Genomic DNA, 57,671 nt, shown 5'->3' with positions numbered 1-57,671 from the left:
ATGGTTGCCCTCATGCGGTCATACCAAACCGCTGAATCTGTTTCTAACTTAGCAATATCGAAATAAACGCTGCTTTCCTGCTCTATTTTGTGGAAGCGGTCAAATGCGATGCTATGCTGAAAAACCGTCTTTTTCATATTGATCATCGCCATATGACTGCCTTCTGTGTCTCTTGTGGCGATACTTGCCATCTGGTTCATGAAATTTTTCAGGCTCTGCCCCCATTCATCGATTTCACGCATCTGCTTACTGAACGACAGCTCCTTTTCACGATGAGCCTGATTCGGATAGCGTTTTCTTGTCCGCAAAGCCTTTGCGACCTCATCGCCTAAAAGGATCAACGAGGTCGCCGTTTTTTGTACCCGGGTTTGGTTTTTTTCGATCACAAATTCAAAAAATTGTGTCGTCCGTTTTACAAACTCCAATGCGATTTTGAACACGTTTACCAGCTCACGTTGCCACTCATATACCGACGGTGCGTCGTAGTTCTTCAGAATATTGTCCGACCACGAACGATTAATTTGTGCTTCAAATGGGTCAAAAAGATTTGCTTTGGGGATATTCTTTTCGCCATCCATGCGCAAGACATAATACAGGGCATCATTTGGGAATGGTAAATAGCTTACTCCAGTACGATAAACCTGATAGTCGGGCAAAATAGCGTAACACTGGTCTATGCGCTGCACACTTTGGCTGTTGCTATCAGCAGACTTTTCATCAATGATATAGTGGATGACCAGATCGTTGCCCTGTTCGAATATATCCACACTGTCCGTTTGCCGTTTCAGGGACGAAAAAACCTCTTCTTTGTGGTTGGAGAAAAAGGACTGGAAACGGTTTGGATGTTGCTGCCGGAAATAGTAAAACAGCTCTGCCGATACCTCATTCTGATCCTCCTGAAGCGACCTTATCAAATCATGCTCCTGAATATCTAAAATCAGTTTATTGGTCACTTTCACCTTGTTAAACCACTTTAGTAAACTCGTCAACCCGTGAAAGTCGGGCAAGATACCCGGCTCGATGATCGCTGCCAGTATCCTGATGAACATGGCCGCATCGCTGCTCTGGAAATCAAACTTTTTTAATTCAGCAGATCTTTCTATTAACCTTGCAGGATTCCGGAACTCATCACCAAAATTCTGCTGCAGCATATTGAGCATATTCAGTTTGGTAAAGGGCAGGGTCTCGGTTATAAATATTTCCAGCCCACCGCCTTCAAATACATCGTCGAAAATGTGTTTATTGGACTGCCAGTAGCGCTGTGGTTCGTTCATCATGATACCTTCGATGAGCGCCACCATATCTACCATCGTTTTCTTCGATATGAATTGGGCGACCCTGTGGAAAAACGGTTGTTTTTCCGCGTATTGAACAAGTTCCATCATATTGCTTGCCAAAACAAAATAATAAGCCGGTTCGAGCATATCATACAAGTCCAGGATGGTTTCGCTAACGGGTATGAATTCGTGCAACATGGCAGACAAATGACCGGAGCGTACCGGGTGTAATCCTTCGACGTAGAACCCATCTAATTTGATAAAGTACTCGTTCTCCAGTTCTTTAAATAATTCTCCCCGGTCTCCTGTAATACCAACCCGATCCCTAACATGATTGATCAGCGTCATTGTTTTTAAACGCAATGCTAAAATATCGGCAAGTGACACCAGCCGGAGTATCTCGATCTTGGCTGCACTGTTTCGCTCACCGGCATTAAGTTTTTTGACCTGCTCACTTAAACGCTCCGCGATCATCTGTCCTTTAGTGAGCAGATAGGTGTATTCTATCAATAGCCCTTTCTCAGCAATTTGTTCCCACGGCGTCTGCCAGTTCTTTATTTCGGGGTGCAGTTTTCTATATTGTTTAAATTGTTGATAGATGTTTTTTGCTTCAACGGCGTCCAGTTTAATATCGACAATTTGCAGGTCGATTCGAGATAAATCCGAACTATAATTAAACCAGTCTTCCTCTCTTGCTGTCAGTAGATATTTAACAGGCAGATCGGCTGTGCCATTAACGACCGCCGACCAACTTTGCAGCTTCTTGTTCAGGCCGTCGATAATAATTAAAGGGGATTGCCCGATTGATACCCTCGACTTGATAAAATCTATAAATGCGCCGGCGTACTCCGCCTGTTCACAAACATGCAGTTGATATACCGTGCGTTCCTCCCGGTGCATTTTCCACGCAGTTCGCCAGGCCAACGTAGATTTACCCTGGCCGCTTGATGATTTTATAACGACGACATTGGTTTTTGATAACGAATCGGCTATTTGTTTTTCCCATTCAGGTCTGGGCACAGGTGCCTGTTGTACGATATGTTCGGGACGTGCTGATTTTCCCTCAAAATAATCTGTCTGTTTGAAATTGATGGCGGTTTCAAAGTTTATCTTTTCGATCCATCCGTTTGCAATAGCGGTGTTGACCGGCCCTTTGTAAAAAGCATCTGTAACATCCTGGATGATCTGATTAAACATGGAATAGTTCACCGATGTCCTGTCTTTTGACCATTCCAGGGCATGATAGAATATACTTTTCAGGTATTGCAGTTCTGTTCCCGGATTAACATTATAATCTGATAGCAGGCGTTCCTTAGCTTTTTTAAAAAGTTGGTCGGCACTCGTTTTTTCAAACGTAATTTTCTCCAGGAACGCGGGGACATCTAAAGTGGGCGGTGATTGTTTTAAACCTTTAAGCTTGGCCCCCCAGTGTGCCGTACTTTCTGCATTTATCTTTTTATTAATCAGGTTAGACAAATGCCCTGCGGCGACGGGCATATTATAAACAAAACGGTATTTATAACGCTGATCCTGGGCGTGAACCTCCATAAAATTCTTCAATACGCCCATCTCCCAAAAATCGCTCGCGTCAATGCTGTTGACCGATGTTTTAAGCTGGATTAATTCCTGCTCACCAAGTGTTAACCTGCCCTTATCCAGGTCCAGGTCTTCTAATCCTTCAAGCCGGATCACAGCCGGGTTTTCCTCTTTAGCAAATTCACGAAGCAGGATATTGACAGCATATAATACCTGGAAGGTGACGCCATTGATATTGATTGCACCCCCGGTTCTTTTTTCCGCGATTTCAAATAGTATTTCAACCGGGGTTTGGCTGGTTACAGGTGCGGATATTGGATTATTGATAGTTTTTTTCTTTTTAGTCATAGAATTGTGAGAAGGTGCCGGGCAAATATAACCAGCTGGCCTGGAAAATCTGCTTACGGATCAACATCATTCTGTCACCCGAGAGGTACTAATCCAGCGTTTAAAATTTTTAATCGCAGGATTAGATTTACAAGGCGACTGGTGATAAGCCGCCGCCTTGTAGAATTTAAAAATTAAGCGTTTTCATTTTCTCGCTTAGATCTTTCAGCCCCGCCTTTCTCAGGCACTCATCGGAGAAATTCTTTAACTCTTCAATTTCCTCCTGGGGAACAAGCTTTAATAAATCCTGCGTCGTGGTTCCTTCTTTAGCGAGGCTGCCTTCGATCACGCTGTTTAATAGTAACACCGTTTTCCGGCTGATCTTCAAATCGATTTTTACGGCTTCATTCATCCCCGGACTACATAACAAGGTTTCGTAGACCGTTCCCAACACATCTTTTCCCATTTTGTAAAATTTTAAAGTTAAACCATGGAGCAAAGGTAATTGGCCGGGTTGAAACGTTCCTGTTCAAAATTTAGCCGGGATTGGCACAAGCGGTTCGGGCTGTCTACTTTCGTCATCGAAACTGGAGGGCATGCGATGAAGGAGATGGATGAGGGCCGGTTTTCATTGGCCGGGATCAGGGAAACCGATATGGTAGGTTACCTGGACGAGTTGGGCTACCAGCCGGAAAAGATCCGGCGGAACGGGACGGACTTCTGGTACCTGTCGCCGCTGCGAAATGAGAGCACGGCGAGTTTTCACGTGAACCAGGTGAATAACGAGTGGTATGATTTCGGACTGGCCGCGGGCGGCAATATGGTGGACTTCTGTCTGCGCTATTACCAGTGTTCGATTCCCGGATTGCTGGAACGTTTCAATGTTGATTTTTCCCCTCATCAGCTGAGGTCGTTTGATCCTGCACTGTATGAAGGGCGGTTAGCTAACGAAAGCAAATTGCTGGTCAAATCGGTGCGGCCGCTTTATGCCTATCCGCTCAAGAACTACCTGCATGAAAGGTCGGTCCCGGTATCGGTGGCGGATCTGTATTGCCAGGAACTGAGTTACGAAATCAATGGCCGGACGTACTATGGCATCGGCTTTAAAAATGATGCGGGCGGCTACGAGATCCGCAATAAAAATTACAAGATGAGCAGCGCGCCGAAGGAGATCACGACGATCAGTTTTGGTGCGGATTCGGTGCAGGTTTTCGAGGGCTTTTTTGACTTTCTTTCCTACCTGGTTTTGCATCCTGATGCGCTTAGGGGAACGACTGATTTCGTGGTGCTGAATGGCGCGGGCCTGTTCGACCGGGCTTTGCCTTTCCTGGAGCAGCATGAGCGGGCCGGGCTTTGGCTGGACCGGGATGTGACCGGCAGGGCGTATACGCAGTATGCGCTGTCCCTGGGTTCCCGCTATGTGGATGAAAGCGCTCTGTACCGTGAACACAAGGATCTGAACGACTGGCTGATCCACAAGGGTGATGCACCGAAAGAACGGTTGAGGCCGAGTACGGGGCTGCGGCCGGCGGGTTGAGGGAGCTTTGGGCTGTGTTTATTTTTTCCTCACCGGAGACGGGCTTAGATTGCCTTTAGCGCAATCGGCCAGATGTACAGTTGTTTAACAACAACTGGCATCTGGCCGCCCCCTCGAAACTCGGGGACGGGAGGAAAAGACGGGGTTTAGGTAAGAATTGGGTTGTTTTTGAAGTAGAAAGGGTAAGTGATGGAAGAAAAGAAAACGGGCCGGGTAAGGATCATCGGGCTGCGCCTGACGGGCGATGAATATAGGCTTCTGGAGGGGCGCTGGAAGAAAAGTATGGTGGCTAAGCTGAGTGAGTTTGTGCGGCGGGTGCTGTTCGGCAAGGCGATTACAATATATACGCGCAGCCAGTCTCTGGATGAATTCATGGAGGAAATGATCCTGCTGCGGAAGGAGCTGAACGCTATCGGGGTGAACTTCAACCAGGCGGTTCACCGGCTGCATACGCTGGATCATCTGCCGCAAATGCAGCGCTGGCTGCAGGGTTTCGAGCGGGATAAAGAACGTTATTTCGAGGCGGCGGAGACGATCAAATTAAAGATCAATTCGATCAGTGCGGAATGGTTGCAGTGATGCATGCTTCGGGCAGTTTACGCAACTGTCTGAACTATAACGAGCAGAAGGTTAAGAGCGGTGATGCGAAGTGTCTGGAGGCGGGTAATTACCCGATGGATGCGGCGGATATGAACTTTTACCAGAAGCTGGCGCGGCTGGAAAACCTCGCGGCGCTGAACCAGCGGACGAAGGTGAACAGCGTGCATTTTTCGCTGAATTTTCATCCTGATGAAAAGCTTTCGGAAGCCTTGTTGAAAGAGATCGCGGAGGTGTTTTTGGATAAGGTTGGCTTTGCCGGCCAGCCTTATTTATTGTACCAGCATTTCGACGCGGGGCACCCGCATATCCATTTGGTGACAACAAACATTAAGCCAGATGGCAAGGCGATCAACCTGAATAATATGGGCCGGAACCAGGCGCAGGCCGCACGGCGGGAGATCGAAATTGGTTATGGATTAATGCAGGCGGACAAGGTGCAGGAACGGGAAGTTTATAACCTGAAGCCGGTGAATGTGCAGCGGGCTTTGTACGGCCGGATGGAGACGAAACGGGCGATTGCGGGAGTGCTTAGTTCGGTGATCAAAAATTACAAGTTCAACTCTTTGCCGCAGCTGAATGCGGTACTGGGTTTGTATAACATTACGGCGGATCCGGGCAGCGAGGGTTCCCGGATCAGAGAGCATGAGGGGTTGGTTTACCGGGTGCTGGATGAGCAGGGTAACAAAGTGGGTGTGCCGATCCGTGCGAGCGACTTTTTTGACAAGCCGACCCTTAAAAAATTGCAGCAAAAGTTTATTGAAAAAGAAGCGCAGAAGCTGCCGGAACATCGGGGCCGGATCAGGCAAACTATCGACCTGGAGTTGCTGCGCGGGCGTATGGATTTGCAGGAGCTGGCGGCAAGGTTGAAAAGTTCGGGAATCGATATGGTGATCCGCCAGAATGCGGAGGGGCTTATCTATGGGGTGACCTATGTAGACCATGTTAAAAAGACGGTTTTCAACGGCAGTGAACTGGGTAAGGAATACAGCGCCAAGGCGATGCTGGAACGTTGTGCCAACACGGAGGGCCGCGGGGAAAGAAACAGGGCCGGCGAGGCTAAAAAGGTCAGGCCGGGCAAAGCGTCGGGGCATGGCCGGGGTGGCGTAAACAAGCCGGAATATTTTACCGGTGAGAGGGAAAATAATAGCGGCTTTGGATTGGCGGAGGCTTTGCTGGATCCGGGGGATCAGCGGGAGGCGATGGACTGGCAGCTGAAGCTGTCGAAGCGGAAGAAAAAGCGGCGGCGTTTGTCGCAGGATTGATGGTTGTGAGGATCGTTTACCCGGCGTCAGGAGAACGATGGGATGCGTGTTGCCCGGATCGTTTTCCCGGTACCGGGAAGACGATAGTTTGATGATTTTGAAGAGGGGGATAAGATGCAGACGGGAGAAAATGATCAGGCCATGCGCAAGATCCTGGATATGACCAGGCTGATCAGTATAGTGGTTTTGGGGCTTCATTTTTATGAGGTGTGTTACGGGGCTTTCGCGGAATGGCATTTGACTGCACCGTTGTCGGACAGGTTGCTGGCGAATATTGTCTGGACGGGCTTGTTTAGTAACTTTTATAAGGCGAAGCTGATCGCTTTGGCTTTCCTGGCGATCGCGCTGATCGGGGTGAAAGGCAAGAAGGATGAAAAACAGAATTTCAGGACGGCGTTCATCTACCTGCTGTCGGGTTTACTTTTCTTTTTCATCAGCTTTCTGGTGTTGCTGGTGAGGGGAAAAATGACGGTACTGGCGGGTTTGTATATGGGTGTCACGGGGTTGGGCTACCTGTTGTTTTTGAGCGGTGGCACGATGCTTTCGCGCATCATCCGGGATAAGCTGTCGGGTGATATTTTCAACCGGGATAACGAGACTTTTCCCCAGGAAGAGCGGCTGCTGGAGAACGAGTTTTCGGTGAACCTGCCGACGCGGTACTGGCTGAAGGGTAAGCTACGGAATGGCTGGCTCAATATCATATCGCCGCAACGCTCTACGGCGGTTATCGGAAGTCCGGGAGCTGGTAAAAGCTATTTTCTTATCCGGCATTTTATCACTCAACATATCCGCAAGGGCTTCAGCATGCTGGTCTTCGATTTCAAGATGCCGGACCTGTCGGTCATTGCTTATAATACCTGGCTGAAGTACAAGGGTAATTATAAGGTCGAGCCGAAGTTTTACGCCATCGATTTCGACAACCTGGCCTGCAGTAATCGCTGTAATCCTTTGGAGCCTTCGGTGATGCTCGATATTACCGATGCGGTGGAATCTGCACGAACGATCCTGCTGGGGCTGAACCGGGAATGGGTGAAGAAACAAGGCGATTTCTTCGTGGAAAGCCCGATCAATTTCCTGACGGCGATCATCTGGTTTCTGAAGCGTTATAAGGGCGGTGAGTTCTGTACCCTCCCCCATGTGATCGAGCTGATGCAGGCCGATTATGACCAGCTGTTTACCGTGCTGCGGACGGAACAGGAGATCGATGTGCTGATCAATCCTTTTGTGAGCGCTTACCTGCGGGATGCGGTAGAACAACTGGAAGGACAGATCGCCTCCGCGAAGATCACGATGTCCCGGATCGCCTCCCCTCAGTTGTATTATATCCTTTCGGGCAATGAGTTTACGCTGGATATCAATAACCCGGATGCGCCGAAGATCGTCTGCATGGGCAATAACCCGCAGAAAATCCAGATCTACGGCGCGGTGCTGTCGCTGTTTGTCAACCGCCTGCTGAAGATCATTAACCAGAAAAACAAGTTGAAATGCAGCCTGATCATGGACGAGTACCCTACCCTGGTAGCGGATATGATCCCCACGATCGCAACGGGTCGTAGCAATTTGATCTCTACCTGCCTGGGGATCCAGGATGCGAGCCAGTTGCGCAAGGAATATGGCCGGGAAGCGGCGGACGTGATCATGAATATCGTGGGCAATATGGTCGTGGGCCAGGTGGCCGGTGATACGGCCAAGCTGGTCTCGGAAAAGATCGGCCGGATCATGCAGGACCGGGAGAGTTTATCCATCAACCGGACGGATACTTCTATCAGCAAATCGAAGCAACTGGAGGCCGCGGTGCCGGCCTCGCGGATCTCGGCGCTGAGTTCGGGCGAGTTTGTCGGACTGGTAGCAGATACACCGGATCAGAAGATCGAGCTGAAGTCTTTCCACTGCGAGATCATTAACGACCATGAGGCCTTGAAAAAGGAGGCGGACGGCTATTTGCCCTTACCGGAGATCCGGACCATCAACCCGGGGATTGTACAGCGGAATTATTTGCAGATCAAACAGGATGTACAGGAAATTATCCATGAGGTCATGGAGCAATTGTTGAATGATCCGTCGAGGGTGCATTTGGTGATTAGAAAAGCTTAGGTTATAAATCGATATTGTTAATATGTGCAAAATAAACATTTTATTATGATACTATTTATTAACGACATTTATTCCTTTTGCAAATAACATCTGAATGACCTAATCTTAGAAACAGGCCATAACTTCATGAAGACCAGGAACGAAATTATTGAGCAGATCAGGATTGAATTAGCCGCTATAAAGGACCGGAAATACACTTCGAATGGGGCTCCCCTGTTTACCATAGACCCTACTGTAATTTCATTGGATTATGCAGTGAGTTCAGGTAATATAATGGTAGACGTAAATGTGTATGGTAGTTTCGATATTTTTCTTAAGCTTAAGTCTCAAATAGACATGCATAGCAAATTGAATGATTATCCTAATTTGCAGCAGGAAATATCCGCAGACCTGACCCTTATCGAAGCAAAAATTAATAATGAACCCTAGGATTGATACAGCTTAAGCTTTGATTTTTGGCTTAAATTTTGTATTTTTACTTATAATGATCTAACTGCTAATGGCTCAAAAAAAGGTGAATGCGAACTCAGCATATATAAAAGGAGTGTTAAAGGATGAGAGATATTTGATTACTGTAAAGAACCTGCGATCTCGTAACTTTAGTAGAAATCTACCTTTCTTAATCCTTTCAGAAAAACTACCCGATGGCCAGGTTTATCGTGAGTACCCGGATGGCAGGATCGAATTACAGGAGGTATTTGCCAATGGACCAAAATTCGAATCCAAACTTATTCAAGTGTTAAATGCACCCGATGCAGATTTGGTGCGTGAAGAATATGGATTACTCTAAACCCACGTTATTGGTTATTTCGGGCCCGAATGGTGCCGGAAAATCTACTCATATTCAAACCATGCTTCCTGAAGCGTTTACTGGTATTTGGTCGTTTGATCGTGATCAAGTGCGTTCTCAGTTTGAGACCGAATTGCTTGAGCAACAAATCCCAGCAGGTGCAATTACAAAAAGAGCGACGGAAATGATGGAAGAAAAGTTAGTAGGTGAAATGAAAAAAGCAATTGCTACGAAAAATCATTTTGTCTTGGAAACGCCGCTCTCACACGCGGATTATTGGAGATATTTAGATCTATTTGAAGCTAATGGGTATCAAATTCAATTAAACTATCTCTGTCTTGATAAAGTAGGTGATTGTATAGGCAGAGTTGGACAGCGAGTGCTTGAAGGTGGACATTATGTAGCGCCAGATACCATAAAAGGTGTTTACCAAAAGAATTTAGAACATATTAACGAGTATAGAAAAACCTTCAAGGTCATCGAGCTTTATGACGGCATGAAAGTTCCGACATTGCTGGCCAGAATTGAAGATGGCAAAATCGTGGAGGCGAACGAATTTTCCCTTAAAAAAAAGTGGATAAAACAAGGCTTGCCCGACATAACTTTGCAAATTACAGCATTTCTTTCGCAGCAAAAAGTCGACCTTAAACCGAAATCCCGATTAAGCAAACGTCCAAAACTATAGATGTTGAGTAAACTCCAGAACATAGATCGATTAGTTTTCCGTAAAGTATTTCAGGAATAAGGCCTCCATTTCGTTTCGGTGTGCTTCACAACGGGCGAAACTCCAGTCTTCTTGCTGGAAGATCATCGCAGATTTGAGGGAGTCCGGCCGTAGTTTTTCCCGAAACTCCGCGAACTTGACGAAGTAGGGCTTGTTGCTGTATTCGGAATTCATTCCCGGTGAAATCAGGACCAGGTTTCCGAAGTCGTCTAATTTTTGTCTTTTGACCTCTGCGCTGTCGGAGTCGGAATAAACCAGGTTCTGATCCCCCTCACGTTTTTGCTGGGGCGAAATATGTTCTATAGAGTTTTTTGCAGTCATACGATACGTCTCCCATTTTCCGGCGTCTTTGTCACTGATTCTTCCGGCCGCCTGCAACTGTGCCCGGTAATACCATAATACAAAATCAAGCTTGTAGAACCAATAACTCCAAAACCCGGTGCCTTTACTGCTATGTATAAAAGTAGTACTGTAATTCGCGGCCGGTCTACCGTCCATTGCGGTCCAAGTACGCAGTCGCAGGTCTTCCAGATTGCCGGAGCAAAACATGTCGTTATCCAATTTCCTTAAAAAGTTATAATGCCCCGGCCTGTCATCATGTTTTAAAAGTTGAAAAAGTAAAGGTGTGAGCCAGTATTGCGTGATTTTTTCCTGGGAATGGTACAACATCCCCTGGAGCATCGCAAAGCCGTCGCTGCTTTCAGGTTCTCTCCTTTGCAGGATATCCTTGCTTTTGTAAAGTTTTTGAATTTGCTGAACCGTGCTGTTATCTTTGACGACCCATTTAATGACATAGCGGTCAAATTTCATCCTGACATCCATGAGCAGGTCTAAAAATTCACGAATGGCATTGCCTCCGGATTTTTCCGGCAGGTGCTCATGAAAAACACGCAGTAGTTTCTTTTCATTAACCGCAGGGATCTCAGATGGCAAGCGATCCGGGGATTTCCTGTAGAGGTAAATACGCAGCGTATGTAATAACAGCATCGGGAATGAAATTATACTGCGTACTTTACCAGCATCATAAAGCAAATCAGATGGCCCGTTTTCATTCTCCGTTCCCGGGATCACCTCACCGCTGATCAGGTCCCAAAGGTGATGTTTTTCGTCCGGTGTTTGTATCCGGAAATAGTGCAGTACATCCCGGCGCAACCACGTCTCGCTTTCCTGTTCATTCGCCTCCATCAGCTCCTTCCATGTCAACCCGGAAAGCTCCTTAACATTTCGCTCAATATAAGCATCCATATCAGCGCAGGCTTCCCAAAGTTTACCGTATGCTCCCCTTTCGTTGTCCGGCAATGCCTCCAGTAAAATCGATTTTAAGATTTGGTGATGCTGCAACTGAAGTCCGCGGTTATTAAGTACTTCAAAGAGGCGGTTGTCATCTATGTTTGCAGGAACCTGTGTAACAACCATTCTGACATCATGATATAAATAATGCGCGAATGACCGCTCATCGATAGGTTGCTCCCGCTCGCTTTCAAAAAAAAGGCGGATCGTGCGCAAGCCGTTTATGATCGGTTCAAGTTCTTTTCTGGCTTCTTTTCCGAATTGCCCGTAAACCGAGGGGTCTTCAAAATATTGATTCGCGAAATCCCTGATCTCAAAATAAATCCTGGCCTGCTCGTTATTGCCGGTGAATGGAGCCAGCTGTCCTCCCAGGTACATCGCGATAAGCCAGATCGTCGTAAACCGTTGCTGTCCATCGACAAGGTCCAACAGACTGTCATTGATCCTGGCACGAACCATCATGCCCCCTATAAAGTAATACGGCTGACCATTTGAAGCGTTATGGATATCCTCCAATAATGTCAAGATTTGAACATCCTCCCAGACATACAGGCGCTGGTACAATGGCACATTAAAGTAGAAGCCGCGGGAAACCAACTGATCCAAAGAAAATTGTTCAGAAGTGATTTGTTGTTCTGCGGTATTAAGCCTGAAGTCGGTCATTTATCCAATCTTTTTTATCTGTTAACGGCTCAGTATCCTGTTTTTTATAATAAACCCTAAGGCAGCGAATATAATTAGCCTGCACACCGGTGCCGTCGGAACCTATTGCTGTTTTGTAATCTTCCGACGTGGTATTTACCCTGATGAAGCGGAACACTTCTCCTGGCAGGTAGGCAGAAGTGATGATATCCAATATATTCTGCGGCTTATCTCGGCAAATCTTAACGGGAGTCTGGGCAACAATACTTTTCTGCATCACGCGGTAGGCGCCGAGAAAATAGTCGAGCCAAAGCGCACAGGAATAAATTTCTGCTTCGCCGAACTGGTCCCAAAAAAGGATGATGCACAGCCGGAACAGTGATTTCAGGTAGCTGTTCATACCTGCATTCAGGTAAACTACTTTATAGAATTCCTGTACCCTACCGACAGAAGTGCCGGAAGGCTGTTCTTCGTCAAACAGGAAACGGTATAATCCAGTGTATTTTTCAGTATACAGGAAAAAGCCGGCTCCCTCCTCGACCGGTTGCCGTAAACTGAAAGGCATAACAACGTCCGACAAATCATGATCGTTCGGTTCAGGTTTGACCAGTATCCGGTTATCCATGCTGACTAATCTGCCGACGGGCGGGTTTGCCCGCCCGGGATAAAATGTCAGCACACCGGACCCACTTTTAATGCTTCCGGCTTCAAACTCATCGCGTATCGCTTCGCCCTCTTCATAGGCCACATCCTTTCCTTTCCAGTGCCTTCCGCGCCAAAGTACCGTAGAAAACAGTCGGTCAAGAAACTTTTCATAATTGTTGGCATCAAAGTTTCTGGCCAGAATCCGTTGTAATTCAACATCGTTGCGCAAGGCACGCAAATGGAAAGATTTCAGGAAGTCTGTCGCGCCAAGGCTGAGCCCCCGGTTATTTTGGCTAACAAAAAAGTTAAAAGCATCATCCGCGCTTTCAGTGACAATTAAGGTTAGCTGAAGGTAGCCGAACAGGTCCTTCGCCTTTTCCAGATCGAGGTAACGCCGTATTTTCTCCTGAATAAAGCGGTAGTTTTTCGCGATATTGGCCTTAGAAGCCGGGGCCTCATAAAACAATTCGAGGCTTTGCTTATGCAACCGGACTATACTGTTACCGGGATCAATTACTGCATTGATCAATAGCAGCGTTGTAATTCGCTGTTGACCGTCTATGATGTTAAAAGTATTACCTCTTTGATGTAAGAGGACTGTTCCGAGATAGTGGGTATCAGTGCCTGATTCCATAGCTGCCCCCCTCCCACAAAGCGTAAAATCGCGAAGGTCCTGTAATAATTTTTCTACTTGCTGTTCCTGCCACACGTAAGGTCGCTGATACTCAGGAATCGCAATATGGTAGGAAGTCCGGAAGTTAAATAACTCATTCACAGTGCAGGTGCCAACCGTTATACCCGTTTGCCGCTGATTAGGTAATAGTAAATGTAATAAAGCCGGGCTGAGCAGCCCATCCAGGTTATCCATGGCTCAAAATACACATCTTATCAGAATTCAGATAAACTATATCGGAAAAAGAAATACCTACCCGGTATCGCGCCATTTAACAGACAAATTGAATAAAAAAACCGATGCGCAAATAGGCTGCGTAGTTGTTCTTTTTCTTTGTATCATTAACCCTGATTTATATGTTATGAAGCACGATTCTGACCAACTGGCTAACCTGATCAATGAATTATCCGCCTATGATACCAAATTTCTGGACCTATCAGCCGCAATACTCCAGGCCAATCATCAGAATATGTATGCCATCGACTTACTTTCGGTTGCTGTACTGAACCGGGCTATTCAACTGACGAATGGTTTCAGCCTGCTTGCCGGCAATAACAACTATCTTTGCGCAATCCCCCTGATCAGGATGCAGTTAGACAACGCGCTTCGGTTTTATGCGTTCTACCTCGTGCAGGACGGAAACAAATTATTCAGTCATTTCATTGACGGTAAGCCAATAAACCGCTACCGCGACAAAAAGGGCAATCTTCTGACCGATAATTACCTGGCCACCAGCGTTGATAAAATATTTCCCGGAGTGTTGGCTATTTATCGCAATACATCAGGCCATATACACCTGAGCGAGCAGCATCTTTTTGCAACAAAGGAACCTAAAACGAATGATAAGCAGCCTTCCAGAATTGCGGTTGGCGGCAACACCGATCCGTTTTCACCGAAATTAAAAATCAACTTCGCTTCGACTATGAATGAAGTAAACAAGCTCGTGTATATTTTATTGGATCAATGGAGGCGGGAGAAAGAATTAAAAACCAATGGCCCTTTAGTCCTGGCACTTGTTTAGTCATCAATTTAAATCATATCAGAAATAATTATTCCATGGCAAACGAAAAAGTCCTCCTAGCCCCCCACCCTGTTTGGGAAATAATGGAGGGGATCAATACATTCGAAGATTACGCAAAGCTTCTGCCGGTCACCAGACTGAATGACGGGGTCGACGAAAGTATAAAGGCGTATTATGAGCCGATACGCAAATTACTGGAATTCGGGTATTTTGAATATAGTTTTATAACCATGGCCTTCAGGAGCTCGTTTCAAATGCTCGAGCTGATACTCCGGGTTTATTACAAAAAACACATCGGGAAACCGGCAAAACACCAAACGTTAAACCAGCTTATTATTTGGTTCGCGAACCAAAATCTAATTGATAAAAAACAGGCAGAACAGTTACAGTTACTTCGTGAACTCCGCAACGGATACGCCCATCCCTCGGAAAACACCGTAGCCCCGTTGACCTTTATCAAGATTATCGATGACATGCTGATCCTCGCTAATGAATTCTACGGAAAATGAAATAATTCTCAGCTTATCCCGTCATTCAACAGCGTTTTAACATAAGCATTAAGTTCTTTCAGTTCCCTGAATGTCAGCTTGAACCATTCCCCTCTAAGCCTTCTGTTTTTAAATTCATGTGGAGCAGGCGTTCGGTATCCGCTGAGGCTTTCCAAACTGCGATCATCGAAATTTCAGGCGCTTCGGACTGTAGAGTCTTTTCCCTATGACGTGGGTTCCAGCTCTTGCCGATCTTAAAATGATTATTTCTACGGTTATGCATCAGGTAAATATAATTCTCCCCGCGAACAGGGACTACGAGGGCTGGTTTCCCGAAAATAAAGCAGAACAGGTCCGGCCGATGGATCCAGGCCAGCGGAACGATACCCTTTTTATCCTTAAGGATGAATATTGCTTCTTTATCTTTGATTTCACTAAACTCGCTGTAACTCACCGTAACAAAGCCGAGTTTCTCGTAAACCGTCCTAGTCTGTTCCTGAAATGTAGCATAAACAGTCACGGGGTCTTTGTCATATTGCTCAGCGATTAAAAATGAATAAGCGCCGAGTATATTATCTCGCTGGCCCTCATGCATGCTGAGTTGCAGCAATACCCCCGAGAGTTCCCTCTCCCCGTTGATATAAACAAGGTTATATGAAACCGTCTCCTCATAATCCAGCAGATGAAATGCAAAGCATTCTGGATGTATCCCGGTAATAACGTTATTTATCGTTCCGTCGTCGGCATTGTCCGCCATTTCAAACACTTTTTAACGGCTTAAGCCGTAATAATTTCGCGCTATATAACTTCGGATATCTTCGCCGGCAGTTGAATCCATTTAAATATTATTAAAATACAATCGATAAATTTACATATTTGAACAATATATATATATCAACCTGCAGCATAACCTTTCATGATCACGATGGACAAAAAGTTTCTTTCCGATATCGAAGTATTAAAAAAAGCGATAGATTCCCATAAACTGGTGGTATTCGGAGGAGCCGGCGTCTCGATCGATTCCGGTGTCCCGTTATGGGCTGAACTTATAAAAGCATTGTCGGAAGGGATCGACCTGCCTTGTTACGAAGTCGATGATCTGAGGATCGCGCAAATGTATTTTAACGACCGCGACGCCAAGGAATATACAGAGAAGGTCAGGTCCGTATTAAAACATAAGAAAACGAATTACAACCCCATCCACAGCGCAATTTTTGACCTACGGCCAGAGCATATCATAACCACGAACTATGACGAACATTTCGAGCAGGTTATCAGGGATAAAGCGCTGCCATTTTCGGTGGTGACCAAGGACGAGGATTTCCCGTTTTCACTGAGCACTAACCTTTTGGTAAAAATGCATGGTGACCTGTCCGATGTCAACATTGTGCTGAAGGAAGACGATTACCTTGACTACAGCCTAAGCCACCCGCTTATCGAAGGGTTTATCAAATCGGTTTTCGCAAGCAAGGTCGTTGTATTTATCGGATACAGTTTCTCGGATATTAACCTGAAGCAAATCATCCATCACGTACGCACGATACTGGGGAAGAACTTTCAGAACGCGTACCTGCTGACGATGGATGATAATATGCACGCTATCCAAAAAGATTACTTGAAGAATAAAGGGGTGAAAGTTATAGCTTATACAGATGGTACAGGAGATAAGGGGGATGACCTGATCGAGGGTTTCTTACGCGGGGATAATCATTTGCATAAAACTTACTATCAAGATCAGGAAGGCTTGAGCCCTAAAGGACAAAAACTTTATAATTTCCTCCGGTTTGTATCCAATTATGACGTACCATTGGAAAAGTTAAAAAACCAGCACCCGATAGAAAAAATCTACCATTCGCTGAAACGGTTTGAAGACCTTCCTGCCATTCCTTCCGAATTTCTTGCAAGGCTTTACCCTTTTAATGCGGGCCCCACTGGGGGGATCGGGCTAGATGGCTATACATTGATCATTACAGCAGGCGAATTAAAAAGTTTATTCTACGACGAATTGGATAATATCGGTAATAACCTTACGCTGAACGAGCGTGGGAAGACGGGATTAACCGAACAAAAGATCAAAGAACTGAACGCACAACTGGAGTCGGTTAGAAAAAGGCTGAACAGGGCCCTTATTTTCTATATCCAGGTAGAGGACCCAGCAGAGAAAAATACCCTCCCTGCCTCAAAGACGCTCGAGATATTCCCCCTGCAACAGCCCTCATGTGATTGCCTCGGCTGTTGCTACGATCAGTTGTCTTTTGATAAAGTGATCCGGAGCCTGCAGGATTCGGACGTTATGGAGACCTCACCCCTTGCCGATGACATTTGCCTCGCTTATATCGAATATAAGATGGGAAACTTTATCAAGAGTTATCATCTTTACGAGAAGCTGGCCAACAAAGCCTGGCGGACAAACAATTTCATCACTTATTTTTTAGCCAAAACCAGCATCAAAAACCTAAACAACCTGATCAGGTTTCATGAAACTGCGGAACAAAATGTCATCAACGAAATTGTGGACCAGATCGCCTTTGTCGACCTTGATAAGATACTGGTCCAGCTTACGGGTATAGACCAAGACCAGTATAAACTTTTGGCGGATATTAAGGATGAGAGATTTTTCAGGAGATATATCAGCCGGATAGAAGAACACATAGCCCATATCAACCGCGTGTACCAGCTTTATGAAGATAACGGCAGCATCAATGGTTCGGCGAACTATGTTTCCAGGTTGGAAATTGATCTGTCCAAACTTTTAAACTATTTGTCGGTCAACAGGATTGTTTTTGACGAGTATAAAGAATTTACCGATGTATTGGAAAGGGCTATCGAGGCATTATTAGTCAGTTATGCAACTGACCACCAGTATGCACATAAATTAAACGCTATTGACGGTTTTATCCTCGACATGATCATTGCTTATGGCAACGCCGATAAGTTTGAAAAATTATTAAAAAAATACCAGATTCATTCTTTGTCATTTTTAGACAATACGGTAGATGACCTGATATCAAGGGCAAATAACTTTTTAAAATCTAATCACCATATCAGTACCCTTCTGGGCAAGAGGGTCCTTCCGAACAACGCCACAAATGCACGGTTGCAAAATCATTTCTTTAAAACCAGGTATAACAAAGTTTTTCAGGTACTGATGTTGCTTTTATCCCAGGTAGATCTGGCAGAAAAAGGAGAAAAAGAGCTTATAGAGACCCTCCTGAATTACCTGGATAAACACCCCGCGATGAGCATTGAAAATATTGAGACTTTGAAAAGCTTTATGATTAGACATGGCAGGGCCTTCAGCATAGACCAGATCAGAAAACTTTTAAATCTGAGTGCTGCGAATAAGGATTACCGAAGATATGAGGGTTTCGTTACTGACGTAATCGAAGGTTTTTCAAGAAAAGACAATAGTTTCCTGCTTAGTGATGATAACCTGGAAAAGGCCCTGATCAGTACATTCAGTTCTGCTGATCTGCTTTCGCTCTGGAACCATGTAAGTGCTGAAAGCCAGGAATTAATCCGCTCAAAGGTCAAAGCTGACATCCTTTCCTCCGATAAAGCAGATGTTTATTACAAGGCTTCCTTGATGGGAGTCATCAATTACCGGGACTATTTCGCAGATCACATTGCGGATATCGATAAGCGAAAAGGCAGTGGTATACCCATTCAAATCAAAAACTGGGTACACCTTCCCGACTATGGGTTTTATAATTTCATCATGTTTACCAGGAAGATGAAAATTCCCGCAGATGAGTCGTTAAAGTGTAAATTTACCAACCTTTCCGATTTTTACATCTTTTTAATGGATCCGGAGAATTTTGACTACAGTAAATTCGACCCTGTTTGGTTGCTGGTATATGGCGTCGGCGAATATATTGGCGGTTTTAAAAACATGGTTCCGGTGGTCGCAGAAATACTGCATGGCTATTTATCGAAAAATTACAACCCCGAACTAAGTAGAGTCTATTTTAAAAAAATTTCCGGTTATTGATGGAAGCCTCCAACGATTTCACCGTTGGACAGGCGGTCCTGTACTCAATTCTTTAAAAAATGCGTATAAAAGTTGAAGCTGATATTCAATCAGATGTTTACATTGATGAAATGTTGGAAATGAAATTACACCCATTCCTAATCAGGATTGTTCCTCACGAAGACGGTTTAATCTCGAAAATAGCCTTTGAACGTCCCATTGTAGATTACGGGCCGTTTTTGCCGCAATTGACAGAAATACCGGGGAAGGGCACGGCACTTTACTTTCCCGAACCGGATTTCATTAAAGACGAAAAAAAGTTGATGCAACATATCGAATCATTCGGGGGGCTGGACCTGGGTATTAAAGAAATCAGTTGGGACAGCCCTCTGATAACCTGGATACCGGAAAATGAAGAAGAAGCCTCGAAAGTTCCTGTTCTGAGTTATCGCAGACAAGCGGATTATTATGGTCAGGCAAAAAAGAAAATCTCCCTGAACTGGCTCCAAGGCACACTGCTGCATAGAAAGATGCTGGCGCACCTCGTTTTGCCATTATCATTTTATCGAAAGGGGTGCAACCTGTATCACCGTTTTGAATATTCAGAAGCATTTTTGCAGTTCTATCTGATGCTGGAAGGCTTATTCGGGAACGGACAAACTAAAAACCAACTGGTAAAGAAGGCCTTTCAAGCATCGCCAAACTTGCATTATGGCATCGCGCATATTCTGGACGCCATGGAAAAGCCTGATTTATCGCAACACAAGACATGGCTTTCCAATTTTTTAGGAAGCAAGGGTTGGGGGTATGACCATGAAGGCATCATAAAAATGCTTGTCGAACAAAGGGGGGTGCTTTCTCATTATGCGATAAAAAGTACCCGGAAGCAACGTAATACCTTTGAAGATGCTGATTATCATTCCTTGGGATTTATCGCTATGATGATCGGTCATTTTTCGAGCATACCTTTACGGCTCGATCCCTTTCGTGGCAAAGGGATTTGATTTATGCCGATATGGGGCTTGTCCAATCTTTAAGGTCGCTGGCTTTTTTGCTTTTATTATACATCTTATTTGCTGATAATTAAATCAGTTTTCGCTGGATCATGCAGATTAATTGCTATGTCAAACAATCATAAATTAACGTAAGACCATCACATTTTTATCTCCTCAAATAGCACTAATAATGGGATAAGTGGTTCAATTTCAAGACCCCTCACTCCACTTAATTATCAACTAATCGCCTGTAAATCAAAAACTTACAGGCGATTTTTATTTTCAGGTGTCAATGTGCGTGTCAATCAAAAATAGGAAAATTTGACATATATGGATAAATCTATTTTCAGTGCTCATAGATATACTTTTGCATTTCACTGGGTTTTAAATCAATTGTTGAAGCTGTACGTCGAATATAAAATGTTTCTTGCCCTGTTTCATTAGTTACATAAACAGGCTCGCTACTTTTTTCCTTAATTGTAATTACACAAATTGTTTTCCCATTCATCATGGGAAAGTCTATTTTCAAATAATGATGAAAACGATTACCTAACGTTTTTGAAATAAGATTATCAAAGTGCTTTTGAAATTCATCTAACTTATCGTTCTTAGAAAAAGAATTAAAGTCTTTTTCCAATCCTATTATATTTTTGTTGTCCTCAACGCCGATAAGCAAATAGAAAGCGGCCGAACTCTTGGTAAGATTGTGGTTACTATCTGATCATTTAACTTGTGAAAATTTATAAAGTTTTATTTCATGATAGTGTGTATTTAAACGTTTGTCATGCCCCTTGATTGTATATGCAATGTTTTAAGCCGTCTGATAAACAGTTTGACCTTCGTCTTACTCCGGCTGATGTAATAATTTTCCCGACAGTGGTTTGTTTTCGAACCAATTCGTAGAAAGATTGCGAAGAATTGGAAATTGGGGCGAGAAAAATATTGATCTCTAAATTAATTCGGAATCCAGGTATTAATGTCTATATCTGTGGTTTCTAAAACAAATTACGATCCTCCCCGTGGGGTCACAAAAGCGAGCCGAAGTATTTCCGCTCGCTTTTAGTTTTTCATTTACAATTATTATGATAATTGCTTACTTACAGCAGATAATCAAAAGAGATTCGCTCAACGGTGATTGGATAAACCACATATCACCTGAAACGTCTTTGAACGATCTAACGACAAGCGTTCAAGGTCTGTTTATTTCCAGATAGAACTCAGCCCGGTAATAATGAAGTTATCAATATTTAGTTTACGTGATGCCGTAACGGCAAGGTTACTAAGATCACCGCTCGGAAAATAAACGACCGTCATGGTAGTTAAACCACCGTCGGCAAATAGCTCAACCGAGGTTTTATCAACGACGATCGTGATATTTGAGTTTTTAGCAGTAGTTAAACGTGGCGCTGTAAAACGACCGGCAAAATCCTTTTGAAAATCAGTTTTTCCTGCCTTTGTACGGTCAATAAAATATTGATCTTTTCCTGCATCATAGCCTATCAGCAATTCTTCTCCATTTTTATTTGACAGCTTAATGCTATAATCCTGTAGCTGCTTTAAACGCAACTTTAAAACATATTGACTTTTAAAACTACTGATCTTTGAAGAAAGGTCAATAGTTTTATCTACCTGTACTTGTTTTAAAGCAATTGTTTTGGTGTAGCTATTTTTCAGTTCTTCTACCGGTTTGGATGCCAGTAAGACTTTACCCTTGCTTTGTTGCAGTTCAAGCTCACGCGGTATGGTCATGGCATTGCGCCATACTTGGGTGGGCACCTGGTTGGCATATTGCCAGTTACTCATCCACCCTAAGAATATTTTGCGGCTGCCAGTATTGCTCCAGGTTATGCCGGCGTACTCATCGGGGCCGTAATCAAGCCATCGGGTATTGGAATCAACGGGTGTGAATTTATTACCATCAAAGCTGCCCACAAAGTATTGTGTGGCCGAGCCACCGTTGGGGCCTCCGGGGTTAAGGTTTACCACCAATATCCAGTATGTTTTACCGTTTAGCTTTAAAGGAAACAGATCTGGGCATTCCCATACACCACCATGTGCACCCGCTTTAATACCAAACTCACTCTCCTTTTTCCAGCTTTTTAAATCAGATGCTGAATAAAATGATATATGATCCTGGGTAGCCAGTGTCATCACCCATTTTTTCTCCGGGGCATACCACATCACTTTAGGATCACGAAAATCCCTTATGCCTGGATTTTTTAGCACCGGGTTGCCATTATATTTTGTCCAGGTATTCCCGTTGTCCAGGCTGTATGCAATACTTTGGTTCTGGAAAATTTCAGTTCCTGCTTTTTCCCCTTTAGGATCATGGTGGGTAAAGACCGCTACCATCGGGATCTTTCCCTTTTTACCAAAGCCCGACGTATTGTTGGAATCAACAACAGCACTGCCCGAAAATATATAACCCAGGCTATCGGGGTATAAAGCTATCGGCAGCTCTTTCCAATGCACAAGGTCTTTACTTACAGCATGTCCCCAGTGCATTGGCCCCCAAACAATGTCCTTGGGATAATACTGAAAAAACAAATGGTAGGTATGGTTAAAGTAAACCATGCCATTGGGATCATTTATCCAATGCGCTTTTGGCGAAAAATGTACCTGCGGGCGGTATTGCTCTGTGTAAGTTTTTTTTTGTAAATCCTGAGCTCTGCAAACACCAATTATGGTGATGAAGGCTGTCAGCATCAATATGCCGCATTTTGTTTTCATAATTTAAGTTTTTAAGAGATGATATTATTGGGCAGGGATATTCAAAAACAGTAAATAAATATTTCATAAATAATGGGCCCTGGTTTACTTTACCAAACCAGGGCCCATTATTTATGTTGACAAATTAATACCCAGGGTTTTGTTTATATAAACCATTGGTAAATGTTATTTCTGATTGTGGAATGGGCAAATATTCGTCTCTGCCGGCGGTAAATTTGGCTGTAGCTAAAAATGTTCTTCTACCCTTTTCAACATTGATATAGTCGTTTAAGGTTTTTTCGGCAATTCCCCATCGTACTAAGTCAAAGAAACGCGCACCTTCTGTTGCAAACTCCAATCGTCTTTCCCATTGTAGTGCTTTACGGGCATAATCCTGAGTCCAGTTGGCTAAAGTATAGGGTTTAATATTGTAGTTAGACGGAAAGGTGCCATCTATCTTTTTCAATCGTCCGGTACTTGCTGCTGCACGGTTTCTTATCTGGTTAATTAAGGGTAAAGCGTTTGCCTGCTGGCCAAGCTCAATATAGGCTTCGGCCTGCATGAGCAACACATCATCGTACCTGATGATATCATAATTTTTTGCCGAGCCCATGAACGGACCAAGCTTAAAATAGGATGAGCTTGTAGCCAATTGCTGATTGCGCATAGTATGGAAATTTCCGTAAACCCCCGGATCACGTACCCAACTATTGCTGAATGGCTTTGTGTTGTCGTATTTATACGGATGCCCATCTATCCCAACGGTATGGTCCAACCTGGGGTCAACTGTTACTTTTGTTAAATCGGCAATACTGTTGTTAAATGAATCAAAGTTCGGCAATCCATTCACATCGGTGGTGTGTGCGTTCACCAGGTTCTGGCTTGCGGCATGAAAACCGCAGCAGCCATATTGCGGCGCGCCGTGCGGGTAATTTAACCCATCTTCAAAATTCAGACGCCCGGCGGTAGTGCCGTCATTAATGGTAAACTGTATCGCGAATACAGATTCCGGTCCGTTCTCAGTTTCTGGTAAAAAGTTATCGGCAATATCTGTACTTAATGAATATTTTCCAGAGGAGATAACCGCCTGGGTAAGCGTAACCACTTCTTGTAACCTTGTTTTGTTAATATTGATTACATGGTGTTTTTCGTCCTGTTCGTAGGCCTGGTACAGCCTTAATTTAGCCAAATAAGCCTGGGCATTTAATTTATTGGCCCTGGCCAACTCTGGTTGGGTAGTTGGCAGGTTATCAACGGCGTACTGAAAGTCGGCCGCAATTTTATTCCAGGAATCCTCATTTGACAAGGTATTTGAAACTTTCAGGATATCATCCGGGGTTGCGTTTTCGTCAAAAATGGGTATGTTTTTATATAGTAGTTTCATGGTGAAATAACTATGGGCGCGCAAAAATTTCAATTCGGCCAAACGTATTTTCTTATTAGGGTAATCGGCCTCCGAGAGTGAATTCACGGCCTTTAGCGCCACATTTGCCCTGGAGATAGACTTGAACAGGTTTTTCCAGGTACGTGAAACAAACGAGTCCATTGATGGGGTCACCAGGTTGTAATGCTCCAAAGCATCAACCTCACCCACATCGCTGGTACCACCGCCGCCTTTGTAGGCATCATCTGAACGAACGCTACCGTAAGCCCAGTCGCTGTAGATTGGCCCTATCATATCGCCGTTACCAATAGCAGCGTAGGCTGCTGTTACCAAACCTTCAATTGCGGCAGGCGTTTTTAAATCTGATGAAGACAATACGCCTTTGGGTGTATAGTCTAACGCTTTTTTACAGGAGCTGAGAATGATCAGTCCGGATAAAACAGCTGTAAATAATATTTTTGCTTTCATACTGAATAGTTTTTTTCGTTAAAATGATGCGTTGATACCAAAACTGAAAACTTTAGGAATTGGAACCGGGCCAAGGTCAATCCTTTCAGGATCGGGACTTAAATAGTTTTTACTTTTTAACGTAAATACGTTTTCGGCCATCGCGAATACACGCAGCCTGGTAAATACTGCCTTCGGTACAATCGTGTATCCAACTTGAACGTTGCGTAGCTTGAAGTAAGAAGTATTCACAATAAAATAGTCGGAAGTACGGCCTTCATTATTGTTATCTTTCAATGTGAGCGCCGGCACCTTTGTATTGGTATGCTGCGGTGTCCAGCCATCAAACACGCCCGGGCCTACGTTTTCGCGGCTATGCATCAAATTGTTATACAGGGTATATACATCAAATCCTTTCCTGCCGGTAACACCCGATCCGAATATTGACAGGTCGAATTTTTTATAGGTCAGATCAATTCTTACACCGTACTCTAAGGCAGGCAATGTAGTCCCTATCCAGGTTTGATCGTTGGCATCAATTTTCCCGTCATGATTGATATCAACATAACGGATCCTGCCCGGCCCCGCGCCTATTTGAGTTGGGGCAGCATCAACTTCGGCCTGCGATTGGAAAAGACCATTTGTTTTATAGCCGAATATGTCAAACTGTGAATGCCCTATTATGGTATTATCTATATTACCTGGATACGCCGGTCTAACGTTCTCCGGTAAATCTGTGATCTTGTCTCTGAAGTGAGAAAAATTTAAAGTTACATTGTAATTAAAATCGCCCGATTGCTGGCCGTGATAGGTTACTAAAAACTCCCAGCCTTTATTGCTTTTTGAGGCACCGTTAACGGTCTTTGATTGGCCCTCGCCCAATGCCGAAGCGACAGGAGGCGTAATCAGGATGCCGGTAGTTCTTCGGGTAAAATAGTCAAATGATCCCGAGATCTTATCATGCAGGATGGTAAAATCGAGTCCCGCGTTTATCTCTTCGGTGGATTCCCATTTAAGGCCGGGGTTTGCGGCCTGGGTTTGTACAAAGCCCGAGGGTAATGAACCCGTATTGGCACCGGAAAGCGAGTACGCCGTGCCAACATTCATATACTGCTCCCAAAAGCCTGGTGTCAATTGATTTTGGGTGGTGCCATATCGGGTATCATAAAGCGCGAAGCGCGATTGATCACCAATTTCCTGGTTACCAACGCGGCCTACACCAACCCTTAGTTTTAATTCAGAAAAAATGGTATTGTTTTTCATGAAGCCTTCCTGGTCAATTTTCCAACCAAAAGAAGCAGCCGGGAAAATACCATATTGATTATTTGAACCGAATCTTGAAGAGCCGTCACGACGTACGGTTACTGAGGCTAAATATTTGCTGGCGTAATTATAATCTAACCGTGCAAACTGCGAAAACAAGCTGTTCCCGGTTGACCGGCCTGTTACGATGGTATTGCCTGTGCCAGCATCCAGGGTGAAATAGTCTTCAGTTTGTATAGCGTAGCCTTGCTTGAGGGTAGTTTGGAAATCGGTAAAGGTTTTAATATACTCGGTACCTGCTAATAGCTTGAAATGATTATTGTTATTTAAATCATAATTATACCTCAACGTATTTGAAAACGTAGTGCTCAGATAATGATTTTGATCAAAAAATAAGCTGTTTGTTGTACGGGCAAGGGCGCCTTCCTGAAAGGTTGGTGTTATGACTTTACTAAGGTAGTCTGCATTATCGGCACCAAAGTTGGATTTAAAATACAGGTTTTTAACCGGCTGGATCTCTAAGAAAACGTTTCCAAATGTGTTTACCCGGTTGGCGTTATTCCATTTGGCCAGATCCTGCATGTGCAAAGGATTGTTTCTGTCAGAATAACCTGCGCCAGACTCGCCGGCGTAAGTAACACCATCTTTTTGATAAACGGGTATAGTAGGCGCTAATGTGACTGCCAAAAATGTGGTTGCCGCGCCACCCAGGTCCGTGGTCGTAAGGGTCTCATTGGAGTTGGTTATTTTTAAGTTTACGCCAAATGTGGCTTTGTTATCAAAAGCGTGCACCACACCGTTAATGCTACCTGTAGTACGATTATATTTAGTAAACCTAACCAGGCCTGTGTTTTTGATATTGCCAAAGTTTATTTCGAGCGATGCATTCTTATTCCCAATCGATGCCGTGAAATCATTATTATAAACCATGGCTGTTTTATACAGCACGCTTTGCCAGTCGGTATCTCCGGCAGGGGTATTCGGGTCGCCGCCTACAAATTGTTTGGGTACCACGCTGTTTAAAACCGGGTTGTTATAATTACCATTCCAGTTAAAGGTATAGATATCACCATACCCGGCAGCCGGATCCTGGCCATCATTTACCGAAGCCTGCCATAGCGCCTTCCCTCTGTCAGCCGAATTCAGCATTTTAAAGCGCAATGATTTTTCGGACTGAACAGATGTGCTGTTATTAAACTGGAACTGAACTTTGCCCTGCGTATTGCCACCGTTTTTAGTGGTAACAATGACAACACCATTTGAAGCCCTTGATCCGTAGATCGACTCGGCAGAGGCATCTTTTAGTACCTGTACCGATGCGATGTTTGAGGGTGACAGATTTTGAAACACTTCAGGCCTGGTGGTAGGTATACCATCAATAACATATAAAGGGTTATTATTGCCCAAGGTGTTTGCCCCCCTGATCAGAATCCTGCTGGTTGCCCCATTAGCCGATCCATCTTTTTCGATATACAAACCGGCAACCCTGCCCTGCAAAGCCTGCATGGTATTACCCGAACTATTGTTTTTTACCGGGGCTAAATCAACAACCGCTACTGCTCCCGTCAGGTCTTTCTTCCTTTCGGATGTGTAACCGGTTACAACCACCTCATTGAGTGCATTGGCGGCATCTTTAAATACTATGTTAAGCACTTTAGTATCGGCTGCGATAGGCATCACAATAGGCTGGGTGCCTACGTATGAAAACCTGATTGACTGTCCGGTGGCAACGGAGATACTGAATTTTCCGTTAGCATCTGATAGTACTGATTTTTGGGTTTCAATAACCACTATGGTAACACCATCCATTGGTTTAGATGTGTTATCCAATACAGTCCCGGTGATAATACGGGATTGCGCGTATCCTTCACTTATTAGCAGTATAAGCAAGGAACAAATAAGTAATAGTTTTCTCATTGATTTTAATTTAAGTTATGGCTTGGTTAAAATATTTTTTTGATAAAGTCCTGATATTCTTTGATATTATAATCCGGGCAACCTCCTTTCTTTGTCGCAATAAATGCTCCCATCGCTATTGCATTTTTCAATAAGGTTTGTGGCTGTTCTCCATGATAATGGTTGGCTATAAAGGCGGCTAAAAACGAATCGCCGCTGCCAATCGTGTCTATAACTTTTACCTCGCGGCCGGCTACATGATAGGCCTTATCGCCCTTGTAATACGATGCGCCAAACTCCCCCTTGGTAACCATGATCTCGGGGATGGCAAAATGATCCTGGATAAATTTGATCTGTTCCGATTCCTTCCAGTATGATCCTCGGAATAAGCCCTGCACCATTTCGAGTTCGGCCTGGTTAAATTTTACAATGTCAGCTTTATGAAGCAATTCATCCAACAGGTCACGGCTGATGAACGGCGGCCTTAGGTTAATATCCAATACTTTAATAGCATCATTTTCCAACAGTTCAAACAAAGTATTACGCGATACACTATTCCTTGATGCAAGGCTGCCATACACCAGGTAGGTTGACGGCTTCAATTGCGTGATGATTTGTTTACTATTGTCAATAAAATCCCAGGCTACCGGGAAAACGATCTCGTATGATACCTCGTTGCCGTTATTCATTTTTGCAATTACCTGGCTGGTGGGTTGTTCAGTATCTGTTTGCAATAAATGTTTTGGTATTCCCCAGCTATCAAGCAGGGTTTTCAGCTTTTGGCCGCTGGCATCGTTACCTATTTTGCTTACCAGGCTGGCCGGTACGCCTAATTTATTCAGGTGGTACGAAACGTTTAGCAAAGCGCCGCCGGGCTGCGGGCCATCAGGCAATACATCCCAAAGGATCTCGCCGTAGCAAATGGCTGGGGTTGATATGTTTGTTTGCGGGTTCATCATTATTAATGCATTACCATATTGGTTTCTATTTGTTCTAAAGAACGGCCTTTGGTTTCGGGCATAAACCGCCAAACAAAAATGAGCTGGCATACCATCATCACACCAAAAAATGAAAACGTAACCGCGCCGCCTAATGACTCGGCCAGGTAGGGGAAGCAAAAGGCGATGATAGCCGCCATTACCCAATGGGTTGAACTACCCAGTGTTTGCCCCTTGGCACGTACTTGATTTGGGAAAATTTCGGATATAAAGACCCAGATGACCGCCCCTTGCGAAAAGGCAAAGAAGGCGATGAACATCATCATATAAACAGGTATAGCAAACCCGCTTAAATGCCCGGAGTAAAAGGTGAAAGCCACCAGGAATAACGAGGCTATTAGCCCGAATGAACCAACCAGCATTAATGTGCGCCGGCCTACCTTATCAATAATGTTGATGCCCAGCAGGGTGAATATAAAATTGATTAACCCGATACCCACTGTAGATAACAGCGAAGAGTGCGCGCCAAGCCCGGCCATTTCAAATATGCGGGGCGCGTAGTAGATAATGGCGTTGATACCCGATACCTGATTAAAAAAGGCGAAGAGTACGGCCAATATTACCGGTGTTTTATACTGACCAGAGAAAAGACTACTACTTGAAACGGTATCATGAAGGGTTGAGTTTTTGATAGCAGCCAGCTCCTGCTCGCAGTTAAGCGGGTTAATTACACGCAATATCTCCAGTGCCCTGCCGGTTGCGCCTTTTTTAAGGATGAGCCAGCGCGGGCTTTCTGGTATAAAGTAAATCAACACTAAAAATAATGCAGATGGAAACGCCTGCACGCCCAGCATCCAGCGCCATGAAGCTTCACCGCCCTGGCTAATGAGATAGTTGGATAGGTACGAGATCAGAATGCCCAATACCACATTGAACTGGAACAAACCTACCAGCTGGCCTCTTCTATCGGCGGGCGATACTTCTGAAATATAAATAGGCGCTGTTACTGATGATATGCCTACACCCAGGCCACCTAATAACCTGAATACTAAAAACAGGTACCAGTTATCGGCAAGCGCGGTACCTATTGATGATAACAAATAGGCGGCAGCCACAAAATATAAAGTGTTTTTCCGTCCGAAGATATCGGATGGCCTTGCACCGAACAATGAACCAATTACGGTACCAATAAGCGCGATAGATATAGTAAGCCCATGCTCCATTACAGACAGGTGCCAGAATTGCTGGATAGATTTTTCGGCGCCCGATATCACAGCGGTATCAAACCCGAAAAGGAAGCCACCAAGGGCCACGACCATGGACCAGGCCAGGACGGAATGTTTTCTCATAATAATTATAAAAGGTGTTAATTGGATTTACAGTTGCAAAGTAAGACGATGTGCAAAGCGGCAGTTATTGATTTTATACCAAAAGAGTATAAAAATTAAAACATATATAAATAACTGATTATCAATAAAATAAAATCAATTCCCAACACTTTTCTACCAGGATGTTCGATTTTAATACACTGTATTTACAGTTTTGATACATGATGACACGACGGAAGCCCGCGGCCGAAGTCTGTTATTTGTATTATAAAAACTTTTATCGATACTTTTGTATACGTCCCTCCCAAAAAGGATTGTATTAACCAATAAAACCATACTTAAACGGATACTTAATATTTTATAATGGCTTTGCTTTATCACCTGCGCAACCTGTTATTACTAACCATATGTATACTGATGGTATTTACCGGCTGTAAAAAAGCCGACAAAACATCACAGTATACCATAGGCTTTTCGCAATGTGTGGGCTCTGATTTGTGGCGGCGTAATATGCTGGATGAAATGAAAATGGAACTGTCATTACATCCCGATGCCCGTTTTATTTATGCCGACGCCGATAACAGTAGTAAAAAACAAATTGAACAGGTAAAACAAATGCTGGATGAAGGCATCGATCTGCTCATCATATCGCCAAATGAGGCGCAACCCTTAACGGGCATAGTAGAGCAAACCTATAATAAGGGCATCCCGGTTATTGTCATTGATCGTAAAACTTCATCAGACCTTTACACCGCTTATGTGGGCGCCGATAATTATCAGATTGGCAAAATGGCCGGCGAATACATTGGCAGTAATTTAAAGGGCAACAGTAATATTGTAGAGGTGATGGGCCTGCCCGGCTCTTCGCCGGCAATTGAAAGACACAGGGGCTTTAGCGATGCCTTAGCCAAATTTAATAATATACATATTAAGGCCCAGGTATATGGCGATTGGCTGAAAGATCATGCGCAAAAACAACTTTATCAGGTACAGTCCGATTTAAATACAGCTGATGCGTTGTTTGCGCATAATGATGTTATGGCAAGCGCATCCAGAGAGGTTTTGAACAACCTTCATTTAAACCATCATGTTAAAGTACTGGGTGTTGACGCAATGCCCGGAGCTGGTGGAGGCCTGCAAATGGTAGCATCAAAAACTATTGATGCCAGTTTGGTATACCCAACAGGCGGTAAAGAAGCTATTACCATCGCATTCAGGATCTTGAATAAGGAGGCTTTTGCCAAAGAAAACATCCTGCAATCGCTGGTTATCGATTCAACCAATGTGCAGCTGATGAAAATGCAATGGAACAAGATCAGCAGCCAGCAAAAGGATATTGAACGGCAGCAGTCATTACTGAAAGAACAGCGGCAGGTGTACAACAGCCAGCAGCTCATTTTAAATATCATTATAATAACACTGGTGCTGGCCATTGTTTTTGGGGGACTTGCCTTTTACTGGCTGATGGAAAACCGCAAGATTAACAAAAGCCTGGAAGCAAAAAATAACGAAATTTTGTTACAGCGTAACCAATTAATGGAAATGTCGGCCCGGGCTGAGGTTGCCACCGAAGCCAAGCTGAATTTTTTTACCAATATCTCGCACGAGTTCCGTACGCCATTAACGCTCATCCTGTCACCGGTTGAGGATATGATGAAAAACGAGAAGCTGAATATTATAGCCGGCAAAAATTTAAAACTCATACATAAAAATACATTCAGGCTGTTAAGATTGGTTAACCAGCTGATTGACTACCGCAAAATTGAGTACGATAAACAGCAAATTAACGCGGCACCAAACAACTTGGTTGATTTTGTTACGGATATCATGGGTAGCTTTCAGCACCATGCCCGGAAACGGAACATTAGCATGAACTTAATATCGCCAGAAAAAAATATAATAGTATGGTTTGATGCCAATATGCTTGATAAAGTTTTCTTTAACCTGCTATCCAACTCATTTAAGTTTATTAAAGATAATGGCCGTATCCAGATAACCTTCTCCCAAAATCCTGAAAACGTTGAAATTGCCATCCAGGACAATGGCATAGGCATGGAGCCAGAAGAAGCTGAACATATTTTTGACCAATTTTACCAGGCCGATAATGGCGTTGCAAAGGGTTCGGGTCTGGGACTTTCCTTATCTAAAGAGATCATATCCCTGCACCATGGTAGCATCAAAGTAAGCAGCAAAAAATGGCAGGGAACTATTTTTACTATTACACTACCGCTTGGTAATCCATACAACTACAGTACCGGCCAAGCCTTCAAGCCTGTTAACACTGTAGCCATTGACGAACGCTCCCGTATTTATACTGCCGATCTTGAACAAGATGAAATAAATACCGACACAACTGCCCTTGCCAACCCTAAAGAGCAATCGATCCTTATTATTGAAGATAATACCGATTTGCTCGGCTACCTTGCCAATAAACTGGGTGCCGATTACGAGGTTTTTACAGCTGACAACGGCGTGCAGGGTTTGGCGGAAGCATTTGAAAAAGTACCCGACCTTATTATATCAGATGTAGTGCTGCCAGGCATGTCGGGCAAGGTAATTACCGAAAACCTTAAAACGGATATCCGCACATCGCACATCCCGGTGATATTGCTCACTGCGCAGGCCAGCGTTGAGCAGCAAATTGATGGCATTGACAGCATGGCCGATGTGTATATGGTTAAACCTTTTAATTATGATCAACTACTGGCAACGGTAAAAAATCTTATCAAAAATAGGGTGATACTTAAAGAACACTTCATCAGCGATGTAAGTCACGGCAAAATACCGGTATCAAAATCGCTTGATAAAAAATTCCTTAACGATTTTGCAGGTATAGTAGAGCAAAACCTGGCCAATGAAAACTTTAATGTAGATGACATCTGCAAAAATATCGGCATTTCGCGGGTGCAGTTATATCGTAAAGTAAAAGCGCTATTAGGCTGTAGTATTACCGATTATATTTTGAACCGCCGGTTAAAAAAGGCCCGATACCTACTGACCCATGAAGGATATTCCATCTCCGAAATAACCTACATGGTAGGTTTCGCCAGTCCTAATTACTTTTCAACGGTATTTAAGGCGCAGTACAATTGTACCCCAAGTGAATATAAACGCAAACAACTATATTCATAAGTGTTTAAGTTATTTATTATCTGGCTATTCTGGACGGCTTGACCATATCAAGCCGTACGCTTTGTCTGATTGACTAAAAAGTGTGTTTAAACGCTAAAATAGGCCATTTTGATTAAAAAAAAGCCCCGCAGACGTGCGGGGGCTTGTGCTCCCCTAACTGGGCTCGAATCATGGAACCGTCAATGCAATCGCGTCATATAGTTTTAATCCCCATTGACAGTTTTATTCAGATAAATTCATTTCTTCTAACAGCGTTAAAAGCGGTATAAGGGGTTCGATTAAGCCCCCTCCGGCCTACTTAAGGAGATGAACAGATTTGTTTAACTCCTTTTTTATTAAATACAATAAACTAATTATCAATAAATTAGTATAAAAACCCGAACACTTTAAACCGTTTCGATAATTTGTTTTTTTTTTGCAAGGGAACTTTCTCTACTCATTACTAAAATCACTTATATTCAGTTAAAAATGCATTTTTATGATTCAATTTCCCCTAAAGGTTCTTGACCGATATTGTTACTAATATCTTCCTTAATTCTGTAAGTTCTTGCAATGAGATAAAGGAAATCTAATATGATCATTGCGTCTTACTCGGACGTATAGGCAAGCTGATTTCATAATCGAAATTGATTGTGTTCAATTCAAGTTATGAAAAACAAAATATTACTTTAATCTCAAAATATTTATGGATCAAATTATAGTCTAACATCGAAAGCCAGCACATTTTTGCCCTTCTTAAATTAGATAACGCTTGAAGATTTCCAAAGATTGTGAGCACTGATCCCCAGTCATCAACTCACGACCTGCAAGGCGAGAGCCAAAAACTGAAGAGCCGGAATAAAACGGGATTGATTACTACGGTCGTCCCGGGAAAGACCATGTTCATGGGTTCTGGTAAACAGGCTTAACAGAAGAAGGAGCATTTTAAAGCGCCAAAAAATAATTTGGTGTGCTTTATTGGGCGACTTTCAATGGACAATCTCACAGTGTGAACACATCAGCTGCAGTTCCGTTTTTACGTTCATTTATAAAGTTTCCGGGTTTGCCTATCAAATCTGCGCCATTTATAGCAGACTTAAATTATTTTTTCTTTTACCGTTCGTATAGCTTCATCAATAGCATATTCCTTGGCTTTATTCATAAAAAAAGCAGGATTATCCAACAGATCGTCCAGTATTGAGGTACCATCTGCTCGTTTTTTGGTTAGGAAATAGATGGCATATGCTGTGCCGGCGCCTAATAAGAATGTTTTGATCGTCCCCATAATTCTGTTTCCTTGTACTACTCAATGATGGTGCCACAGATCAGGCATGGCATGTTATTCTGCCAGTTCTATCCAAACCGGTGCATGGTCGCTGCTATTGTGGCCAACTGCGCACCTCCATGTCAACAGCACCTTTTACTAACCGTTTATCAAGGTTAGCATTCAGTAGAAAATAGTCGAGCCGCAAGCCGGTGTTACGGCCATAGGCCTCCCGCAGGTAAAAGTATAGATCTGCTTATTAGGGTAAAGTTTTCTGATTGCACCGGTCCAGCCTTGCGCTAACATCGTTTCAAACAACTCCCGCACTTCCTTTCTGAACTGAGCATTATTGCGGTATTTATCCGGCTTATAGGTATCGGGATCGGTCGGCATAATATTGTAGTCTCCTACCAGTGCTGCAGGCAATCCAAATGATAGCAATTTTTGCGCATGCGTTATCAGGCGTTCAAGCCAAAGTAACTTATAATCAAACTTAGGGCCTGGAAAGGGATTGCCATTTGGGGCGTATAGGCGCCCGATCATTACGCCGTTGATAAATGCCTCTATATCGGCTGTGCAGATCATCCGGTTCGCCGCCCAGGCCGCGCCGGGTTTCCCTGATCTTGCCACACCTTGTCAGCATTGCAACACCATTCCAGCTTTGTTGCCTGTGCCAGATCGCATGATAACCCATATCCAGTAGTACCTTTTCAGGGAACATATTATCAGCCGCCTTCAATTCCTATAAACAGACCACTTCCGGCTTTGCTTCTTCCAGCCAGCGAAGCAGGTTGGTCAGTCGTGCGTTGATGTTATAACTCGCTATTTCACGAGAACACAACACAAAAGATGAAATATAGTTGCCTGCATGTGAAACTTAATTGTCCGTTAATGCTTGTGTAACCTATGGCAACTATCAAAAATATTCAACCACTCAATGCAGAAAAACTATTTGACTTGTTAAAAACATCATTCGCTGACTATATTAATACTAAATTAGGATCCAGCCTATCTATCGAATATGCCCATGTGTATGACGAGATCAATGTACTGTTTCCCGAAGTGATTGAAGGCCCTGCGCTGAATATTACAGTAACCGATGAAGAATTGACGGTTACCGTATTGGCTACCGGTTCAGATTACAAAACTGAGTTACTGGAAGAAAATCTGATCGGTTTCCTGGAGCTACAGGCGGGTTAATTCACTGCTTGCGTAACTCCTGGTTGATTTCGTTTCTGATTGCTCCTGATTTTATTTGCGATGCTTGCTCGGACGGTGCAAGGCGTAATATTTACCCAGGATTTTTCTTCAAAAATGGCGCAGTCTTATTATGGGGTGGAAAGATCAGGCCCTGAGCTCAAAATCGACCCAGTTGTTAGTTGTGCGAAGGCCTACGCCCACTCCGTTGTCCGACACCGCGGTATAGGTCAGGTAATAAGTTGCTCCCATCTGCGATACCCGGCAATCCTCAATACCAAACCTTTCCAGGTATCCGCTGCCAAACAGGGAAGCATTATTTTCCGGTTCGCTGAAATGAATACCATCCTCACTGCTTAGTAAACGAAGGTGCGAAATGGTGGTCAGGTAATCCAGCCCTTTATACTTTATGCCACGTGCATCTGTTGCGATCAGATCGGGACCATTCAGTGGTACTTCAATAATCTCGGTATTACCAGTTGCATTGATTATTGGAAAATAAAGCATGCCTTCCTTTTGGGCAATGCTCTCGGCAACCCTAACGAGCAGTCAAATCTTTCCCTGGTTTGGTCGATGCACTACTTCGTTTTCCAACAACAATTCCGGCAGATCAGCAGAGAAATCGGAATCAATGGCTTGCCCCATTTTCGATACTATATGCCCACCCAGAATCATGTTTCCTGAAATAATTATAAAGAGAGTTTCTGCTGATATTCATTCCCAACGCTAACTCACTTAAATTTACTCCTCTTGTATAGATCAGCTCCCAATAATTTTTAAGGAATTGGCCCCAATCAGATACGTCTTCGGGATGCTCTCCTCCTTAATAACTCAGGCCTGCGTAAATAAAAAGATGATTACGGTTACGCCGTACGATAGAATCCAAATACTATCAATAGCACGATAATTGCGACAGCAATTATTACCTGCCATAATATCGCTGTGCTCTGTTTAGTCATATGGTTAGTTATTTATAGTTTCTACGAAGCTTTCAATTTTATGTTGTAGATCGCGCATATGCAAACGGTATATCAAGTATTTGTCCTCGAAGAGATGGTGTTTTTAAACACCAATGTAAAAATCCCTATGCCGAAATTTGATATATGCGGGAAGCTTCCGTTTTACCGTCATTTACCTATAAGTAAGATGCCATTTTTAGATTACGTATTACAAATTCCATCTTATGGTTGGAAAGATACCGCGGGTTACCTGGTTAAACCAACGGCCGGCCAGATTTTGAAGGAGTTCGTTTCCAGATTAAACTTATTTAAAACCAGGAAAAACTGGCTGCCTGTATTTAGCTGGTTGAAGGTAGCATGCCTCGCCGTTTTTTTTGTGTTGTTTTTGGTTTACTATTTAAGCTGGTGGACGTTGCTGGCTGCATTCATATATGGCATGGTTATCATGGGTACCCATGGTACCATCTGGCATCACCGGTACTGCACACATGGAGCTTATAAGTTCCGTAATAAATTCTGGCGCTTTGTTACCCAAAATCTGACAATCAATGTGATCCCTGAAGAAATCTATGTGATCTCTCACCATGTACACCATTCCAAATCAGACCAGCCAGGTGACCCTTATAATGCGCAGGCAGGTTTTTTATATTGCTTTTTGGCGGATGTGAACCATCAGCCCATAGCGAAAGATTTAAGTGAAGGCGATTATAACCGGGTAAAATCCCTAATGAAACATACCGGGTTAAAAGCCAATACTTATACACAATACGCGAGGTGGGGATCTTACGTTAACCCTTACCGGGCAATATTGTCATGGATCCTAAACTGGGGTTTTTGGTACACAATATTTTATCTGTTGGGCGGAAATGCGCTCGCATTTAGTTTATTTGGTGCAGCCGGTTTCTGGGCAGTTGGGGTACGTACCTTTAATTATGATGGCCATGCCAGGGGAAAGGACAGACAAAGGACAGGAACGGACTATAACCACAACGATAAATCAATTAACCAGTTATGGCCCGGTCTGGTAGCCGGCGAGTGGCACAACAATCATCATTTATATCCTAAAAGCGCACGCAGCGGTTTTAAACCCCACCAGGTAGACCTGGCCTGGTATTATATCAAATTGATGAACTGGCTGGGCGCGGTAACCGAATATAACGACAATAAAAAACAGTTTTATGAACGCTACTACCTGCCCTATAAGAATGCGCATCTAAAGGTAAATGAATCATAAAATAATTTCGCTGGAATTAGTTTTCTCATTCAAGCACCGCCTCCGACTATGAACGAACCAACAAAAGATCAGAAAGACCTTGCCCCAGTCTTAGAGCCGGATCAACTCCTGAACTTTTTTACTTACCATCTGAACCGGATTTACTGCGCAAAATCGCATTTGTTTGAGCGATTACCTGAACTGGCAGAGCAAGCTCATTTTAAAGATTTGAAAAATGCTATTTTAGAAACATGGGAAGATATAGGTAAACAGGTGGCCTGGATTGAAGAGATATTTACATTGCTTGATGAAGTGCCTTCATTAAAAGATTGCGATGAACTGATCGGATTTATGGAAGCTGGCTTCTCAGGCATTTATCATAAAAAGGAGGAAACTGGGTTGCGCGACCTCTCTATTTTATTTTATTTATCTGTTGTTAAAAGTATTGAAATGGCTTCCTTTCAGTTATTACAAATAACTGCTGTAAAATTACCCAACAGGCAGATCCGGCAACTTCTGAAGGAAAACTTCGACGAGTCAAAGTCCGACCTGAGCTTGTTTGTCCAGATAACTGCACGGTACATCGATTAATAACACTTAATTTTTTATAAACACCAATGTCAGTGATCAATAAAGTCATGTTAGTAGGTCATGTAGGGAAAGCCCCGGAGCTCCGTTATATCGGGGCCTAACGACGCGGAATACCCGGATATGCCACAAAACGCTTTAAACCAGGTAAAAACGATCTATTGCCTGCCCATAGCAAAGATGGGAGACGTGTTGCCGAAAATATTAGCAGCCCAGGCAAAAAAACAAATCAAAATCCCGAAAGATATTCAGCTTGAAGTACAGATAGCCGAGCGCGTACTCAGCGACCTTGCCGCGGTAAACGCATTGGGCGAGCAGGTCTCTTCAATTGCCCCGGTTGCGGAGGCGTACTATGGAAAATTAAAAAGGGCACGTTTCTACGATACCGCTGTCATACCGGGCATGCTTACACTGCCGCAACATTAGTAGCGGAGCAAACCAACAAAATAGAAGAAACCATGTGGGTAGCGTTACGTATGTTCGAAGAACGCCGAAACCTGCTGACTACATTCGCTAATGAACAAACCGGCGCTGCGGCGCGGTCTGCCAAAGAGCGTGCGGCTTTATCCCAGGTTCATATTGACCGGATCAGGGCTATCTTATTAGCTGATGATAAGGCGACTAAAAGTGACCTGCCTTCATAAGCTGTTTCCGGGCGGCGGTAAATACTTGATTGCTGTTGATTATAATTACCTTTAACCTTATCAAACAATCAGGCAGGCACCAGATGATCAAGTCAATAAAAGCGGTTGCACCGGAAACAGCTCAAAAAAAGAAGCCTGTAAAGTCCGGCAGCAATAAGAAGCCAAAATCATTTCCGGTTATTGCCATCGGCGGATCAGCCGGTTCTTTCTCTGCCTACGAAAAATTCTTCGCACATATGCCGGCCAACAGCGGGGTGGCCATTGTGATTATTATGCACCTTGATCCGCTGCACAAAAGCCAGCTCTCCGAGGTGATGCAACGTTATACCGCTATCCCTGTAATTGAAGCCACCGATGGCATGTTAGTTGCCCCCGATCACATTTATATCATCCCCTCCAATAAGGATATGGGGATCCATAATGGCAAACTCCTGCTGCTGGCCGCATCGAAACCTGAAGGCATCCGGCAGCCTATCGATTACTTTTTCCAGAGCCTGGCCAATGACCAGTGGAACAGATCTGTAGCCGTTGTTCTTTCGGGAATGGGTGCAGATGGTGAAACCGGTATACGGATGATCAAAGAAAACCTGGGCATGACCATTGCGCAGGATCCGGATACTGCTGATTACGATAGCATGCCTTTAGCTGCCATCGGCACCAACCTGGTAGATTATGTACTTGCACCGGAAGAAATGCCGTTAAGGATCATCGAGTACCTGAACCATCCGGTCATTGCGGAGGAGGCTGATGATAGCCTGAAGATGTCATTAAAAAACAACAATGCCATCCAAAAAATATTGATGTTACTGCGTTCGCACACAGGAAATGATTTTGCCTTATATAAAAAAAGCACAATTACCCGCCGGATTGAGCGCAGGATCGCTTATTACCAGTTTACAGATTATGCGCAATACGCAGGCTATCTCAAAGATAACCCGGAGGAGATTGATAGCCTGTTCAATGAACTACTGATCGGGGTGACCAAATTTTTCAGGGATGCCGGCGCCTTCGAATCGTTAAAACTGTTACTGAAAGAACTGATCCGGCAAAAAAAAGATGATGACCCTGTAAGGGTGTGGGTAGCAGGATGCTCTACAGGGGAAGAAGCGTATTCAGTTGCTATGTTACTGATGGAATGCATTGATACACTTAAGCGTAAGATCATATCCAAAATCCAGATCTATGCCACGGATCTTGACCCGGCTGCGCTGGAGCATGCGCGAGCTGGCGTTTATCATGAAAATATAGTAGCCGAAGTATCACCCGAACGCCTGAAGAAATTTTTTACCCGCGAAGAGGATCGTTTTCGTGTAAAAAAGGAACTAAGGGACATAATCGTTTTTGCACAACAAAACCTGATCAAAGACCCGCCTTTTATCAAACTCGACCTGCTTTGCTGTCGTAATATGCTCATTTATTTCACACCTGAGCTACAGAAAAGGATCATTCCATTATTCTACTACGCCCTCAATCCAAATGGGATCATGTTTATGGGCCCGGCCGAAACGATTGGCGGCTTTACAGATATGTTCCGCTCCCTCGATCCAAAATGGAAAATATTTAACCGGCAGGAAGGCAACATCATGCTGGGCAATATGATCGATTTCCCTTTTCATACCACTAAACAGTATTTACACACCTTAAAATCAAATGATGTGAGCATTCCCAAGCAAAAACGCTCTTTTACAGATATTTTCAATAAAATATTGATCGATAAATTCCTGCCTCCATCTGTTTTGGTTAATGAAAAAGGCGATATATTGTATAATAACGGCAACACAGGCAAATACCTTGAACTACCCCGTGGCGAAACAGTTGCGAACAATATTTTAAAGCTGGCCCGCGAAGAACTCAAATATGCGCTATCCAGCAGCTTACACCAGGCGCTTAACAGCGATGATACCCTGACTCTGGACGATATCACTTTGAAAGAAGGTAAGGATTTGCGGTTGGTTAGCATACGGGTTACATCGGTAAGAGAGCAGGAGGCGCCTTCACTGGTGTTGTTTGTATTTGAAGATCACGGGCTGATCAAAACGGACAAGAAACCAGATCTTCAGTCTTCCCTAACCAATAGAAATTCGGTTACGGAAGCACTAAAAAAAGAACTGGTTTACACCAAGCAGCAGCTAACTACTACTGTTGAGCAAATGGAAGGCTCAATGGAAAAGCTTAGGTTAAGTAACGAAGAATTGCAAAGCACCAACGAAGAACTCCAAAGCACCAATGAAGAATCGCTGACCACAAAAGAAGAAATGCAGTCGCTGAATGAGGAATTGATGACGGTAAACAGCCAGTACCAGTTAAAAGCAGAAGAACTAACCAGGCTAAATAACGATATGAAAAACCTGCTGGATGCCACAGAGGTTTGCACACTTTTCCTTGACAATGATCTTAACATCCTTCGTTATACCCCGCAAGTCAGGCATTTATTCAACCTGATTGCGAGTGATGTAGGACGACCGATCAATCATGTGGTTTCTAATTTTGAACAGCCTATAAATGAAAATGATATCCGGGAGGTGATCGATAAACTAACCATTAAGGTTACGGATCTGCGTACGAAGGATAATGAATGGTATCGCGTAAGGATCATGCCTTACCGCACCCTGGATAACTACATTTCCGGGGCAGTATTGACGTTAACCCAGATCACTGATTTTAAACAGATGCAGTCTAAATTGGAAGTTTTAAAGGATTATGCTGCTTCCATCTTAAATGAGCTTCCCGACGCTGTCATTCAAATGGACAAGGATTTCCATATTTCAGGTGCAAATATCCTGGCCCTGAAGTTATTTAACATAGCCCAGCATGACCTACAAGGGCAAAGCGCTGTTGAATTTTTGAAAAAACTATGGAAAACAGAAGAGCCCGAATATTTGTTTAAGCAGTGTCTAAGTGAACGAAAAGAAGTTTCAGCGGCCGTAACCACTAAAACAAAACAACCCAAAGTTTACCAGCTAACTGCCCGCCCATTTTTTGAGCAAACCGAAACGACGCCTTTAATTGTTTTAAGGATCAATGAAAACCAAGACAGCGCATAAAGATTTGATAAGAGAACCCGTTACAGGTTCATCAAACGAACTGCGCATGCAAAAAGTGCTGGAGGAACTGCACTTGCACCAGGCTGAACTGGAAATGCAGAACGACGAGCTGCGTATCGTGAACGAAAAACTGGAACTGCAACAGCTCAAGTTTTCCGGTATATATGACCTTGCCCCTATTGGCTATTATATCCTTGACAAGGATGGATTGATTGGAGATGCCAACAATGCCGGAATTTCACTATTAGAAACCGGTAAAGGTAATATAGTTGGCAACAGGCTGCAAAGTTTCGTGGCAACGGATTACCGGGATGCTTATCACCTCTTTTTTCGTGAAATGCTGAATAGTGGAAAAAAACAAAGCGGCCAGTTGAAAATGATTTCCAGGAAAGGGCGTGAATTTTATGTTCAGATGGAAGGTATAGCCATTTCTCCTGCCCGTACATTACCGCTGCAATGTGATATTGCAGTTATGGATATAACAGAAAGGGTTGAGGCCGAAAAAGTGCTGGCCAAAACAAAGGAGCGACTGGAGCTTGCCCTGGAGGCCTCATCCTCCGGTACCTGGGAGCTGGAGTTGGACACCATGAAATTTTACCTGGACGAGTTCAACTACCAGACCTGCGCCATACCGGGCGGTAAATTTGACGGCCGGTACCAGACATTTATCAACCTGATCCATCCCGATGACCGCATAAGCGTGGACCAACAATTTCGGGTTGCACTTAATAATCAAATATCTATCGACCTTGTCTGCCGCTTCGATAACCAAAGCGGTAATACCCGCTTTGCAAGCATCCGGGGCCATGTGATCACCGAACCCGGGCATCCAAACCGGTTTGTGGGCATCATGATGGACATAACGGCTAAAAAAGATCTCGAACGGGAAGCCATAAACATTAAACACGAGCAGCAAAGAAATATCGCACTGGCGACTATCCATGCGGAAGAAAATGAACGATCCCGAATCAGCGAGGCTTTGCATGACGGCGTTAGTCAGTTACTATATGGTATCAGGATCAAGCTGGGAACCCTGTTAGATGCAGATAATCCTGTGGAAATAATGCGTGATGTTTACAAACTGCTCGACATGGCAGTGTTGGAAACACGGAACATTTCATTTGAGCTCGCTCCTGCTATCCTCAACGATTTTGGGTTAAGGGCCACGATAGATGAGATGGCCCGTCGTTTAACCACACCGAAGATGGTTATTAAAACAAAGCTTACCCGCCTGAATGAACGGCTGGGCCTGCCGATTGAAGCCAATATATTCAGGATTTTGCAGGAACTTCTTAATAACGCAATGAAACACTCGGAGGCCAGTTTAATCACCATTGAGGTCAAAAAAAGCAAAAACATTGAATTATCCGTATCAGATAATGGCAAGGGCTTTGAAATGGTAAAACAGGAAGATATCGCAACAGGTTCCGGACTTAGCAGCATCAGGAACCGGTTAAGTTTATATAATGGATGTATCACCATTAATTCTAAACCAGGAATGGGCACTATGGTCAAAATTACCCTCGAAATAAAACCTGAATAATTACCAAATGACGAAATTGCCGATCAATATCATATTAGCAGATGACCATCTGATTGTCAGAGGGGGAATTAAATCCATGCTGGAAAAGGAAAAATCGTTTCAGATAACCGGCGAGGCAAATAACGGTATCGAGGTGCTTCGTTTGCTTGAACAAGGTATTAAAGCAGATATTATACTGGTAGATATGAACATGCCTGTTATGGGGGGAATAGAATTGACCGAACGTTTAAAACGGGACTACCCTGATGCGAGGGTGATCATTTTAAGCGCTCTGGATACCGAAAAATATGTAGTCAAAGCTTTTAAATCTGGTGCCTGCGGCTACCTGCTCAAAAACATCAGCACTGCCGAACTGATCTTTGCCATTTGTCACACGTATGAATTCGGACAATATATTTGCGCTGAACTATCCGGGCGTTTCCTGAACCGCCTGCTTACCATTCCTGATCCAATTACCAATGAAAATATCGAAAATATAGAATTCTCCGCGCTCGATGTAGAGATCCTGACTTTGCTATCTGAAGGTTTTACCAACCAGGAAGTGGCAGACAAACTTTTTACCAGCAAGCGGACCGTTGAGAACCACCGGCAGCAGCTGATCGACAAAACAGGTTCGCGGAATACGATCGCTTTGGTCCGTTTTGCCATGCTTAATGGTATCATCTGAAGCCAATTACAACAACATGAAGTAAAAACCACATAAGCCAAAGGGTATTATAACCACTAAAGGAAAAATCTGGCCGGGTATCTTTGAAATAAATCCACGGCTATGCAAAAAATCTTAACCATTGAGTTGTTGGAAACCCTGATCGGACGGGGTTACCGGTACTGCCTATCACGAACCACAAACATTTTAGGTGAGGATGCTGATCTTTGTATTACCCTGTTACCTGTAAAACGCGCCCCCTTACTAAAAAAATTACCGGAGAGATTTGATACCTATTTTAAAATAGACGAAGAGCCGCGGCAGATGGCCATGGGGATTGATGAAACTATAGTGCTGGTTGACCTGGGTGAGATCAATATTTACACAGAAATAAGCTGATGGGAAAGCGGATATTGATATTTGATGATGACGGTGCCGTACTGGATGTTTTACAGGTGTTGCTGGATTACGAGGGTTTTGATGTGGAAATTATAGAAAGAACTGATGACCTCTTAAGTTTGGTACAGTTGTATCAACCTTCGCTGATCCTGATAGATTTTTCATTAGGTGGAACAAATGGTGGTGACTGGTGTACCCAATTGAAAAAGCACCCGGAATTTAAAGCTATCCCGATTATCATTTTTACAGCATATTCAAATAAAGGCATCGAAAAAGGAACCTATGGCTGCGATGATTTTATCGCTAAACCGTTTAGTATGGATACACTCCTCTCCCGGATTAATTTACTCATTAACAGAATATCGGAAACTGATTTGAAAAATGCTAAAGAAAGTAATGGGTATGGTCACCAACATTATTCGGCGTTATGACGATCATTACTGTGCAGGAGCCGGAAACCGGGAAAATAATGGAGCTCAAAATACATCCCGTAAAAAACTTCACCTTTCCGGGATGGGTGATTTTAATACCCGGCAAAAGGAATATCCTGCTTTTCCGCAAAGAGGAACGATGGCATACTATCCCGGAGAACATCAGTCCGTTGTATGCGGAAAAGATTGCTGAAAAACTCACAAAACTGGCTTTATAATCATATACGGCTTTTATCCGCGCCTTATCTATTGCACTATATTATAAATAAAATTTATGTTGATCATCTTTTCATTTTTTATTGCCCACTGGTTTCTGTCTTTGTTTTTTCAAACATTTTTCCAGCATCGCTACGCATCCCATCGCATGTTTACAACGAGTAAGACCTGGGAACGGGTATTCTATCTTATGGCTTACTTTTTTGAAGGGGCTTCATTTTTAAATCCCCGTGCTTACGCAACTATGCACCGTGAACACCATGCTTATAGCGATACAGAGAAAGATCCGCATTCGCCGCATTTCTTTACCGACATTTTTCAGATGGTTAAAGCAACGGTGCATACCTTTAAGGATCATTTAAAAAGAACCAGGGAACCTGATGCGTGTTTTAACGGCTACTATCCCGAATGGCCGCTCATTGACCGTATGGGTTCATCCCTGCTTTCAAGGATCATTTTCGCCTTAGCTTATACCTGCTTTTACATTATTTTTGCTACACATTGGTGGCTTTTTCTTTTACTACCTATTCATTACCTGATGGGGCCTATTCATGGTGCTATCGTCAATTGGTGCGGCCATAAATATGGCTATACCAATTTCAATAACAACGACAAGTCAAAAAACACAACGCCATTTGATTTCCTGATGCTTGGCGAGCTATTTCAAAATAACCATCACCGTCATCCCAATAGCGCCAATTTCGGTAAACGCTGGTTCGAGATAGATCCTGTTTACCCGGTGATGAAGGTAATGCACTGGTTGAAGATCATCAAATTAAGAAAAGTGTATTAATTTACCATCATGTTTCCATGAATGCATAAACATCTAAAAACAAAGGCGGCTGAATTATTCATCACTGTTTAAAAGATATTTCCAGATCTTCGTTCCTATCTATTTAAGTCTGATTACAAGCAATTTATGAATGATTACAAAAAAAGGCGTGTTTAAGATGAAACTAAATTAGGTGATGACCATAACTGCCTGTAACGGCAATACAGAAAGTTTAAGGTGGCGATCAGTTTGCTTGCTGCTTAAATTACAACGCCTCTCGCATTTGCAGAAGGCTACGCCATAAAGGAGTTAGAAAATACGGTGAATTAAAATAGTTAAGGCCCATCGTCGGGCTTTTATTTGTTATATTTATGGCTCACGCTTTATTTCTCCCTTGTAAACGTTATGGAACGATGCGCTTTAACAAAAGAAACAGCAATGGCGGCCAATTTCTTTTTCGATCAGGAAGTGCATTCATTTTTACGCGAGTGGGTTAACGGACACAAAGAAGAAACGCTGCTCCAGTTTGAACAGCCTCTGGACGAATATATCAGGAATGACGCCCTGCGGGATTTTTTCCTTAACACGCGGCGTCCTATCCAACAGTTATTAAAAAACCGCATCATTGCCTGTCACTTAGGCCGGCGGTCAAAGTTTGTTTATTTTGATCCTGTTAACGGTGATCCTTTATTAGCCGATACAGAGCAACGGATCTATAATCTTGCCCGCAGGATGGATAGCGAAAATATGCATGTGCCGTTCCGCTCTGTTCATCCGAACAAACAGACAGAGGCAGGTGATACAGCCGATATCAGCACCTACCCCACCGGGTCGGCGCTTTGTTATAACAGCGGCAATCATTTTATGAGCCGCCCTGCAAACGGGAATGTATTTAACGAGAACAGTAAGCGCTGCACAGCAAAATCAGAAGGGCGGCTGCACATTCTGTTCAAACGCGGTTTCCTGGAAGACAGGTTGCAGGAGATCAAAATGCTTACCGCTGCAATACAAAATGAAGTTGAAGCACTGCCGCAATTCTTTGTGATCTATAGCAGGCATTCGCTGCAGGAAGGACATTTCGGGACATCTCTTGTAGTGATGGACCCAGCCAACCCGGACTTTCCAATACGTGTTACGGTTTGTGATACATTGCTCAAGGATTTACCGCAGCATCCGCGCTGGTGGAATCATTTCATCGAAGAATACTCCAATGTCTTTGGTCCTGGAATAACAGAAATAATAGAAGATCTTTCCCATCCACTGCAAAAGGTAAATATCAAAGGCGACCATCCCTATAACCACGACTGGGATTGCCCCTATTACGCGGCCAGCATGGCCGACGCACTGGCCGACATGGTGAAGAACGATCCGGATCTTATATTAAATGGAAGGCTGGAAGCGGTCCATAATGCAATGAAGGATTTGATGCCTGATTATTATAAAAAGGGTTACGAATTGAAAGACAGGCAGGATATTCGGCGGGTAAACCGTTTAAGGCGGTGGCTAAGCGGACGCGAAGTGATCAAGGAGCTCGTGATTGAAATTAACCGGACATCATCGTATGAGCTTTAATTAAACCGACATGGTATCAGACATCTTGTTCAACCAGGAGGCGCTTTAATAAATGAAGATTTTCCAGCGCTGCCCCGGCCGTATTATTAAAGTAGACAAAAACGCTTTTACCTTCCTCCTGCCACTCGTTGATATAAGACGCATATTCAGAAAGAAAACTTTCACTGTAGCTTCCCTTATAATTACCTGAGGGGCCATGGAAACGAAGATAAACCAATTCATCAGGGGTTATCTCCATCGGTGTGGCAGACTTAGGCATATCCTGTAATACCATCGCTGCCTGATGCCTGCTTAGCAATTCAAAAACATCGTCCTTATACCATGACGAATGGCGGAATTCAACAGCAACAGGCCATGTATCAGTGCTTAGCATATCCAGCAATACCTCTAATTGCGGCAAAGCGTTTACCTGCAGGCTCGGTGGGAACTGAACCAATAAGCACCCTTGTTGCGTTTCGGGTAACCTGATCGCTTCCATAAAGGAACTGACATCCTGCGGATTGAAAAACAGGTTTTTTTCATGGGTGATCCCTTTCCAAAGTTTGAAAGTAAAACGAAAATCAGCACTTACTTCTGTCGCCCATCGCGCAATCGTTTTGGACTGCGGGATCTTGTAAAACGAGCTGTTAATTTCAATACTGTTTTCCTGTAAGGAATAATATCCCAACCTTGAAAGGTGACTATATTCCGGCGGAAAATCGCGTTTGGGCAGGTCAATTTGTAAACCGCTGGTGCCTCCAAAGAATTTTCCTTTCATCAGTCGAGGATAATATACCAGTGATGGTCATCATCCAACGCATAGATTAATCCATCACTCATTTCATAAACATCACGGTCATGTTTTTGGCTGAAGTAGATTTTTTCATCGCGGATCACCGTGCCGTTATTTTCTACCCGCAAAAAGAAAAGCAGTGCACCTAAGTTAGGTGCAACATCTTTGAGGTGCCTGGCCTCCCCTTCCTTTACAAATGCCGAGCTCATGCCTGTTTAAGTTTTGCTTCCATGCTTTGGGTGGTATGTGGAACTGCCATTAAGCGTTCTTTCGGGATCAGTTTACCTGTAGAACGGCAAATTCCATAAGTCTTGTTTTCGATACGAATAAGTGCAGCCTCGAGCTGATCGATGAACTTTTTCTGTCGTCCTGCCAACTGGTTGGTTTGTTCTTTCTCGTAAGTCGCCGAACCATCTTCCAGCGTTTTTCCGGCAATTGCTGCATCATCGCCGTTAGATCCGGAAGCGCTGAGCGTTCCAACCAGGTCCTGCAGTTCTTCACGTGCGACATTGATCTTATCTTTAATCAATGTTTTGAACTCATTTAATTCCGTGTCGTTGTATCTCGTTTTACTATTTTCTGGTTGCATGATTGGGTTAACAATGATTTATGTAAATAGTTGGGTATAATTAAAAAAGAGGGTTTATTACGTAAGTAAGATAAAAGCTCCTTTCGGAGCTTTTATTTGTTTGTTCATTCCTTCTGACCAAACGTTATTCATCATCCTCTTTGTCGCTTTCTGCTTCCGCTTTTTTATCCTCTTCCAATAGGTTGGTGCCTATCGGGTTAGCAGCAAGCAGTTTGGCAAACCAGGCCAGGTTGGCGGTCATATAACGGAGCGTTTTGTTGGTGTATAAATAATGTTTTCCGCCGCCTTCAACGTAATCTTTTTCGCCGCCGGCCATTCCTACCCAATAAGCATTCACATTGGGAGGAATGGTAAATCCCACCTCCTGCAGGGCCCATAGTACCTGCGCTGCGCAGCTGTGCGCACCATCCTCATTGCCCGTGATCAAACAGCCACCCACTTTATTATAGGGCATATATTGACCGTTTTCTTTGCTGCTCAGTTCTTCGTCGCGAAAGATCGCGTCCAGCCTTTCTATCACTTTTTGCGATGTAGAAGCGAGGTTTCCCATCCATATCGGCGTGGCTATAATAAAGATCTGGCAGGCTTTGATCTTTTCAAGGATAAGCGGCCATTGATCGCCTTCCCCCTCATCCGAAGAATTGCCGGTTAAAACATGGTAATCATTCAGGCGGATGATCTCGATTTCGAAACCCTGTCCCTCTAATTGCTCCGCTGCTTTCTCCGCCAGCGCGCCGGTGTTGGAAAAAGCCGGGCTGCGCTTAAGTGTACAATTGATGATTAATGCTTTCATAGGTATATTTTAATTTGATGATCGATGTTTTGTTTTAACATTAGCTGATGATTCCGTAAGGCTATCATAATCCTCTCAACTTGTACCGAACGTTGTTCTGCTCATTCTTCAGAAACCTAAGCGCATCATCGACTATTTTTAAAGCTCTCTGGTGCAGATCCTGATCTCCGTTTGTCATGGACGTCAAAAACAGTTGTTTTTTCCGCAGGTATTTTCCGGCGTGTTTGAGATCGTACTTTAAAACCCAACCTATATTATAGATCATATCACCATATTTAACGGTTTGTGCAGCAGAACTTATCGTAGTCAATCTTGCGGCCTCTTTTGCCTTCCGTGCTTTTTTCTTTAAATCGGGATAGTTTTTTTTCGTAAATACATCGGTTAGCTCTATGGTGCAATTGAGGATAAAATGGGCTTCGGGGTCTGTATAACCAAAAGTGGTCAGCGCCGAATAGAGTTCCATCTTAGTCGTTTCTGTTTCCTCAAAAAGATCATGACAAAGGCCGGTCTCGTAGCCTAACGGGATGACAGAGGCTAATTCGGCAACCGCAACAAGGTGGTTGACGTAGGGCTCGGTCGTACGCCTGATCAGTTGACCTTCATGCCGCTGTTTTATCCAGTTAAGTAGTTTATCGGTGCGGTTCATTTGAGCTTATCCAATTTAAAATAACCTAAATGGATCTCATCTTCCGGCATGCCGGTTCCGTCGTTAAACACAATACGGTATTTCGCTTTCTGAGCCGGTGAAAGCAGGTCCTCAAGGTGGTGAACACTGTCCACATCAACACCGTATTTCTCATCGATGTGAGCGGTAGCTATGCCTTTCAGGGAGTTGGTTTTAAAGAATAGGTTTTTCTTTGTAAACTGGATGGCAGCTAAACGGCTGTCTTGTACAGTGAGCACCGTATAGTGCTGTTCTTCCAGCTTCCCGCTGGTGTAACCACCCAGGTTCAAGAAGAAGAGTTTGTTGCCTGAAGCTGGGCTGTCATCACCTACGGGTACAACACGTACTGCCAAATCATCTACTTTGTTAACCTCCCGCCAGCCGTCAATGTGCAGACTGCTACCTGCATCCGGCCAAAACGCCCACACTTCGGGCACCAGGGCAGGCAGGCTTTCGGCAATGCCAAAGAAATAATCATGTTGTTCAACCACCCTTCCGGCGACTTCGGCACCTAACAATAACAAGTATAACTTCATGCCATTAATCTTTCAATAATGATACCAGAGGCCTCTTCACTAAAATCAAGACCGGAATAATCAGGGTTGTAGCCACCGATATAAGGCACAGCCATCATATAAATACGTTCATTATAAGCCCCATAGGCGTCCACTACCTGAAAATGATCATTGATGGTGATTCCGGAAACTTTCAGGTAGTAATCGCCATGGTCATCTTTTGAAACCGGCTTACCGGCATTCATGGCTTTAAGCCCCTCATCCGCAGAGCTAAATTTGAGTTTAGCAGGTGTAATAGTACGTCCATCGATCAGGCTTTTGAAAGGAAGCTCTTCAAAGGCCAAATGTGGTTGTCCCACACAATCCACATAAGTTTGGTAGTGTACACTTTGCACGTTCTTAGCTTCATCTGTATAATGGTAGGTAGCACCACCATTTTCATGTGGTTCTACCCTGCTTTCATCACCAACCGGGATCAGTTCCAGCACGCCTGCCTGGTGTAACGCTAATAACTCCTCGCTGGAACTTTGCGGGATGTAGGCGATCACAATAGAGATCAACGGCGTAAGCGATTGCTGCAAACGCTGCATATCTTCTGCAGAAAGGTGTTTGGCAGGATAGTTTAACGAAAAACTCAATACACCGAGCATTTCCTTCCAGTAAACGGATTTTTCACGTTTGATAGATTGCTCTGCTTCGGCATATTCTGCCTTTAATAATTGAAAAGGATCAACTTCCTCGCGCAATGCCATCATAGCGTCCACAAATTCTTCCAGGCGCATGTCTTTGATCTTTTCGTAAAATTCCGGTTCCTTTGCCTGTATCGGCAATTTAAAGTCCCGTTCAAAAATATAATCCAGGGACAAAAAACCGTTGTTAGCTTTAATATGCGCTTTGATCTCATCTTTACTCAGCAGGCTGTCATTAGATAAGTGCGAATCTTCCAAATGGAAACGTACTGCGGGCAGCATGCCGTTCCGGGTATGCATTACCAATTTAAAATCAGGATGATCGGAGAAAGGTTTATAAAACAACTTACCGCTTTTATCTTTATCAAAAGTCCCGTTATGGCGGGCCAGCGTCCGGATAGCATCGACCGCGGTAAGGGATGAGCCTTTGATGGCAACCGGATGGTTGAGCTTCAAGGCCAGCTTGGCCGGTGGATACGGCGAATCAAAATAATCAGGAACGCTTCCTTCATGTTTTTTTGGCCAGTTATGGCCTGTACAAATAATCACCCGGTCAAATTCGGTTTGCTCTCCGTCTCCGGTTTCAACGATGACCACGCCTTTTTCGGGCTGATCAAGAATATCGGTTACAGTCGTTTTATATTGTATAGCATAAGTAACACCGGCTTCCCGGGCTTGCTTTTGCAGCAGGTCAAATTGCGTGGTAAGGTATTGGCCAAACAATAAACGCGGCAGCACTTTGTACTCATTGAAACGGGCGGCCTCCATATGGTATTTATCCAGCGTATCTTTAGGAACGGTTTTAACCCAGTCGTCCAGAGAAGTAACTAAGGGCGGAATCTCGTTACCCGAAACGTTGGTAATATGCTCATCATTGGCCCCTTCGGCGCTGTAGGGCATGCCCGATCCTAACTTATTTTTCCGCTCGAAGATGGTAATGCTGAGATCCGTATTCCCGGTGTTTACCAATCGTTTAAACATGAACAGGCCGCTCGGGCCGCCGCCAAGTATGGCGATGCGCTTTTTATTTTCCAATATATTCAGGTTTATGGGACTCGATAAGGGTTAGTACACCTTGCGGCTAATTGTCGTTCATTTGGTTCCAAAGCGCCGGGTTATCACGGATATTGCTCAGGTGCTCAATGACCTCCTGCACTTCATCATTATTTAATTCCCGCTGACCATCTGCCGTATAAGTAAAGAGCTTGCCGGGCAGTTCAAAGGTAATGTAACCGAAATACTCGGGATCTTTGATCCATTCCAGGTGCAGGGTGCTTTCCTTACTCCTGCTTATCAAAGGATTGCCTGCACCAATATCCAGGAAAATACTGTACATATGTGTGATTATCGTGTGGCCATTCAAATGGGCAGCGGTATCCGGGATCACCATTAAAGGGTAACCTTGTTTAAGTTGAAAAAATAAGAGTTTCATGCCGCTGTCAATGTTTATATCTACTACAACAGGCTTTCCATTTAGTTTTATTTGGATATTTTTTATATTAATACGAAATATTCCATCTCAATGCTTTAATAAATTGACTACCCACTTCAAAGGTCAAGGGCACTGACGTTGATATATAATCGGATATCAAAGAAATAATCAGCTTTTTACCGTTTAACAAAAAAAGTCCCCCGCAATCGCAGGAGAATTCGTCGCCTATTTTTCATATGCTTTATATTAATTTCATCTCTTCCAAGAGCATTAAAAGTGGAATAAGGGGTTCGACCAAGCCCCCTCCGGCTCCACTTTAAATAACCAAAATCAGTTATTTAACTAAGAAAAAAAGCTAACCCATTTGAGAGGTTAGCTTTTTTTATTTTAGCTATTGTGAAACATATGTGAAACGTTTTAGTTGTTTTTAAAAATGGTTAAACTGTGTATTGACAATCACTGGTCTTTACTTTTCACTCAGTAATACAGGTTGACAAGATCTATTAAAACAAAATTCAACAGGTCAAACTCTCCTACCTTTCAAACCATAATAAATCACCGTTCCCGCTCCTATCATTATACCTATCACAGTTAAAATATGCTTTATCTCTTCGTTGTGATGTTCTGATTCACAATCAGAATAACGTTTCTGAAACGGTTGAATTTGAATAAAGAAGAAAAGGACGCGTTGATGGCCTTTTTAAATTCGATCACTACAGAACCCTGGAGGATAATACCAGCGGTGCTGCCAAACTGATCTTTCATTAAGCACTTTAAACATTTGGTTATTGAATTCTTTTTTAATAATCGCATTGAGAATAAAATCAGCATGCCTTTTTATTACCAACATCTTTCCCGCCAAAGTAACAAAGCAGGTTATAAAAAATCACTACGTCCGTTACAACAGTTTTGTGCGGAGGTAGTGGTTTTTTTTGCTCAGCTCAATTATTTAAGGCTCAATTTACTTCTAACCTCCGCTTCCTGAAAAGCCCACAAATTCCTAACGGCCTAATATAATCTGATAACCTTCAAAAAGCAGCCGGAACCCTTTGGACTGCAGATACGGAATGGAAAATGTTCCTTTTCCATAATGCTCGGCCGGAGTTAAACTCGCCTCGCTCGTTTTGGGTAATATGCCGGGCATCGATTTATAATTTTCTAAATGAATATCATCAATAAGAATCAGAGCATCTTTCGATAAAAGGTCATTGTCGATTATTATTTGACTATCTAACAGATGAAGCCGGGCACCCTCTTCGCAAGTTTCATGATGATCCATATAAAGCAAATCGATTTTTTGAGTAAAGTTCCTAAGGAAATCCGTAGAAGTCTCTAAGCGGTAATTTATATTTTCCGCATATCCTAATGTAATAGCTTTACTAATTCTCATTGCTTTTTCGTCCGGATCAACAGTATAGAAAATATTTTCTGAGCCATCAATTACTTCCGCACATATTCTTGTAAACAGTCCGGCTCCCCAGTCCCAATTTTCAACAACATTTTCATCCCAATATTTTATATTATCACTCATACAACCCGGAATCCCACCGCTTACAAAACTTCTTGATGTCCCAAGTTCAACAATCACATTATTTTTTTTGGAGGCAAGTTTATTAAACACATAATGAAAAGATTCGTAACGCTTTTCAAGATTTTCGCTGTATTTGGCAAGTACAGATAAATTCATTTTTTTTTATTAAGGAATGGTAAATAAAATACTCAAGTATAAAAAACTGACATTAAAAAAGAATAACTCATAATCAACTACAGGTATTCAGTTGTCAAAAAACTTCTATAACGAAGCTTTAATGCTATGTTCAAATTGTTATTTATGCAATTAAATAAGCACCTCTTTCAAAAGACTGACTCAAATCTTCCATGCTGGTTCTGCGTGTTTGATACAGGATTATATGAGTGAGAAAATCAAGATAGCTTTTACAGCTTCTTAATTCTTTTAAAACCTGCAAACAATTCAATTCATAGTCGCCGAATAATTCTCTAAAAGACATACATTCAATTTCGCCCTCAATGCTAACCATGTTTATAACTGAATTACCCGACTTTAAAGTTATTGGCTTAAACCTAACGTTATCGCCATTTATTTTCCTGATTGTGGTCCACAACATTTCGTCGTTTTTCATTTGCCCCCACTTTAGGAGATTGCGGTGCAGAAAAACCGGTTCACCATTATCATCGTGCTGTACCATTGTCATTCCATAAAAATCCATATTTGAGGTAGTGTATCCGGCATAACTCAATGGAGTTGAAATCATATAATACTCTTTTTTTAAGGCCATCCATGCAAACTTAAAGGTGTCTTTATCCCCAAGTAAAAATTTGTAATACAGTTCCCGGTTTTCATTAAAATAAATACACAGATTAAGTTCCTTCCAACATTTTTCCTTATCAATTAATATTTGACCGCTTTCCTGTTCTTTAGAGTTATCACTTTTACATCCAATTATTTTCCAAATGGGATTACTATCTGGGGTTGTCCAGGCGTCGGGCCAAAAAATCGTTCCGCTTTTTAGGTATTCCTTGCTATCAAAAAGGTATGTTGGGTCTTTTACACAGTTATTGTCAGCATCTAAAAACAACACTTCTTTAAACGAGCTGTTTAGAATCGAAAAAGGCTTCATAGCGTAACCCTTTAAAGAGTCCTGGGAATAATCTTTACAATCTTTGCATATTACACCAAGTTCTTTAAACTTCATTTTCATGGATTCATTGATTTCACCTCCCTCATGCCAAAGTTCGACGGGTAAGGAACACCCGGATTTCCTTAACATCGAAATATTAATCCATGCACATGTAACGTACATATAGCCGCCCGCGCATATCACAATTCCACGTCCGGAATATACATTTGGATATGGCGGAATGCTACTTGCGTAAGCAATCCAGTCATTCCTCATTTTTCTAATTCGCCTTCCGCTCAAACGGCAATTGTTTTCACGATAAAAATCTTCGGTAAATCTATTTCTAACAGGTCCTCTTTGAAAAAGGTCACTTATCCTCATAATTGTTGGTTTATAATATGCGCTGGATTGAATGAAAACGGCGATATATAAGCTATATGACCGTAAGTTCATTATTTTCGCTATTCTCAGAGACTGTATTCCAATTTTTCTATCGATTCATAGTCATTTCCAACTAAAAAATCCGGTCTTGGATTCTTTGTATTCGTCGGAAGGTTATTTATGCTGTTATAGGTTATTATAATCGCGTCCCGATCAAATGGAGTGAGGTTAATATTTGAAGCATGAAATAGGTTACCATGAAAAAAGAGCGCTGTTCCCTTCTTTCCGTTGGCTGTTACTATGCTGTTATCATTAGCCAGTTTAGTTAATAATTCCGGGTCAATTGTAAACTTTATGTTGGCATTTAAAGACGATGAATAATCAGTTGTTTTATTATGATCAGAATATTTACCAGGTGCAGCATTAGCCAAATCACCTTTATTGGCGAATTTTACTATTCCCATTTTATGGCTTTTGGGTACCATTAGAAGAGCGCCATTAGAGGAATCTGTGTCCTGAAGGTAAATCATTACGGATACCAAATGAGGATCTTTAATACCATCATCAATATGCCAGTAAGGAAAATCCTGGTGCCACTCCCACCAATCACCCTTCAAGCCTTTTTTGGTATTTACCTTGTATTGATGAATGTATACATCATGTCCGATTAGCTGCTTTGAAGGAACAACAAATTTTTCTAACCGGGCAAGTTTTTTGTAGGTCTCATTTACAAAGTGAGGGGCAAATATTGATCTAACAGAGCCGTTGTCTTCCAAGATTATTCGAGGAGAGTTTTTTTCTATTGTCTTCGGCAGTTCGGCACTCAAGATATCTACCTCTTCCTCATTCAAATAGTTATCAAGTTTGAGATATCCATTTTCGTTATAAAAGGATATCTGGTCTGAATTTAGGTTCATATGATTTATTTAAAAGATTAGTTTTTCATTATCGATCTCTGCGTGAGATAAGTTATTGGTATTTTTTACCCATATGGTTGAACTGATCAGCTCCGCCTGCTCCACAAGCACCGTTTGGCTGAACAGGTCGCGAAGCGACACTTTTACACCGAACTCCTTATGGATATGGCCCGCCAACCGGGTCGCCTTCAAACTATGCCCCCCTAAATCAAAAAAGTTATCATGGATCCCGATCCCGTTACGGCCGAGCACTTCTTCCCATATCCCGATCAGCCTGGCTTCCGTCTCGTTGCGTGCTCCCTCGTAAACCGTCCCACCCGAAAGCTCCTGGCCCGCCGGTGAGGGCAGCCGCTTTTTATCCACCTTCCCGTTTGCCGTTAGCGGTAATGCTTCCAGCTGTACATAATGGCCCGGTACCATATAGCCCGGCAAGCGTTCCTGAAGGTACTGACGAAGCTCCGGCACATTCAGCAGTGTGCCGCTTACCACGTACGCTACCAGCTCCCGTTCGCCGCTGCCCAGATCCAGCGCCTGTACAACCGAGCTGCTTACATCACTGTGACCGTTTAGCGCGCTCTCGATCTCCCCTAATTCGATCCGGTAACCCCGGACCTTTACCTGGTCGTCTAAACGGCCCTGGTATTCTATATTGCCGTCCGCAAGCCATCTGCCAAGGTCCCCCGTGCGGTATAGGCGTTCACCGGGCTTGAATGGGTTTGCAATAAACTTCTCAGCGCTCAGCTCTTCGCGGTTCAAATAACCCCTCGCAACTCCGGCCCCGCCTACGCAGATCTCTCCCGTTACCCCTACAGGCTGTAACTTTAAACCGGCATCTAAGATGTAGG

Annotated in this window: 51 protein-coding genes (1 of these 51 running past the window's edge); 25 read left to right on the top strand and 26 right to left on the bottom strand. The window is 43.4% G+C overall.

The window, feature by feature from the left end; translation table 11 throughout:
* Positions 1 to 3,161, bottom strand: partial view of a P-loop NTPase gene (locus tag ACFFGT_RS04890; RefSeq protein ID WP_377021387.1) — the 5' portion only. Its footprint begins 817 nt before the window's first position; the window shows 3,161 of its 3,978 coding nt (coding positions 1–3,161); its start codon is at positions 3,159 to 3,161; the stop codon falls past the left edge of the window.
* 166 nt (positions 3,162 to 3,327) lie between these two features.
* Entirely contained in the window at positions 3,328 to 3,606 is a 279-nt protein-coding gene (locus tag ACFFGT_RS04885; RefSeq protein ID WP_377021386.1) for a hypothetical protein, read from the bottom strand.
* Between the two features lie 135 nt (positions 3,607 to 3,741).
* Between ACFFGT_RS04885 and ACFFGT_RS04880 the strand changes: the two genes are divergently transcribed.
* From ACFFGT_RS04880 to ACFFGT_RS04850, 7 genes are all read left to right on the top strand, one after another.
* Positions 3,742 to 4,677, top strand: coding sequence for a DUF8464 domain-containing protein (locus ACFFGT_RS04880; protein WP_377021385.1), 936 nt, complete (start codon positions 3,742 to 3,744; stop codon positions 4,675 to 4,677).
* A 189-nt stretch (positions 4,678 to 4,866) separates the two neighbouring features.
* Positions 4,867 to 5,256 (top strand): plasmid mobilization protein, encoded by a 390-nt coding sequence (locus ACFFGT_RS04875; RefSeq protein WP_377021384.1) that lies wholly within the window; start codon positions 4,867 to 4,869, stop codon positions 5,254 to 5,256.
* On the top strand, positions 5,244 to 6,539 hold the full coding sequence (locus tag ACFFGT_RS04870) for a relaxase/mobilization nuclease domain-containing protein (protein ID WP_377021383.1): 1,296 nt from the start codon (positions 5,244 to 5,246) through the stop codon (positions 6,537 to 6,539). The genes ACFFGT_RS04875 and ACFFGT_RS04870 overlap by 13 nt, the downstream gene beginning before the upstream one ends.
* A gap of 114 nt (positions 6,540 to 6,653) precedes the next feature.
* Positions 6,654 to 8,633: a conjugal transfer protein MobC gene (gene mobC, locus ACFFGT_RS04865; protein WP_377021382.1), complete on the top strand. Its 1,980-nt coding sequence runs from the start codon at positions 6,654 to 6,656 to the stop codon at positions 8,631 to 8,633.
* Between the two features lie 126 nt (positions 8,634 to 8,759).
* Complete coding sequence (locus ACFFGT_RS04860) at positions 8,760 to 9,062, top strand: hypothetical protein (protein WP_377021381.1); 303 nt, start codon at positions 8,760 to 8,762, stop codon at positions 9,060 to 9,062.
* A gap of 70 nt (positions 9,063 to 9,132) precedes the next feature.
* Positions 9,133 to 9,423, top strand: coding sequence for a hypothetical protein (locus tag ACFFGT_RS04855; protein ID WP_377021380.1), 291 nt, complete (start codon positions 9,133 to 9,135; stop codon positions 9,421 to 9,423).
* Entirely contained in the window at positions 9,410 to 10,108 is a 699-nt protein-coding gene (locus tag ACFFGT_RS04850; protein WP_377021379.1) for an ATPase, read from the top strand. The genes ACFFGT_RS04855 and ACFFGT_RS04850 overlap by 14 nt, the downstream gene beginning before the upstream one ends.
* A 30-nt stretch (positions 10,109 to 10,138) precedes the next feature.
* Here ACFFGT_RS04850 and ACFFGT_RS04845 read toward each other — a convergent pair whose 3' ends face one another.
* Positions 10,139 to 12,100: a DUF262 domain-containing protein gene (locus ACFFGT_RS04845; protein ID WP_377021378.1), complete on the bottom strand. Its 1,962-nt coding sequence runs from the start codon at positions 12,098 to 12,100 to the stop codon at positions 10,139 to 10,141.
* Positions 12,081 to 13,592, bottom strand: a complete 1,512-nt coding sequence (locus tag ACFFGT_RS04840; RefSeq protein WP_377021377.1) for a DUF262 domain-containing protein — start codon at positions 13,590 to 13,592, stop codon at positions 12,081 to 12,083. Before ACFFGT_RS04840 ends, ACFFGT_RS04845 begins: the two co-directional genes overlap by 20 nt.
* 166 nt (positions 13,593 to 13,758) lie before the next feature.
* Here ACFFGT_RS04840 and ACFFGT_RS04835 point away from each other — a divergent pair, with 166 nt between their 5' ends.
* Together ACFFGT_RS04835 and ACFFGT_RS04830 are read left to right on the top strand one after the other, a co-directional pair.
* The gene (locus ACFFGT_RS04835; RefSeq protein WP_377021376.1) at positions 13,759 to 14,418 is read left to right on the top strand and encodes a hypothetical protein; all 660 of its coding nucleotides are present in this window, start codon (positions 13,759 to 13,761) and stop codon (positions 14,416 to 14,418) included.
* A 35-nt stretch (positions 14,419 to 14,453) separates the two neighbouring features.
* Positions 14,454 to 14,927 carry a DUF4145 domain-containing protein gene (locus tag ACFFGT_RS04830; protein WP_377021375.1) on the top strand — a complete coding sequence of 158 codons (474 nt, stop codon included), beginning with the start codon at positions 14,454 to 14,456 and terminating at the stop codon, positions 14,925 to 14,927.
* A gap of 73 nt (positions 14,928 to 15,000) precedes the next feature.
* Here ACFFGT_RS04830 and ACFFGT_RS04825 read toward each other — a convergent pair whose 3' ends face one another.
* Positions 15,001 to 15,663, bottom strand: a complete 663-nt coding sequence (locus ACFFGT_RS04825) for a GIY-YIG nuclease family protein (RefSeq protein WP_377021374.1) — start codon at positions 15,661 to 15,663, stop codon at positions 15,001 to 15,003.
* 159 nt (positions 15,664 to 15,822) lie between these two features.
* On the opposite strand from ACFFGT_RS04825, the gene ACFFGT_RS04820 reads away from it, so the two are divergent.
* Positions 15,823 to 18,897: an SIR2 family protein gene (locus tag ACFFGT_RS04820; protein ID WP_377021373.1), complete on the top strand. Its 3,075-nt coding sequence runs from the start codon at positions 15,823 to 15,825 to the stop codon at positions 18,895 to 18,897.
* A gap of 59 nt (positions 18,898 to 18,956) precedes the next feature.
* Complete coding sequence (locus ACFFGT_RS04815; RefSeq protein ID WP_377021372.1) at positions 18,957 to 19,880, top strand: hypothetical protein; 924 nt, start codon at positions 18,957 to 18,959, stop codon at positions 19,878 to 19,880.
* Between the two features lie 337 nt (positions 19,881 to 20,217).
* Here ACFFGT_RS04815 and ACFFGT_RS04810 read toward each other — a convergent pair whose 3' ends face one another.
* The 6 genes from ACFFGT_RS04810 to ACFFGT_RS04785 all read right to left on the bottom strand — a co-directional run bounded on the left by ACFFGT_RS04810 (position 20,218) and on the right by ACFFGT_RS04785 (position 29,857).
* Complete coding sequence (locus tag ACFFGT_RS04810; protein ID WP_377021371.1) at positions 20,218 to 20,547, bottom strand: AlbA family DNA-binding domain-containing protein; 330 nt, start codon at positions 20,545 to 20,547, stop codon at positions 20,218 to 20,220.
* A gap of 524 nt (positions 20,548 to 21,071) precedes the next feature.
* Positions 21,072 to 22,601: a glycoside hydrolase family 32 protein gene (locus ACFFGT_RS04805; protein ID WP_377021370.1), complete on the bottom strand. Its 1,530-nt coding sequence runs from the start codon at positions 22,599 to 22,601 to the stop codon at positions 21,072 to 21,074.
* Positions 22,602 to 22,725: 124 nt separating this feature from the next.
* Positions 22,726 to 24,432 (bottom strand): RagB/SusD family nutrient uptake outer membrane protein, encoded by a 1,707-nt coding sequence (locus tag ACFFGT_RS04800; protein ID WP_377021369.1) that lies wholly within the window; start codon positions 24,430 to 24,432, stop codon positions 22,726 to 22,728.
* A gap of 18 nt (positions 24,433 to 24,450) precedes the next feature.
* On the bottom strand, positions 24,451 to 27,591 hold the full coding sequence (locus ACFFGT_RS04795; protein ID WP_377021368.1) for a SusC/RagA family TonB-linked outer membrane protein: 3,141 nt from the start codon (positions 27,589 to 27,591) through the stop codon (positions 24,451 to 24,453).
* Positions 27,592 to 27,617: 26 nt separating this feature from the next.
* Positions 27,618 to 28,529, bottom strand: a complete 912-nt coding sequence (locus tag ACFFGT_RS04790; protein ID WP_377021367.1) for a carbohydrate kinase family protein — start codon at positions 28,527 to 28,529, stop codon at positions 27,618 to 27,620.
* Between the two features lie 2 nt (positions 28,530 to 28,531).
* Positions 28,532 to 29,857, bottom strand: a complete 1,326-nt coding sequence (locus tag ACFFGT_RS04785) for a sugar porter family MFS transporter (RefSeq protein WP_377021366.1) — start codon at positions 29,855 to 29,857, stop codon at positions 28,532 to 28,534.
* A 342-nt stretch (positions 29,858 to 30,199) separates the two neighbouring features.
* On the opposite strand from ACFFGT_RS04785, the gene ACFFGT_RS04780 reads away from it, so the two are divergent.
* Positions 30,200 to 32,968 (top strand): substrate-binding domain-containing protein, encoded by a 2,769-nt coding sequence (locus tag ACFFGT_RS04780; protein ID WP_377021365.1) that lies wholly within the window; start codon positions 30,200 to 30,202, stop codon positions 32,966 to 32,968.
* 1,075 nt (positions 32,969 to 34,043) lie between these two features.
* On the opposite strand, the gene ACFFGT_RS04775 is transcribed toward ACFFGT_RS04780, so the two are convergent.
* Positions 34,044 to 34,232, bottom strand: coding sequence for a YtxH domain-containing protein (locus tag ACFFGT_RS04775; RefSeq protein WP_377021364.1), 189 nt, complete (start codon positions 34,230 to 34,232; stop codon positions 34,044 to 34,046).
* A gap of 162 nt (positions 34,233 to 34,394) precedes the next feature.
* Positions 34,395 to 34,841 carry an exonuclease/endonuclease/phosphatase family protein gene (locus tag ACFFGT_RS04770; RefSeq protein WP_377021363.1) on the bottom strand — a complete coding sequence of 149 codons (447 nt, stop codon included), beginning with the start codon at positions 34,839 to 34,841 and terminating at the stop codon, positions 34,395 to 34,397.
* A 276-nt stretch (positions 34,842 to 35,117) separates the two neighbouring features.
* Here ACFFGT_RS04770 and ACFFGT_RS04765 point away from each other — a divergent pair, with 276 nt between their 5' ends.
* On the top strand, positions 35,118 to 35,411 hold the full coding sequence (locus tag ACFFGT_RS04765) for a hypothetical protein (RefSeq protein WP_377021362.1): 294 nt from the start codon (positions 35,118 to 35,120) through the stop codon (positions 35,409 to 35,411).
* A gap of 144 nt (positions 35,412 to 35,555) precedes the next feature.
* Here ACFFGT_RS04765 and ACFFGT_RS04760 read toward each other — a convergent pair whose 3' ends face one another.
* Complete coding sequence (locus ACFFGT_RS04760) at positions 35,556 to 35,915, bottom strand: glycoside hydrolase family 130 protein (protein ID WP_377021361.1); 360 nt, start codon at positions 35,913 to 35,915, stop codon at positions 35,556 to 35,558.
* A gap of 639 nt (positions 35,916 to 36,554) precedes the next feature.
* Here ACFFGT_RS04760 and ACFFGT_RS04755 point away from each other — a divergent pair.
* From ACFFGT_RS04755 to ACFFGT_RS04700, 12 genes are all read left to right on the top strand, one after another.
* The gene (locus tag ACFFGT_RS04755; RefSeq protein ID WP_377021360.1) at positions 36,555 to 37,601 is read left to right on the top strand and encodes a fatty acid desaturase; all 1,047 of its coding nucleotides are present in this window, start codon (positions 36,555 to 36,557) and stop codon (positions 37,599 to 37,601) included.
* Between the two features lie 48 nt (positions 37,602 to 37,649).
* Entirely contained in the window at positions 37,650 to 38,171 is a 522-nt protein-coding gene (locus ACFFGT_RS04750) for a DUF892 family protein (RefSeq protein ID WP_377021359.1), read from the top strand.
* A 120-nt stretch (positions 38,172 to 38,291) separates the two neighbouring features.
* Positions 38,292 to 38,594, top strand: a complete 303-nt coding sequence (locus ACFFGT_RS04745; protein ID WP_377021358.1) for a hypothetical protein — start codon at positions 38,292 to 38,294, stop codon at positions 38,592 to 38,594.
* 32 nt (positions 38,595 to 38,626) lie between these two features.
* Positions 38,627 to 38,812 carry a hypothetical protein gene (locus ACFFGT_RS04740; protein ID WP_377021357.1) on the top strand — a complete coding sequence of 62 codons (186 nt, stop codon included), beginning with the start codon at positions 38,627 to 38,629 and terminating at the stop codon, positions 38,810 to 38,812.
* 83 nt (positions 38,813 to 38,895) lie between these two features.
* A complete protein-coding gene (locus ACFFGT_RS04735) occupies positions 38,896 to 41,856 on the top strand; it encodes a CheR family methyltransferase (protein ID WP_377021356.1) in 2,961 nt (986 codons plus the stop codon).
* Positions 41,834 to 43,399 (top strand): PAS domain-containing sensor histidine kinase, encoded by a 1,566-nt coding sequence (locus ACFFGT_RS04730; RefSeq protein WP_377021355.1) that lies wholly within the window; start codon positions 41,834 to 41,836, stop codon positions 43,397 to 43,399. The genes ACFFGT_RS04735 and ACFFGT_RS04730 overlap by 23 nt, the downstream gene beginning before the upstream one ends.
* 7 nt (positions 43,400 to 43,406) lie before the next feature.
* A complete protein-coding gene (locus tag ACFFGT_RS04725; RefSeq protein ID WP_377021354.1) occupies positions 43,407 to 44,066 on the top strand; it encodes a response regulator transcription factor in 660 nt (219 codons plus the stop codon).
* Positions 44,067 to 44,168: 102 nt separating this feature from the next.
* A complete protein-coding gene (locus ACFFGT_RS04720; protein WP_377021353.1) occupies positions 44,169 to 44,444 on the top strand; it encodes a hypothetical protein in 276 nt (91 codons plus the stop codon).
* A complete protein-coding gene (locus tag ACFFGT_RS04715; RefSeq protein ID WP_377021352.1) occupies positions 44,444 to 44,875 on the top strand; it encodes a response regulator in 432 nt (143 codons plus the stop codon). The genes ACFFGT_RS04720 and ACFFGT_RS04715 overlap by 1 nt, the downstream gene beginning before the upstream one ends.
* Positions 44,872 to 45,093, top strand: coding sequence for a hypothetical protein (locus ACFFGT_RS04710; protein WP_377021351.1), 222 nt, complete (start codon positions 44,872 to 44,874; stop codon positions 45,091 to 45,093). Before ACFFGT_RS04715 ends, ACFFGT_RS04710 begins: the two co-directional genes overlap by 4 nt.
* Before the next feature lie 59 nt (positions 45,094 to 45,152).
* On the top strand, positions 45,153 to 45,884 hold the full coding sequence (locus ACFFGT_RS04705) for an acyl-CoA desaturase (RefSeq protein WP_377021419.1): 732 nt from the start codon (positions 45,153 to 45,155) through the stop codon (positions 45,882 to 45,884).
* Positions 45,885 to 46,301: 417 nt separating this feature from the next.
* A complete protein-coding gene (locus tag ACFFGT_RS04700) occupies positions 46,302 to 47,435 on the top strand; it encodes a hypothetical protein (RefSeq protein ID WP_377021350.1) in 1,134 nt (377 codons plus the stop codon).
* 16 nt (positions 47,436 to 47,451) lie between these two features.
* Here the strand turns inward: ACFFGT_RS04700 and ACFFGT_RS04695 are convergent, their stop codons facing one another.
* The 12 genes from ACFFGT_RS04695 to ACFFGT_RS04640 all read right to left on the bottom strand — a co-directional run.
* Positions 47,452 to 48,192 carry a DUF72 domain-containing protein gene (locus tag ACFFGT_RS04695; RefSeq protein WP_377021349.1) on the bottom strand — a complete coding sequence of 247 codons (741 nt, stop codon included), beginning with the start codon at positions 48,190 to 48,192 and terminating at the stop codon, positions 47,452 to 47,454.
* Positions 48,192 to 48,416: a hypothetical protein gene (locus tag ACFFGT_RS04690; protein WP_377021348.1), complete on the bottom strand. Its 225-nt coding sequence runs from the start codon at positions 48,414 to 48,416 to the stop codon at positions 48,192 to 48,194. Before ACFFGT_RS04690 ends, ACFFGT_RS04695 begins: the two co-directional genes overlap by 1 nt.
* Positions 48,413 to 48,796 (bottom strand): TraR/DksA family transcriptional regulator, encoded by a 384-nt coding sequence (locus tag ACFFGT_RS04685; protein ID WP_377021347.1) that lies wholly within the window; start codon positions 48,794 to 48,796, stop codon positions 48,413 to 48,415. Before ACFFGT_RS04685 ends, ACFFGT_RS04690 begins: the two co-directional genes overlap by 4 nt.
* 124 nt (positions 48,797 to 48,920) lie before the next feature.
* A complete protein-coding gene (locus ACFFGT_RS04680) occupies positions 48,921 to 49,589 on the bottom strand; it encodes a flavodoxin family protein (RefSeq protein WP_377021346.1) in 669 nt (222 codons plus the stop codon).
* Between the two features lie 64 nt (positions 49,590 to 49,653).
* Positions 49,654 to 50,235 (bottom strand): hypothetical protein, encoded by a 582-nt coding sequence (locus ACFFGT_RS04675; RefSeq protein ID WP_377021345.1) that lies wholly within the window; start codon positions 50,233 to 50,235, stop codon positions 49,654 to 49,656.
* Positions 50,232 to 50,789, bottom strand: coding sequence for a DUF1543 domain-containing protein (locus ACFFGT_RS04670; protein WP_377021344.1), 558 nt, complete (start codon positions 50,787 to 50,789; stop codon positions 50,232 to 50,234). Before ACFFGT_RS04670 ends, ACFFGT_RS04675 begins: the two co-directional genes overlap by 4 nt.
* The gene (locus tag ACFFGT_RS04665; protein ID WP_377021343.1) at positions 50,786 to 52,492 is read right to left on the bottom strand and encodes an FAD/NAD(P)-binding protein; all 1,707 of its coding nucleotides are present in this window, start codon (positions 52,490 to 52,492) and stop codon (positions 50,786 to 50,788) included. Before ACFFGT_RS04665 ends, ACFFGT_RS04670 begins: the two co-directional genes overlap by 4 nt.
* Positions 52,493 to 52,538: 46 nt before the next feature.
* Positions 52,539 to 52,889, bottom strand: a complete 351-nt coding sequence (locus ACFFGT_RS04660) for a hypothetical protein (protein WP_377021342.1) — start codon at positions 52,887 to 52,889, stop codon at positions 52,539 to 52,541.
* A gap of 1,000 nt (positions 52,890 to 53,889) precedes the next feature.
* Entirely contained in the window at positions 53,890 to 54,576 is a 687-nt protein-coding gene (locus ACFFGT_RS04655; RefSeq protein WP_377021341.1) for a class I SAM-dependent methyltransferase, read from the bottom strand.
* Positions 54,577 to 54,718: 142 nt separating this feature from the next.
* Complete coding sequence (locus ACFFGT_RS04650) at positions 54,719 to 55,909, bottom strand: alpha-mannosyltransferase (protein WP_377021340.1); 1,191 nt, start codon at positions 55,907 to 55,909, stop codon at positions 54,719 to 54,721.
* 86 nt (positions 55,910 to 55,995) lie between these two features.
* Positions 55,996 to 56,826, bottom strand: coding sequence for a phytanoyl-CoA dioxygenase family protein (locus ACFFGT_RS04645; protein ID WP_377021339.1), 831 nt, complete (start codon positions 56,824 to 56,826; stop codon positions 55,996 to 55,998).
* A 9-nt stretch (positions 56,827 to 56,835) separates the two neighbouring features.
* Positions 56,836 to 57,671 (bottom strand): non-ribosomal peptide synthetase (locus ACFFGT_RS04640; RefSeq protein WP_377021338.1); only part of this gene is annotated, 836 nt, incomplete at its 5' end.

This window comes from Mucilaginibacter angelicae (assembly GCF_042434235.1).
Taxonomy (GTDB): domain Bacteria; phylum Bacteroidota; class Bacteroidia; order Sphingobacteriales; family Sphingobacteriaceae; genus Mucilaginibacter; species Mucilaginibacter angelicae.
This window is presented reverse-complemented; position numbering and strand designations above follow the sequence as displayed.

Excerpts from the sequence above, each read along its gene's own strand:
- ACFFGT_RS04885 (WP_377021386.1), bottom strand. The coding sequence starts at position 3,606 with ATGGGAAAAGATGTGTTGGGAACGGTCTACGAAACCTTGTTATGTAGT.
- ACFFGT_RS04880 (WP_377021385.1), top strand. The coding sequence starts at position 3,742 with ATGAAGGAGATGGATGAGGGCCGGTTTTCATTGGCCGGGATCAGGGAA.
- ACFFGT_RS04875 (WP_377021384.1), top strand. The coding sequence starts at position 4,867 with ATGGAAGAAAAGAAAACGGGCCGGGTAAGGATCATCGGGCTGCGCCTG.
- ACFFGT_RS04870 (WP_377021383.1), top strand. The coding sequence starts at position 5,244 with ATGGTTGCAGTGATGCATGCTTCGGGCAGTTTACGCAACTGTCTGAAC.
- mobC (WP_377021382.1), top strand. The coding sequence starts at position 6,654 with ATGCAGACGGGAGAAAATGATCAGGCCATGCGCAAGATCCTGGATATG.
- ACFFGT_RS04860 (WP_377021381.1), top strand. The coding sequence starts at position 8,760 with ATGAAGACCAGGAACGAAATTATTGAGCAGATCAGGATTGAATTAGCC.
- ACFFGT_RS04855 (WP_377021380.1), top strand. The coding sequence starts at position 9,133 with ATGGCTCAAAAAAAGGTGAATGCGAACTCAGCATATATAAAAGGAGTG.
- ACFFGT_RS04850 (WP_377021379.1), top strand. The coding sequence starts at position 9,410 with ATGGATTACTCTAAACCCACGTTATTGGTTATTTCGGGCCCGAATGGT.
- ACFFGT_RS04845 (WP_377021378.1), bottom strand. The coding sequence starts at position 12,100 with ATGACCGACTTCAGGCTTAATACCGCAGAACAACAAATCACTTCTGAA.
- ACFFGT_RS04840 (WP_377021377.1), bottom strand. The coding sequence starts at position 13,592 with ATGGATAACCTGGATGGGCTGCTCAGCCCGGCTTTATTACATTTACTA.
- ACFFGT_RS04835 (WP_377021376.1), top strand. The coding sequence starts at position 13,759 with ATGAAGCACGATTCTGACCAACTGGCTAACCTGATCAATGAATTATCC.
- ACFFGT_RS04830 (WP_377021375.1), top strand. The coding sequence starts at position 14,454 with ATGGCAAACGAAAAAGTCCTCCTAGCCCCCCACCCTGTTTGGGAAATA.
- ACFFGT_RS04825 (WP_377021374.1), bottom strand. The coding sequence starts at position 15,663 with ATGGCGGACAATGCCGACGACGGAACGATAAATAACGTTATTACCGGG.
- ACFFGT_RS04820 (WP_377021373.1), top strand. The coding sequence starts at position 15,823 with ATGATCACGATGGACAAAAAGTTTCTTTCCGATATCGAAGTATTAAAA.
- ACFFGT_RS04815 (WP_377021372.1), top strand. The coding sequence starts at position 18,957 with ATGCGTATAAAAGTTGAAGCTGATATTCAATCAGATGTTTACATTGAT.
- ACFFGT_RS04805 (WP_377021370.1), bottom strand. The coding sequence starts at position 22,601 with ATGAAAACAAAATGCGGCATATTGATGCTGACAGCCTTCATCACCATA.
- ACFFGT_RS04800 (WP_377021369.1), bottom strand. The coding sequence starts at position 24,432 with ATGAAAGCAAAAATATTATTTACAGCTGTTTTATCCGGACTGATCATT.
- ACFFGT_RS04795 (WP_377021368.1), bottom strand. The coding sequence starts at position 27,591 with ATGAGAAAACTATTACTTATTTGTTCCTTGCTTATACTGCTAATAAGT.
- ACFFGT_RS04790 (WP_377021367.1), bottom strand. The coding sequence starts at position 28,529 with ATGATGAACCCGCAAACAAACATATCAACCCCAGCCATTTGCTACGGC.
- ACFFGT_RS04785 (WP_377021366.1), bottom strand. The coding sequence starts at position 29,857 with ATGAGAAAACATTCCGTCCTGGCCTGGTCCATGGTCGTGGCCCTTGGT.
- ACFFGT_RS04780 (WP_377021365.1), top strand. The coding sequence starts at position 30,200 with ATGGCTTTGCTTTATCACCTGCGCAACCTGTTATTACTAACCATATGT.
- ACFFGT_RS04775 (WP_377021364.1), bottom strand. The coding sequence starts at position 34,232 with ATGGGGACGATCAAAACATTCTTATTAGGCGCCGGCACAGCATATGCC.
- ACFFGT_RS04765 (WP_377021362.1), top strand. The coding sequence starts at position 35,118 with ATGGCAACTATCAAAAATATTCAACCACTCAATGCAGAAAAACTATTT.
- ACFFGT_RS04760 (WP_377021361.1), bottom strand. The coding sequence starts at position 35,915 with ATGCTTTATTTTCCAATAATCAATGCAACTGGTAATACCGAGATTATT.
- ACFFGT_RS04755 (WP_377021360.1), top strand. The coding sequence starts at position 36,555 with ATGCCATTTTTAGATTACGTATTACAAATTCCATCTTATGGTTGGAAA.
- ACFFGT_RS04750 (WP_377021359.1), top strand. The coding sequence starts at position 37,650 with ATGAACGAACCAACAAAAGATCAGAAAGACCTTGCCCCAGTCTTAGAG.
- ACFFGT_RS04745 (WP_377021358.1), top strand. The coding sequence starts at position 38,292 with ATGCCACAAAACGCTTTAAACCAGGTAAAAACGATCTATTGCCTGCCC.
- ACFFGT_RS04740 (WP_377021357.1), top strand. The coding sequence starts at position 38,627 with ATGTGGGTAGCGTTACGTATGTTCGAAGAACGCCGAAACCTGCTGACT.
- ACFFGT_RS04735 (WP_377021356.1), top strand. The coding sequence starts at position 38,896 with ATGATCAAGTCAATAAAAGCGGTTGCACCGGAAACAGCTCAAAAAAAG.
- ACFFGT_RS04730 (WP_377021355.1), top strand. The coding sequence starts at position 41,834 with ATGAAAACCAAGACAGCGCATAAAGATTTGATAAGAGAACCCGTTACA.
- ACFFGT_RS04725 (WP_377021354.1), top strand. The coding sequence starts at position 43,407 with ATGACGAAATTGCCGATCAATATCATATTAGCAGATGACCATCTGATT.
- ACFFGT_RS04720 (WP_377021353.1), top strand. The coding sequence starts at position 44,169 with ATGCAAAAAATCTTAACCATTGAGTTGTTGGAAACCCTGATCGGACGG.
- ACFFGT_RS04715 (WP_377021352.1), top strand. The coding sequence starts at position 44,444 with ATGGGAAAGCGGATATTGATATTTGATGATGACGGTGCCGTACTGGAT.
- ACFFGT_RS04710 (WP_377021351.1), top strand. The coding sequence starts at position 44,872 with ATGACGATCATTACTGTGCAGGAGCCGGAAACCGGGAAAATAATGGAG.
- ACFFGT_RS04700 (WP_377021350.1), top strand. The coding sequence starts at position 46,302 with ATGGCGGCCAATTTCTTTTTCGATCAGGAAGTGCATTCATTTTTACGC.
- ACFFGT_RS04695 (WP_377021349.1), bottom strand. The coding sequence starts at position 48,192 with ATGAAAGGAAAATTCTTTGGAGGCACCAGCGGTTTACAAATTGACCTG.
- ACFFGT_RS04690 (WP_377021348.1), bottom strand. The coding sequence starts at position 48,416 with ATGAGCTCGGCATTTGTAAAGGAAGGGGAGGCCAGGCACCTCAAAGAT.
- ACFFGT_RS04685 (WP_377021347.1), bottom strand. The coding sequence starts at position 48,796 with ATGCAACCAGAAAATAGTAAAACGAGATACAACGACACGGAATTAAAT.
- ACFFGT_RS04680 (WP_377021346.1), bottom strand. The coding sequence starts at position 49,589 with ATGAAAGCATTAATCATCAATTGTACACTTAAGCGCAGCCCGGCTTTT.
- ACFFGT_RS04675 (WP_377021345.1), bottom strand. The coding sequence starts at position 50,235 with ATGAACCGCACCGATAAACTACTTAACTGGATAAAACAGCGGCATGAA.
- ACFFGT_RS04670 (WP_377021344.1), bottom strand. The coding sequence starts at position 50,789 with ATGAAGTTATACTTGTTATTGTTAGGTGCCGAAGTCGCCGGAAGGGTG.
- ACFFGT_RS04660 (WP_377021342.1), bottom strand. The coding sequence starts at position 52,889 with ATGAAACTCTTATTTTTTCAACTTAAACAAGGTTACCCTTTAATGGTG.
- ACFFGT_RS04655 (WP_377021341.1), bottom strand. The coding sequence starts at position 54,576 with ATGAATTTATCTGTACTTGCCAAATACAGCGAAAATCTTGAAAAGCGT.
- ACFFGT_RS04650 (WP_377021340.1), bottom strand. The coding sequence starts at position 55,909 with ATGAGGATAAGTGACCTTTTTCAAAGAGGACCTGTTAGAAATAGATTT.
- ACFFGT_RS04645 (WP_377021339.1), bottom strand. The coding sequence starts at position 56,826 with ATGAACCTAAATTCAGACCAGATATCCTTTTATAACGAAAATGGATAT.